Below are 56,388 nucleotides of genomic sequence, written 5' to 3'. Positions count from 1 at the left end.
CTGGCCGATTAGCGGTGTTTGTTACTCACCCTCTACGCCAATCACCGGTTTAATCGTGCCCCAGTAACGACAGCTGGGGCACTGCCACTGCAGGGCGTCGCTGGCAAAGCCACAGCGTTGGCAGCGGTGGCGCGTTCTATTAATCAGCAGTGCATCGGTATGATGTTTTAGTAGCAGCAGGCGCGTATCAGGAGAGGGCTTTCCACTTAGCCGCTGGCTTTCGATATACAGGTCGATCAAGTAATCCAGCCCACCCAAGCTTGGCACTGCACGTAAGCGGTCGCCGATTAACTCAATTGCTTTATCGACCCCCTCACGCTGGTGAACCAACTGACCTAGGGCAATAATGGTGCTGGTATAAGGCGCTTTTTGCAGCAGGCGGTAAAGATGGGCTTCATAGCCTGCTTCATCATCACTACGTAAATAAGCGCGCTTAAGGGCTGGCAGCATAGTGGGTATATGGGCGATTTCCTGCTGCGGGATGTTATCGAGTCGCTCTATTGCGTGAGTATAGTGCCCATTATCCATCTCCAGTTCGGCCAACAGCAGCGTGGCGCGAACACAGTTCTCATCCCATTGCAGCGCTTTTTTAAGATGTTTCCTGGCCAGCGGACGGCTGGCTTCGCTGATCTCTTCCAACGCCAGTTCGCATAGCCAATGGGCTGCAGGGCGCCGCATCTTAGGGTACTGTTTGAGCAGCGGCTGGATAACATCAAGAGCTGTCTGCCACGCTTTTTCACGCTCTAATAAATCGACTAACAGCTGTTTGGCGGCGTAGCAGCGCTGGTCATCACTGCTGTTTTCGAGCAGGGTATTAAGCAATCGCTGTGCGCGGTCATGAACGCCCAGCGCCATGAAGTCGCGGGCAAGTTCAAGCTGGATTTGTTCGTTGGTAGGTTGCGATAGAGCGGGGCGTGCTAGTAGATTTTGATGGATGCTGACCGCTTTGTCGGCCTCGCCCCGGGCGCGAAACAATTTGCCAAGGGCAATGTGGGTATCCACCGTATCGCTATTGACGGCTAGCACGTTGATAAACGTATTGATCGCCTCGTCGGGCTGCTCGTTAAGCAGATAGTTAAGTCCGACGAAGTAGTCACGAGACGGCACCTGGGAGGCTGCCCCAGGAGGCTGAGAGTGATGTCGGCGGCGGAGGGCTTGGCGGTAGCCAAGCCCGTAACCGATGGCAATGGCAGCCAATAGTACGCTTAGCAGCGCGACATCTAGCATTTATGCCAGTTCCTTGAACTCCTGGGTGCGCAAGCTATCCAGCTCTTTGCGCTGCTGCTTGTTATGCCGCTGACTGCGGGCCAGCGTAGCCTTTAATCGCAAATAGACGCCGAGCATGGCGAGCATGCCTAGTAGAACGCCAAAAACTAGCGTTGTCAGCAGCCATACAGAAAGCGATACAGCTGGCAGCTCCAGCCAAATAAGGTTCAAGGCAATTGCTTGCTGATTATTAACGGCAAACAGAATACCTACGAGCACTACTATCAGCAAAATAACGGCCAGAATCAGGCCTTTGATCCAACGCATGTGAGTTTCCTAGTCTGTGACGTTCACGGTAGCGCCATTGTGTACGACTCGGGCGGCGACGTCATCCTACACAAAGTCGGATAACCCTAATAGTCGCGTTTTAGTAGCCAAGTGCCCGACTAGCATCAACCTGCTCACGTAACTCTTTGCCCGGTTTAAAGTGCGGCACATACTTGCCTTCCAGGTCGACCGCATCGCCCGTTTTAGGATTACGGCCTACTCGTGGCTCTCGGTAGTGCAGTGAAAAGCTGCCGAAACCACGGATCTCAACGCGGCCGCCGCTAGAAAGCGCATCGGTCATATCGTCAAGAATAATACGTACCGCCGTTTCAACATCTTTGGCGGACAACTCCGGCTGACGCATCGCAATTTGTTCGATTAATTCTGATTTAGTCATCGGTTGGCTCCCTGCAAACATTGAAGGCCGTGACGCACTCTCGACCTCGCTAACATCAAACTCAGCATACTGCTCAATTAAGCATAAAACAATTCAGATAAAACAAGGTTCTAGACTGATTAACAGCATAGGCTAAGGTGGGCGCTGGCGCGACCCTGTGTCTTAGGTATACTGGCTTCTCATTTATTTAATTGGAGCGGCTGACGTTGAACGACGATAATTCCCCAGCGGCCATTTTGCGTAAGCGGCTTTATTGGCACTCCCGACGCGGTATGTGGGAACTAGATTTGCTGTTGATTCCTTTTCTTGAGCAGCGTTTCGACGATCTCAGCGAGGTAGATCAATTGGCGTACCAGCAATTAATCGAAGGTGAAGACCAGGATCTATTCGTATGGTTGATGCATCGGGAGTGGCCAGAGGAGCCTAGCCAGCGGCGTATCGTAAAAATGATAGTTGAGCATGCTGAAACCACCGATAATTCTGCCTATCGCACCCTCTAAACAGTGGCAACTAATACAATGTTGTCTGTTGATTGGGCTTGCGGCGCTCAGCTATTGGATAGCAGGTGGGCTAACCCTATTGGCAACGTTGGCATTGGGGGCTGCTATTGGTTGGCATGCCTGTACTCGCCAGCCTAGGGGAGTGCTCTCGCTAACCGCGACGGGGTCGCTGTTTCAAGGCCGCTGGCTGATGCCTGATGGTGTGCTTAGTGAAGAGTTGCAGGTGCGCTGTGACTATTTAGGGCCGTGGTTAATCGGGCTTTATGTGGGTAAGCAGCGGATCTGGTTATGGCCAGACAGTGCCTCTACGCAGCACTTGCGTGAAGTGCGTAAGTTATTTCACCAACCCGGCCACTAACTCTTTGTTCTAGTGGCTGTTTTCTAGATCTTTTATCGATACCGTCGAGGCCTTGGCTATCGGCTGTTGTTGCGGCCAGTCGCTGGTGAAGTGCAAGCCGCGAGACTCATGGCGCCTCTGAGCTGCTAGCACCGTTAACTGCGCCAATTGCAGTGCTTGATATAAACGATGGCCTTCCAGGGTGGACATCGCCCCCTCAATCTCTTCCAGCGTATTTAACAGCATCGTTAACTGCTCGAGTGCGTTATCGAGCCCCGTCGCGCTGCGTACAATAGAAACGTGGTGGCTCATGGTGGTCCGCATGCGTTGGCGAATATCGTTGAGGAGGACTGAAGGTATGTCAGCTCTCTCAGCCTGGGCTGGAGGGCGTGCTCCGCTATACGGTGTGTACCCACTTGGCTTGTGCAAGTTCATACGCAGCGCTTGGGCACAGCTGCGCGCAAATACTAAACACTCTAACAGTGAGTTGCTGGCCATTCGGTTGGCGCCGTGTAGGCCTGTGCAGGCCGTCTCACCGATGGCATAGAGGTTGGCAATATCGGTGGCGCCTTGCAGGTCGGTGGCGACACCGCCACAGCTATAGTGGGCAGCAGGTACCACGGGAATGGCTTGCTGGGTAATATCAATACCGCGGGCGGCGCAGTGCGCCAAAATAGTCGGGAAGTGGTGGCGAATCGCCGTTTCGCCTAGATGTTGAATATCCAACCAGACATGCCCCAGGGTGCCACGCTGTATCTCCGCGTCGATGGCGCGAGCCACGATGTCGCGAGGAGCCAGCTCAGCGCGCTGATCCAGCGCGAGCATAAAGCGTTGACCTGACTCATTAAGGAGATGTCCGCCTTCACCGCGCACCGCCTCGCTAATTAAAAACGCCGGTCCTTCGGGGTCAAACAGGCAGGTTGGGTGAAACTGCTGAAACTCAAGGTTCATTAGCCGGGCGCCTAGCTCGGCAGCCATCATCATGCCTTCACCGCTGCTCGGCGCGGGCGTTGTAGCGTGGCGGTAAAGGCCGCTTGCGCCGCCAGTGGCCAGCACCGTATAGCGCGCGTTCAACGAGTGCCAGTGGTGATTGGTATCACTGCCATAGGCACCGCAACAGATGCCTTGGTTATCCTTCAGCAAGCCAATCACGGTAAGATCATTGCGCTGTGTAATGTTGGGGTGCTGTGCCACTCTGTTTAACAGGGTATCTACCACCGCCCGGCCAGTGGCATCATCGGCGTGGATGATGCGGCGGGCATTGTGGCCGCCTTCACGGGTCAGGTGATAAGGGTAGCGAGCGCTGGGGTCGGTCTCTGGGGTAAAGGGCACGCCATTATCAATCAACCACTGAATGGCAGCGGGGCCATGAGTAACGGTAAAGCGAACCGCTTCTACATCGCATAGTCCATCCCCAGCAATCAGAGTGTCGTTGATATGCGCTTCGAGATCGTCATCGGGGGAGAGGACAGCTGCTATGCCGCCTTGTGCCCAGCGGCTGGCGCCCTGATCATCTTGAGCGGGGCGAACCAGTGTCACTGACATATGGTCGGCAATTTCCAGGGCAAGCGTTAATCCTGCTACGCCTCCGCCAATGATAAGTGCATCGGATATTGGCGTGCCCATAGTGCCCGCTCCTTCTTGCTATTGACCGAAATATTGCAATCCTTAACGACGCTGGCTTCGCCGAGCGTAATTGATTAGGAGGCAGGCATAATAGCGTGGCGGTTAACGTTTAGCGATGTTTTGGGGTAAGAATTGAGCGATGTTCTGGGATGCAGTTGCGCGATGTACAGACACACGAATTGACGCAGCGAAGGGCAGCGTAAGGATAATCCATACGGGAAATTAAATAGCTAAAGGAGGTAGGACTGAAAGGAAAGAACAAAAGTAGATAGTGGTGCCCGGAGCCGGACTTGAACCGGCACGGGGTTGCCCCCGAGAGATTTTAAGTCTCTTGCGTCTACCGATTTCGCCATCCGGGCAAAACATCGCAATGGCGTATAAAAGCAGGCTGCTCAACACATCATCGCTACACTAGAAAGTGGAGGCTGGAGTCGGAATCGAACCGGCGTACACGGAGTTGCAGTCCGCTGCATAACCACTCTGCCATCCAGCCTCAAGAGTCGTTGGAGCGGGAAAGGAGATTCGAACTCCCGACCCTCGCCTTGGCAAGGCGATGCTCTACCACTGAGCTATTCCCGCTCGACTCGAGGGCGAATTATACGGATCACCGCCGAGTTGTCAATCAATCAATTGGTAAGACATTCTTTATTTATTTACAGCAGCTTACATGGAGCGGCTAAGGTGCGGCCAAGCAGCTTTCAAGTACTGAATCATTGACCAGAGCGTTAGCAGGGCGGCGGTATACAGTACGACAACCCCCAGCAACGCGAATTCATGCGCGGGTGGTAGCGCCAGTAAGAGAAGTAGTGACACCATTTGCAGCGTTGTCTTTAGCTTGCCAACCCATGAAACAGCGACCATGCCGCGTTTGCCCATTTCAGCCATCCATTCACGAAGCGCCGAAATGACAATTTCACGGCCAATAATAACCAGCGCAGGCAGGGTTAGCACCAGCGTGTCATAACGCTCAATCAGTAACGCCAGTGCTACGACGACCATAAGCTTGTCGGCCACCGGATCTAAAAAAGCGCCAAAAGGCGTTGACTGATTCCAGCGTCGCGCTAAATAGCCGTCCAGCCAGTCAGTAATGGAAGCTAACGCAAATAAGCCTGCCGCCACAGGCATGCTCCAACTGAAGGGTAGATAAAACAGCACTACCAGCAGGGGAATGAAGGCGATTCGCGCCAGGGTCAGTATGTTGGGTATATTCATCGCAGAGAGCGATCCTTGCCGGTAAATCAGAGGATTCGAAGTGTCTTGGGTCATTCTATCCCCCTTGGCCGATAGCATCCATGCCAAGAGGGTGTTTATCCGTTGAGTGCTCGGTAAATACTTTCAGCTAACGAGGCATTGATGCCGGGAACGCGTGCTAGTTCATCGCGGCTGGCTTTTTGTACTCCCTGCAGACCGCCAAAAAAACGCAGCAGTTCTCGCCGCCGTTTGGGGCCAATGCCAGGGATCTCTTGTAAGGTGGAGGTGCGCCTCGCTTTATCGCGCTGAGCGCGGTGGCCGGCGATGGCAAAACGGTGAGACTCATCGCGAATGTGCTGGATCAAATGCAGCGCGGGGGAGGCGGGATCCAGATCAAGCGGGTTGTCAGCGGTCTCGACAAACAGGCTTTCCAGCCCCGCCTTGCGGGTTGTGCCTTTAGCAACGCCGAGTAGCAGGATATTGCTGATATCGAGATCTTTAAACACTTCGCGGGCCATGTTGAGCTGCCCTTTTCCGCCATCGACGATCAGGATGTCCGGGGCTGTCGCTTCGCCACTTTTTACCCGTTTGAGACGCCGAGTGAGCGCTTGCTGCATGGCGGCGTAATCATCACCCGCCGCGACTCCCTCAATGCGGAAGTGCCGGTAGTCGCTTTTGCGCGGCCCCTGATGATCAAACACAACGCATGACGCAACGGTGGCTTCGCCATGGCTATGGCTTATATCGAAACACTCCAAGCGCTGTGGCGTCTCCTTCAGGCCTAGCGCTTTCTGGAGTGCGGTGAAGCGCTGGGTAAGCTGCGTCTGATTGGCGAGTTGCGAGGCCAGCTGTTGTTCGGCATTGGTAATAGCCAGCTGTTGCCATTGGGCGCGGTGGCCGCGCACTTGGCTAGTAACGCGAATGCGTTTGCCAACCTGCTGGGTGAGCGCCTCGGCGATAAGTTCGCTGTCGTCTAAGGGGTGGCTGGTAATCACTTCGCTGGGCACATTATGCGGCTGGCCGAAGTAGTATTGGCTAACGACCTCGGTGAGCAGCGTTGTAATCGGTAGATCCAAATCGTTTTTGGGGGAGTGATGGCGCGCACCGAGAAGGCGCCCATCGCGAACGCTCAGTACGGAAACACCCAGTGCACCGGGGCGCACGGCAAGCGCGAAAATGTCGGCATCGCCCCCGCCGGTATCGACAAATTGACGCTGCTGTAGCTGCCGCAATTGCTGGACTTGGTCGCGTAGGCGGGCAGCTTCCTCAAAGTTGAGCTGCTTGCTGGCCGCTTCCATTGCCTGCATTAATTCTTGGGTAACGTGTTCGCTTTTACCTTCCAAGCACATCACCGCGTGCTCCAGGTCGCGCTGGTAATCCTCGGCGGATATATAATCGACGCATGGCGCACTGCAGCGCTGAATTTGATACTGCAAACAGGGGCGTGAGCGATGGGCAAAGACGCTATCTTCGCAGTTGCGGATACGAAATATTTTTTGCATTAGCGCGAGGCTTTCGCGCACGGCGCCACTGCTCGGGTAGGGGCCCAAATAACGGCCGTCGTCACGGCGCTGGCGTGCCCGCTTGTACTCAAGCGCCGGGTAAGAGTGGCGGTCGGTAACAAACACAAATGGGTAGGACTTATCGTCGCGCAGCAAAATGTTGTAAGGCGGGCGCAGCTGTTTGATGAGCGTCTGTTCAAGCAGCAATGCTTCGGTTTCGGTACGCGTGACGGTAACTTGAACGTCGGCAATGCGCCCTACCATGGCCTGGGTTTTGGTGTTCAACTGGCCACGAAAATAACTGGCAAGGCGCGCTTTCAAACGCTTGGCTTTGCCAACATAGAGCGTATTGTTCTGCTCATCGAGCATACGATAAACCCCTGGTGAGGAGCTTACCGAGCTCAGAAACTGTTTTGAATCAAAGGTCATGGCAGCGTGTCGGTACCCGATAACAGCAGGGGAAATGGGGTTATATCTGACTTGCGTCAAACCCCTCGACCAGCCCGTGACGAAGCGCTAAATGAGTAAGCTCTACGTCAGTAGCAACCTGTAGTTTATCAAATAGTCGGTAGCGGTAGGTGTTTACCGTTTTAGGGCTTAAATGCAGTCGATCAGAGATATCTTGCACGCGCTGGCAGTTAACAATCATCAGCGCAATCTGTAGTTCACGTTGCGAGAGGTGGCTGAACGGATTGTCTTCATTAGTGAAGTGTGAAAGGGCGAGCCGCTGAGCAATTTCTTGACTCACGTAACGCCGACCATGAAATACTTGGCGTATCGCGTCGGTCATTTCCTGTGCGTCGGCGCCTTTACTTAAAAAGCCTGAGGCACCGGCTTCCAGCATGCGTCTCAGCACGCTGTCTTCCATGTGTGCCGTGAGAATTAATACTTTGACGTCTTCCATCATGCGGTGAATGCGCCGGGTGGCTTCAAGCCCGCCGATGCCAGGCATACGAATATCCATTAGCACGATGTCAGGCTTCAAATGGCGACACTGGGTTACCGCACTTTCACCGTCGTCGACCTCGCCTACGATTTTAATATCACACTCTTCATTCAGCAGATGAGCAATGCTGGTTCTTACTAGGTGATGATCATCGGCGATAAGTACACTGATCAAGGGGCAGGCTCCTGCTTGGAAACATCTTGGGGTCAGGCGTTGGCCTTGTGCGCTACTTTATCTTTTAGCTGTTTATAGAGTGCCACAGCTAACCATAAATGAGAATTAGTAGATGCTTATGGTGTAAAAGGTTGACCGAGTTGGACGTTCAACGTAGTATCCGCCTCGTTGCTGGAAAGTGCAGCATGTGGGGCCTTAGCTCAGCTGGGAGAGCGCAACACTGGCAGTGTTGAGGTCAGCGGTTCGATCCCGCTAGGCTCCACCATTCTTCTTTAACTTTACTAAGCTTAGCTGTGCCAAAATTTCATAAAAAAGCCTCGTTATTTAGACGAGGCTTTTTTCTGTCTTAAAAGCTGATTATTCAGCGATTTTTCCTAGCAGCAAAAATTCAATCAGCGCTTTTTGCGCGTGCAGGCGGTTCCCCGCTTCTTGCCAAACTACCGCACGCGGGTCGTCGAGTAGCGTATCGCTAATCTCTTCGCCACGATGTGCAGGCAGGCAGTGTAGGAAAAGGGCGTCTTGTTTGGAGGTGTCTAGCATCGCCTCGGTGACCTGGAAGCCAGAGAAGTCTGCTTCGCGCTTCGCCTGCTCTTCTTCCTGGCCCATTGATGCCCAGACGTCCGTCGTGATTAAGTCGGCCTGTTTTACCGCTTCCTTAGGATCATGCAGCAGAGTAACGTTATCGTCAGCAGCGGCCATAATGTCCGCACGGGGCTCGTAGCCTTTGGGGCAGCAAATGCGCAGATGGAAGCCAAACTGGCGAGCCGCGTTGATCCAGGAGTGGCACATATTGTTGCCATCACCGATCCACACCGCTGTGCGCCCTTTTACGCTACCGCGTAGTTCCGTCCAGGTCATCACGTCGGCAAGTAGCTGGCAAGGGTGGTAGTCATCGCTTAGCGCGTTAATTACCGGCACGCTGCTGGCGCTTGCATAGGCTTCCAGGCCCGCGTGGGAAAAGGTACGAATCATTACCGCATCGACCATTTCAGACAGTACGCGAGCGGTGTCTTCAATCGGCTCTCCGCGGCCTAGTTGGGTGTCGCGGGGAGAGAGAAACAGCGCGTGGCCGCCAAATTGCGCCATCCCGGCCTCAAAGGAAACCCGAGTGCGCGTCGATGATTTCTCAAAGATCATCGCCAGGGTGCGGTTGGATAATGGCGTGTAAACAGGACCTTGGGCTTTTAAATTGGTTTTGATCGTAATGGCTCGTTGGATCAAGTAGTCCAGCTCATCCGGGGTTAAATCTAGCAAGGTCAGGAAATGGCGTGTCGCCATAGGGGATTCTCTCCGCGCAAAAACCCTATCCTAGCTATGCTGCAGGGGATGCGCAACGCGAACGGCATGCGTAGAATAATGTCTACACGTTAAACCCGAGCGCGCCACTCAAGTATTGAGGAGTGGGCATCGGTTATTTAAATGCGAGGAGATTGTATGAGCACAACAGCCGAAAACATTCAGCGTCAAATTAGCGAAAATCCGATTCTGATTTATATGAAAGGCTCCCCACAGCTACCCCAGTGCGGTTTTTCTGCTCAGACCGTTCAGGCATTGATGAGCTGCGGTGAGCGCTTTGCGTTCGTCAATGTCTTGGACAACCCGGACATTCGCGCTGAACTGCCAAAGATTGCCAATTGGCCGACTTTTCCCCAGCTATGGGTAGAAGGCGAGCTCGTAGGTGGCTGTGACATCGTGGTAGAAATGCATCAAAACGGCGAATTGGAAAAACTGGTAAAAGCGGCTGCCGAGCGAGCAGGTGCGGCGGAAGGTGGCGATAACGCCTAAGCATTACCCTGTCGAAGGATATACAGCTTCATGAGCTATCAGGTTCTGGCCCGCAAGTGGCGACCTCGCACATTCCACGAACTTGTGGGTCAGACCCATGTTCAGCGCGCCTTGGTCAATGCACTTGATCAAGGGCGGCTGCATCATGCCTATCTATTTACAGGTACGCGTGGTGTGGGTAAAACCACGCTGGCGCGTATTCTGGCCAAGTGTTTAAACTGCACGGCCAATGGTCGCGGTGATGAAGGTATTACTTCAACGCCGTGTGGTCAGTGCGATAGCTGCCAAGCGATTGATGAAGGTCGTTTTGTTGATTTAATTGAGGTCGATGCGGCCTCACGGACCAAAGTAGAAGATACCCGCGAGCTGCTCGATAATGTTCAGTACGCGCCTACTCAAGGTCGCTACAAGGTGTACCTGATTGATGAGGTGCACATGCTCTCTACCAGCAGTTTCAATGCGCTACTGAAAACACTGGAAGAGCCACCCCCTCACGTTAAATTCTTGCTGGCGACGACAGATCCGCAAAAGCTGCCGCCGACAGTGCTTTCACGCTGCCTCCAATTCACGCTTAAACATATGCCGCCAGAGCGCGTGGTCGAGCATCTGACCTATGTGTTGGGTGAAGAGGGCGTTGCGTTTGATGAGAGCGCGCTATGGTTGTTGGGTAAAGCTGCAGAAGGCTCCATGCGCGATGCAATGAGTCTCACCGATCAAGCCATCGCGTTTGGCCAAGGTGCGATTCATCATGCGGATGTGGCGGCGATGCTGGGCACTCTGGATCATCGTCATATCCTGGGGTTGGCAGAAGCCCTGGCGGATGTGGACGTACAACGCCTGTTGGGCGAAGTAGCCCAGTTAGCCGAGCAAGGCCCTGACTTTGCCGCGGTGCTGGATGAGCTTTCGAGCATGCTACATCGCTTGGCAGTCGCGCAGATGGTGCCGGACGCTGTCGATAACAGCCACGGTGACCGTGACGCGATCCTCCAACTGGCGAGCCGTTTCACCGCTGAAGATATCCAACTCTATTATCAAATCGGTATCCAGGGCCGCGGGGATATGGTGCACGCCCCCGATCTTCGCAGCGCATTGGAGATGACGTTACTACGCATGCTGGCGTTTCGTCCGCAGGGCGTGCCCAAACCTTCGCGTACGCCACTACCCCTGCGCCGCGGACCCACAGAAGCAGCGGCGACGGAGTCGGCCGCTGACGTTTCCGTGACGGATGCGGCTTCATCAGCACCTGAAACCACGCCACCTAAGACTGAACCACCGTCGGAAGCTCAGCCTGAGCCGCAAGCAGAGCCATCACCCCAACCCTCGCCTCAGCCGTCAGTGCCAGCTGCTGAGGAGAAGCCGCCACTTCAAGAACCGCCGCCGTGGACAGTCGACACTGAAACAGATGCGACAGAGGCCAGCGCGCTGCAGCATTCTTCCGAGCCCGAGCCCGAGCCCGAGCCCGTCGCTGCACCTGAGCCTATTTCTGAGCCAGAATCGGTTCCTGAGATTGCGTCATCGCCAGACGTTGCATCTGAGCCGGCTGCTGAGCGAGAAGCCGCGCTAGCGCCAGAGCCACACGTTTCGCCTGCTGAAGTGTCCGACAACCCGCCAGACAAGCTCGATAATGCGCACTGGCTGCTATGCTTTGACTCGTTGGGTTTGGGCGGTTTAACGCGCAACTTGGCGGGTAACTGTTTGGTCGAGAGTGATGATGGTGCGCTATTAACGCTTCGCTTGGATCCCAGCCAAGAGGCCATGCAGGCGGAGGTACACCAAACGCGCATTGAGCGTGCGCTGAAAGAGCAGGGAATGCCGCGGCGCATAGCGTTTTATGTTGCCGAACTGTCTAAAGAATTGGAAACGCCTCGTCAGCGCGAAGATCGCCTGAATCAAGAGCGTCACGCTCAAGCGGTTGATCTACTCAATCATGACCCCCATGTACAGAAATTACAGCAGGCGTTTGGTGCAAAGCTGATAGAATCGAGTGTTAAACCCGCTGACGCGATGCGTTAAGTGCTATTTCATGGGTTGTTTTATAGACTCTTTTCGTAAACGTACTTTTTAACCACGTTGGAGATCAGACCATGCTTAAAGGTGGAATGGGCAACTTGATGAAACAAGCCCAAGATATGCAGGAAAAAATGCAGCGTGCCCAGGAAGAAGTAGCCAAAGCCGAAGTTCAGGGCGAGGCGGGGGCCGGTATGGTTAAGGTCACCATGAATGGTCGGCACGACGTATCTAACGTATCCATTGATCCCAGCGTTATGGAAGAAGACAAAGAGTTGCTAGAAGATTTGTTAGCCGCAGCGGTCAACGACGCGGTGCGCAAATTAGAAGTCAGTTCTAAAGCTAAAATGGAAGAAGCGACGGCTGGTTTGGACCTTCCCCCCGGCTTCAAGATGCCGTTCTAAGCAATGCGCTTTTCCCCTCTAGTTGAGCAGTTAATGGATGCTTTTCGTGTGCTGCCAGGCGTTGGGCCTAAAACGGCTCAGCGCATGGCAATGCACTTGCTGGAGCGCGAACGGCCAGGTGGGCAGCGCCTTGCGGCAGTGATTCAACAGGCCATCGAAGAGGTTGGCTACTGCCAGCGCTGCCGAACGCTCACCGAAGCCGAGATCTGCATACTGTGCGAGAGCCCACGTCGCGATGACAAGCTGCTATGTGTGGTGGAGTCGCCTGCCGATCAGTTGGCGATTGAAGAAGCCGGTGGCTTTAAGGGTCGCTACTTTGTGCTGCACGGCCACCTTTCGCCGCTGGATGGCATCGGCCCTGAGTCGATTGGTTTAGATTTGTTGGAAGCGCGGGTCGCGGAAGGTGTGATCGAAGAAGTCGTCTTGGCGACCAACCCTACTATCGAAGGTGAAGCGACGGCTCACTACATCGCCTCGCAGCTGTCAGAATACGGCGTCAAACTATCGCGCCTCGCGTATGGCGTACCGATGGGCGGGGAGTTGGAGTATGTGGATGGCGGCACCTTGAGTCGCGCATTCAACGGCCGTCTGCCGTTTGCCAGCGAATAAGCTCACCTAAAAGCAAGCGTCTTAGCGTTTGCGCTAACTTGGAAGAATGTTTTGTCCTCTCTTACCCCCTCTTTTCAATGGCTTGATACCCCCGATGCGCTTGATGCAGCCTGCGAGCAAGTTGCTGATGCTAAAGTGATTGCGCTGGATACCGAGTTTTTCCGAGAGAACACGTTCTTTCCCGTCCCTGCGCTGGTTCAGTTTACTGCCGGTGAAGAGGCTTATCTTATCGATCCGGTCGCTGTTCCATGCACCGACAAATTCCGCGCGCTGCTGCAAAATACCGCTATCAAGCTGCTCCACGCCTGTAGCGAAGATTTGGAAGTCTTCCAACACTGGGCGGGTGTGCTGCCTGAGCCGTTAATCGATACCCAAGTCGTGCAAGGGTTTCTAAGTGAGACGCCTGGCATGGGGTATCAAAAGCTAGTCGAATTTTGGGTCGGTGAAACCCTGCCCAAAGAAGAAACGCGCTCCAATTGGTTATTGCGCCCGCTAACGCCTGCCCAGTGCCATTACGCAGCACTGGACGTTATTTACTTACTTAAAGTCTGGAAACTTCAGGCTGAGAAGCTTGCCATGCTGGGGCGGCGCGAGTGGGTGGATGCTGAGTGCGCTAGCTTAATTGAACTGGCAGGCCGCAGCGTGGATAACGATCAGCAGTGGTATACCCGTCAACGCCAACTGTGGCGATTAGCCCCTCGCCAAATGGAAGCGTATCGGTTAATGACCACATGGCGCGAGGGCGAAACACGCCGCCGTAATTTGCCGCGCAACTGGCTAATTAGCGATAAACTGCTGTTTGCGATCGCAGAAAAAATGCCTAGCAATCGTTATGAGTTAGCCGAGGTGGACGACGTTAAGCCGATGCTGATCAAAAAAGAGGGCGATGCCCTGTTAGCGATGGTGAAGCAGGCGCAGCACTGCGATGAATCGGCGCTACCCAAGCGTTGGCCAGACCCCATGCACACGACGTTCAAGTCACGCTTCAAAGCACTTAAAAAAGCGGTGACCGCGAAAGCCAATGATCTAGGGGTGGCACCAGAAATGCTAATGCGCCGCCGCGACATTGAAACGCTGGTTATGCAGGATTTGGCGGGAGAGTCTCTTACGTTGCCAAGTGGTTGGCGGGGTGACTATTTAAATGCTGCGCTGGTTCAAGCCCTTGAGGAGCGTTCATCATGAGCGATAAGCTGATTTGTGAAGTTTTCAAGAGCTCGCGCAAAGAGGAGATGTACCTATACGTCGATAAGCGCCAAGGTTTGACCAACGTGCCAGAGCCACTACTTGAAACTTTTGGTAAGCCTGTGCCGGTGTTTACCATGCTTCTGACGGCGGATAAGAAACTCTCCCGCGTTAGCGCAGCAGATGTGGTGGAGGGCATTAACGACAAAGGCTTCTACCTGCAAATGCCGCCGCCCAAAGAGGCGTATCTGCTTGATGTGCATCGCGCTCATGTCGCCAGTCATTCTGATGCTGACTAACCCCCATCGGCTATGAATTTTCTTGCTCACGCCTGGTTGGTCAGCGCCGGTAGCGACGATTTTCTGTATGGAAATTTAATTGCCGATGGTGTTAAAGGTCGTGACTTGAGCGATTGGCCAACAGCAACGGCAGAGGGCATTCGCCATCACCGGCGAGTCGATGCTTGGGTCGATCGCCACCCCAGTGTTCTCAGTGCTCGGCGTCGCGCCCCTATGGCGCAGCGGCGTTATGCCGGCATTGCCTTGGACATGGTATGGGATCATTTTCTGGCCAGGGATACGGCGGGGCAGGCGGATCAAGAGGCGATTGTTGAGCGCTGCTATCGGCTGCTCTCTATGCGGCCCGCGCCAAATCGGCTGGCGGGCATGATGCCGTTGTTAGTCGAGCATGATTGGCTGCGTGGCTATGCTGACTTTGCGTTTACCTGCCGGGCTGTTGCCGGAATCGGCCGACGCCTGTCCGGCCCTAATCAACTGGCGGCCTTGGTGCCCTGGCTTTACGACGATTATCCAGCGCTAGAGAGCGATTTCCAGGCGTTATGGCCAGCGCTAATGGCTGAATTGAGCCATGCTGATACGGCATCTTAATAGCCGTTACCATGTGGCTATGACGGCCGGGTAATGAAGGAGAGAATGATGGAACCCACGATGCGCGAGCGTTTTTGGGAGCGTTTTACCCTTGAAGAATTGACGCCCCAAGAGTGGGAAGCGCTGTGTGACGGCTGTGGTCAGTGCTGCCTATTAAAACTGCACGACGAGGATACCCAGGAACTGGCGGTACTGAACGTTGCCTGCCGCCTGCTGGATACTCACAGCTGCCAATGCAGTGACTATGCCAACCGTTTTGACAGTGTTCCTGACTGTACCCAACTCACGCCCGCCTTGGTAAAAGAGTTCACGTGGTTACCACAAAGCTGTGGTTACCGGCGCGTCGCAGAAGGGCGCAAGTTGGCGGGCTGGCATCCATTACTAAGCAACGACGCCGAGCGGGTTCACCGCAAGGGGATTAGCGTACGGGGATTTGCAGTGTCGCAAGATGAGGTGCCTGAGCAGCAGCTCGAGTCGCACATCATTGCGGTGCTGCCGATGTAATCCCTCCCAGCACAATAGACAACCCGTATGTTAGTGCTCAGGGTGGTCCGCCAGCCCTAGCGCCCAAAGGATAAATGCATCCTGGCGTGCGGTATCGCGCCAGGCTTTGAAGCGTCCTGAAGCGCCACCGTGTCCACTACTCATGTCCGTGCGCATTAGAATCGGCGCTGTGCCTTGGTGCTGTTGTGTGACCTGGGCATAAAATTTGGCGGGCTCCCAATAACTTACACGGGTATCAAACCAACTGCCTTCAATCCACAGGGCGGGGTAGGTCTGGGGCTTTATATTGTCGATCGGCGAGTAGGCTCGAATCCGTTCGGCGACGTCTGGCTCCTCGGGATTGCCCCATTCGCTGTACTCTGCGGTAGTTAAAGGCAGCTCAGGGTTCTGCATGGTACGCAGCACGTCCAAAAATGGCACGTCTAGTAGCGCCGCGCAGAATGCCTCTGGCGCACGGTTGATACAGGTGCCGACCAGCAACCCTCCCGCACTGGCGCCGTAAGCTACCATACGCTGCGGGTCGCTAACGCCTTGTGTTACAAGTGCCTCACGTGCCGCCAGAAAATCATTAAAGCTGTTTTCCTTGTGTTCCATCTTGCCGTTTAAATACCAGGGTTCGCCGCGTTCGCCGCCACCTCTGACATGGGCAACAGCAAACGCCGCGCCGCGTTCAAGCAGCTCTAAGCGGGCAATAGAGAACCATGGGTCGAGCGCTTCACCATAGGCGCCGTAGCCATAGAGCAGGGTGGGCAAAGGCTGGTTTACTAGGTCTGCACGCATGACGACTGAAACGGGTACCTGCTCGCCATCCTGGCTGGTCGCCCACAGGCGGCGGCTGATTAGCTGCTCCGGTTGCAGCGAGCCATGAACCGGCACGCGTTTGAGCAGCGTCCGTTCGCCGTTGGTTAGGTCGAGAGAGAACCAACTGGGCGGCTGAGTAAATGTCTCTTCGCGTAGGCACAGTACCTGGCTATCAAAATGCGGCGCATCTTCGAGCATTTGCGAGCAGGGCTGCTCAGGCAGCGCTAAGTACTCATCCAGCGTAAAGGTGTGCTGTGTACCAAGCACTACGCGCCGTAACCGAACCTGCGCCTTGGCATGGTCGCGCTCAGCCAGCATCAGCCCCCAGGAGAACGCATCAACGCCTTCTAGCGTCGCGTCTTCGCGGTGGGCAATTAATGTTTGCCAGCTAGATTTTGATTGAGCAGGTTTTGATTGAGCAGGCTTTAATGGGACAGATTGAGGCTGATCGAGCTGGCTTTCCGGGAGATAATCAAGTTGAAAGTGATCGCCAGTCTGATTGTGCAGGCGATAGAAGCTGCCTGGGCGATGGTCGATGCTGTACTCGACCCCGGCTTGGCGCGGCTGAATACATAGCGGTGCTGAAGCAGGGGAGTGAGCGGGCAGCAGGTGAATTTCGCTGGTGTCTTTCGAGCCGCTTTCGAGCAATAGCCATGCCCGCGAACGCGTTTTACCGATGCCGAGCCAAAACTCGGGGTCTTCTTCGCGAAGCACTAATTCAGGCGCTGACGAGGAGCTAGGTTCAGTGAGTAAAAGCGATAAACGCCAAATGCTGTCGGGCCGCTGGGTATCGTCAAAGCGGGTAAATAGAAGGGTAGCCGTGGTGATGGTCTGATCTTCTGCCCAGCAAAGGCCAGCGCCAATATCGCTGAGTAGCTGTACGGGAGTGCCGTTAGGCAGTGCTTTCAACCAAAGCGTAAAGCGCTCATCACCTTGGGTATCTTCGGTCCAGGCTAGCCATTGTTCGTCGGGGGAGAGCGCCATATCGCCCATGTCGTAAAAAGCATGGGCAGCGGCGCGGGCACGTACATCAAAGAAACATTCGCTCTGCTCGGGTTGGCTATTAGGGTGGCGCCACCAGCAGGGGTAGTCGTCCTCGGCTCCGGTTTCACTCCAGAACGTAAAGTGGTCGAGCGCTGTCTTAAGACTGGTCACGGCTAATTCGCGGCGTGCCAAGTGGCTCTGGTATAACGCTTCCTCAAGCGGGGCGAGCGGCGCAAACCAATCGGCTTGTTGCTGGTTGGCGGCTTCTAAAAAAGCGCTAACCTCAGGATCATCACGCTCTTCTAACCAGTGCCATTGCGGGTCATTAGCGCGATAATAGCGCGCAGCGGGTAAGCTTAAGTGCATGCTTGGCTGTGCTTTCATAAATTGATAGGTACCATAACGGGAAATCAACGTCGGGTGAGTTCACCCACATGAGGGTTATTATGCTGTTTGCAGATTCAACGCCACTGCTGTGGTTGAGCTATTACGGGCTATCACTATTAGTGATTGTCGCCGTCTATTTTACGTTCACTTTTCTGCCACGGTTACCACGCCTAGTGCTTACTTGGGCTATTGCCGGGGCGATATGGGCACCGGCAGCTTTCCGGTTGCCGCTAATAGAAGAGGGTGAATTCTATACCGGTTGGGCTCCGGCAGCGATGGTCGCCGCTGTTGGCTTCTTGGAAAATAACGGCGCGGCGCTGCGTGGTGGCTTGATTTGGCTGGTGCTGGGCATGGCAGTGGGTGCGCTAGTGGGCGCTGCTCTATGGTGGTGGCGTCGCCCTGGCGAATATGACGTTGTTGCGCAGCAAGACGAGCACTCCAATGATGAGCCCCAGCCACGCCGCCGCCGTGATCCGGTGATTAGCTGATGGCATTTATCTGGATAAACGCTTTGCTGGTCAATGACTCGATGTTGCGCTATGTGTGAAGCCCATGTGTGAACTGTTGGGTATGAGTGCTAATGTGCCCACAGACATCTGTTTTAGCTTTTCGGGCTTTTTGCACCGCGGTGGGGGCACCGGCCCCCACCGTGATGGCTGGGGTATCGCCTTCTATGAAGAGGGCGGCTACCGTGATTTTCGTGATCCCCATCCTTCGGTTGACTCGCCTATTGCACGACTGATTTGCGACTATCCGATTAAGTCCAACGTGGTGATTAGCCATATTCGCCAGGCAAATGTAGGCGGTGTGCGGCTCGCCAATACCCACCCGTTCACCCGTGAAATGTGGGGTCGGCCCTGGTGCTATGCGCACAATGGCCAGCTAAGTGGCTGGGAATCACTGGCGTTAGGAAATTATACCCCTGTGGGTGATACGGATAGCGAGCACGCTTATTGCTGGTTAATGGGTGAGTTACGCCATACCTTTCCTACTCCGCCCGCATCACCAGAACCGCTATGGGAGCGCTTGCATCAACTGTGTGAACAGCTAAGAGCGTTAGGCGTGTTCAATATGCTGCTCTCTGATGGCCGCTATTTATATACGTACTGCGCTACTAAGCTGGCGCACATTACGCGCTGTGCCCCCTTTGGCGATGCGGAGCTCTCCGACGCTGAAATGACGGTCAATTTTGCCGAACATACCACGCCTGACGACATCGTATCGGTGATTGCCACCGAGCCTCTCACGCACAATGAAGCTTGGCAGCGAATGGTGCCGGGTGAGCTATTGGTCTGGTGCGATGGAGAGATTCAGGCGCGCTACTGTCAATAAGGCAATGATCTACTAAATTGTAATGAAAGAAGCGTATTGGATTAAGAAAAACTGACTTTGGGCTAAAGTTTAAACGTAAGTTTCAATCGATCGTTTTACAGTCTGCATTGCCTCGTATATTGTTTGGCTTATGAAAATTGCAGCAGCAGGCTTGCAAAAATAACAAGGTCGGTGATCTACATCGACATCAATAGCGGAGATTGCCCATGAGCAAACACGTCAACGCCGCCGTTTTACGTGGCCCAGCGCTTGAAGGGTTGGATCAGTACGATTCAGTCACGGATGTTTTTCATACCGCAGTAGAGCGTTTTAAGGATAAACCGGCTTTTTCCTGCATGGGAAAAACCCTCACCTTCGCCGACCTTGACCGCTTGTCTAAGGATTTTGCAGCCTGGTTGCAGCACGAAACCGACCTTGTCCCCGGCGATCGCATCGCCATTCAGTTGCCCAATGTGCTGCAGTTTCCGGTAGCGGTTTTTGGCGCGCTACGGGCAGGCCTGGTGGTGGTTAACACCAACCCGCTATACACCGAGCGGGAAATGGCCCATCAGTTCAAGGACTCCAACGCTAAAGCCATTGTGATTTTGGCCAATATGGCGGGCAAGCTGGAGAAAGTGCTCGATAAAACAGATATTAAGCACGTTATCGTCACTCAGCTCGCCGACTTGCACGACGTTCCCAAGCGTTGGCTAATCAATGCCGTGGTTAAGCACGTTAAGAAAATGGTGCCTGCTTATTCGCTGCCAAGTGCGGTTGGTTTTCGCGATGCGCTGAAAAAGGGCGCCTCGCTAAGCCATACCGAGGTCAAAAGAAGCCCTGATGATTTAGCCGCTCTTCAATACACAGGCGGCACCACTGGGATGCCAAAAGGTGCGATGCTGACTCATCGCAACCTTATCGCCAATATGCTGCAAGCGCGGGAAGCGATTGGGTCTCACCTCACCGATGGCGAAGAACTGGTTATCGCACCGCTTCCGGTTTATCACATCTATACCTTTACGGTTAATTGCCTGTTTTTAATGGAGACCGGCAATCACTCGTTGCTGATCACCAACCCTCGCGACCTGGATGGTTTTGTCAAAGAGCTCAAGGGGCTGCCCTTTACCGCCTTTATCGGCCTCAACACGCTGTTTAATGCACTGTGTAACCGCAACGACTTCAAACAGCTGGATTTTTCTAAATTAAAGCTGACGATCTCTGGCGGCATGGCGCTCACCAAAGCAGCGGCGCAGCGCTGGGAAACAACCACCGGCTGTCCAATTGCGGAGGGATATGGACTGACCGAGACGTCGCCTATCGTTAGTTTTAATCCTACCGATGCAATCCAGTTGGGAACCATTGGTAAACCTGTTGCGGGCACCGCGGTAAAAGTCGTCGATGGCGACGGTAATGACGTCGCATTGGGCGAGCCGGGAGAACTCTGCGTGCAAGGCCCGCAGGTAATGAAAGGCTACTGGCAGCGCGAAGATGATACCCGCGACGCCATCGATGAAGATGGCTGGTTCCACACCGGCGATATCGCAGTACTGCAGGATGATGGCTACATTCGCATCGTTGATCGCAAAAAAGACATGATTCTGGTCTCTGGCTTCAATGTTTATCCCAACGAAGTTGAGGACGTAGTGGCTGCCCACCCTGACGTACTTGAGTCAGCAGCGGTCGGTGTACCGGATGAAAATGCCGGTGAGGCCATCAAGCTTTTCGTGGTAAGTAAAAATGATCAGTTGGATGAGAAAACGCTACGCGACTGGTGCAAAAAAGAACTCACGGGCTACAAAGTGCCCAAGATCATCGAGTTCCGTGAGGAATTGCCCAAAACGAATGTAGGTAAAGTGCTGCGCCGCCAGCTGCGCGATGAAGAGCCTTCAAAAACGTCATCAGATAGCCATTAATAAAGACTCGATTACGGCTTGCTTTGTGGTTAGGCGTCGTGGAGCTGAAAGCGTTACACTATACGACCCGCTCAATTGAGCGGGTTGATTGTTTATATCTGTTATTAATATCTCCTGTTAAATGCCCAAGCGAATGGAAGCCGACTCAATCGTGACCACCGACACATCCCCAGCCCACACAGATAGCCAACGTCTTGCGTCGCTGAAACAAGCCGCGGGTGATGTGATGCTGCGCGATGCAGAGCGGCTGGATCGACGTTTGGCCGGCCTAAATCGTCGCTTATGCGATAACAAGCCAATTAGCCGTGGTCTGGAAGAAGTGCAGCGCGAGCTTAGTCGTGCCCAGCAGCAGCTTAGCCTGCGCGAAAATCAAAAGGTCGCGCTCAACTACCCGCCGGAACTGCCGGTGGTGGAGCGGCGGGAAGATATTGTTAACGCCATCCGCGACCATCAGGTGGTAGTGGTGGCGGGGGAGACCGGCTCAGGTAAAACCACCCAACTGCCAAAAATGTGCTTGGAGCTGGGGCGTGGTCGCCGTGGCTTGATTGGCCACACCCAGCCACGGCGCCTAGCCGCTCGCAGCGTTGCCAACCGCCTAGCAGAAGAGTTGGAAGTCTCCCTGGGCGAGCAGGTGGGCTACCAGGTGCGCTTCACCGACCAAAGCAGCCCGACGACCTTGGTCAAGCTAATGACCGACGGGATTTTGCTGGCCGAGACGCAAAATGACCCGCTGCTGCTGCGCTACGATACGATCATTATTGATGAGGCCCACGAACGTAGCCTGAATATCGACTTTCTGCTCGGCTACCTCAAGCGCCTGCTCCCCAAGCGGCCTGATCTAAAGGTCATCATCACGTCGGCAACTATTGACGTCGAGCGCTTTGCCCAGCACTTCGGCACGGCCAAGACGCCCGCGCCGGTGGTGGAAGTCACCGGGCGCACCTACCCCGTTGAGGTGCACTACCGGCCGCTGGTACGCGACGAGGACGATGAAGAAGACCGCACGCTGCAAGAGGGTATTCTCCACGCAGTGGAAGAGATTGAAGCGATCGAGCGGGAGAAAGGCTGGCTGCACGGCCCACGGGACGTGCTGGTGTTCTTACCCGGCGAACGCGAGATCCGTGAAACCGCCGATACCCTGCGCCGCGCCGAGCTGAAAGGCACCGAGATTCTGCCGCTCTACGCTCGGCTTTCTAACGAAGAGCAGAACCGCGTGTTTGCACCGCACCGCGGGCGGCGTATTGTCCTCGCCACCAACGTGGCGGAAACCTCGCTGACGGTGCCTGGGATCCGCTATGTGATCGACCCCGGACTAGTGCGTATCAGCCGCTATAGCTACCGTTCCAAAATTCAGCGCCTGCCGGTGGAAGCGGTTAGCCAGGCCAGCGCCAACCAGCGTAAAGGGCGCTGTGGGCGGATCGCTGAAGGCGTGTGCATTCGCCTCTATAGCGAAGAAGATTTCTTATCTCGGCCCGGCTTTACCGACCCCGAAATTCAACGCACCAATCTAGCCTCGGTCATTCTGTCGATGCTGGGGCTTAAGCTCGGTGATATCGAAGCCTTTCCGTTTGTTGATCCGCCGGATAGCCGCTTTGTAAAAGACGGCTTTCGGCTGCTGTTTGAGCTGGGTGCCGTGGATGAGCAGCAGCGCCTTTCTCCGCTGGGACGTAAGCTGTCGCGGCTGCCGATCGATCCGCGCTTAGCGCGCATGGTGCTGGCGGGGGCCGAGCTCGGCAGCTTGCGCGATGTACTGATTGTGGTGTCGGCACTGGCGATTCAAGACCCCCGCGACCGTCCCGCGGATAAACGCCAAGCCGCCGATCAAGCGCACCAGCGCTGGCATGACCCTGATTCAGACTTCGTTGCCTTGCTGAACCTGTGGCACGGAATTGAAAATGCCCGCGAGGCGCTGTCGGGCAACCAGCTGCGCCGCTGGTGCCGCGAGCACTACATTAACTACCTGCGCATGCGCGAGTGGCACGACACCTTCCGCCAGCTTCGCCAACTGCTGCGCGATATGGATATTGACGTGCCCGCGCCGCTGCCCCGTGACGAAGACGAGAACGAAGAGCAGGCACGCCAAGCGCGGCGTAAAACATCGGGCAAAGTTCACCAGGCGCTGCTCTCCGGGCTGCTTTCCAACCTAGGCACGCTGCTGGAGAACCGCGAATATCTCGGCGCCCGCAATCGCAAGTTTATGATCCATCCCGGTTCCGGATTGGCCAAGAAGTCGCCCAAGTGGATCATGGCGTTTGAGATGGTGGAAACCTCCAAGCTGTTTGCCCGCACCGTGGCCAAAATCGACCCCCAATGGATTGAGCCTCAGGCGCAACATTTAATTAAGCGCAGCTACAGCGAACCCCATTGGGAGATGAAGCGCGCCCAGGTGGTCGCTTTTGAGCAGGTCACGCTGTTTGGACTGCCGATTGTGGCGCGGCGCAAGGTACATTACGGGCCAATCGCCCCTCAGGAGTCCCGTGAGCTGTTTATTCGTCGTGCGCTGGTGGAAGGGGAGTTTCAAACCAAAGGTGCCTTCTTTGCCCATAACCGCGCACTGATCGACGAAGTTGAGGCATTGGAAGATCGCGCCCGGCGGCGGGATATTCTGGTCGATGAAGACACGCTGTACGATTTTTATGATCAGCGCATTCCGGCTGAGATCGTCAACGGCAAGGGATTTGAGCACTGGCGAAAGAAGGCTGAACAGCAAGATCCACAGTTACTGCATTTTGATATTGATACACTAAAGGCGCGGGATGCAGGCGACGTCACCCAGGCGCAATATCCCGATCATTTGACCTTGGCGGGCGTGGCGTATCCGGTTAGCTACCACTTTGACCCAGAGGCTGAGGATGATGGCGTTACGTTGACCGTTCCCGCCGCCATGCTCCCACAAGTGCCGGTGCACGCTTTAGAATGGCTAGTGCCAGGGCTACTGCGCGAAAAATGCATTGCGCTGTTGAAGTCATTGCCCAAAAGCATCCGCCGCCAAGTTGTGCCGATTCCTGATTGGGTTGACGCGGCGCTGGAAACTCTGGTGCCCGACCAGCGGCCGTTAACCGAAGCGCTGGGCGAGTTTATTCGCCGCCGGACATCGACAAGAGTGCATCCCGACGATTGGCGCCTAGACTTGCTTGACCCGCATTTGATGATGAATGTTCGCGTCGTCGATCATGCGGGAGAAACCTTGGGCCAGGGGCGCGACCTGCGTGCGTTAGAGCAGCGCTTTGAAGCGGCCGCCAGCGCCGGCGCCCAGGCACTGGCCAAACAGGTTAGCCATGAACCCGCAGTCGTTGGGCTGCCCAAGGCACCGCTGCCGGCGTCACGCGTCACCACACAGGCAGGTATCCGCGTTGAGGCGTATCCTGCATTGGTTGCAACTGACGCAAACGAGTTCAAGGTGGCGCTGTTTGATCACCCTGCAAAAGCTAACGCCGCCCACCAGGAAGGCATCGCCCGACTGGGTATGGCCAAGCTGCCTGAGCAGGTTAAAGCGATAAAGCAACTGCCGGGCGTTGAGAAGTGCGCGCTGCTGTTTGCCAAAGTGGGCAGTAAGCAGGCCTTTGTGGACGATTTACTCTTGGCGGTGTTTGCCCAGGTAGTGGCTCAGCACCCACTCCCGCGTTCAGAAAATGAATTTAGTCAACGGCTAAACGAATCGCAGCATCATCTCGTTGGCGCAGCAAAATCCCTGCTAGTCCGGGTAGAGGCTGCACTACAGGGCCACTTGGCGGTAAGTAAACTGCTCAAAGGTAAGCTCAATTTTGCCTTGGCGCTGGTGTATAGCGATGTGAGCGCGCAGATGCAGCGCTTGGTCTACCCAGGCTTTATTCGTGATGCGGGCGCTTGGTTGGATGAATACCCGCGCTACACCGAGGCGGCGCTCATCCGGCTTGAAAAAGCTGTCCGTGAACGCGGTCGCGACCAAATGATGATGCAAGACGTCCAAGCCCTAGAGGCACGTTTCGATGCCCGCCGTGAAAGTGAGCGACGGGGAAGGGTAGAAAATCCGGAATTAGTCATTTTTGGCTGGTGGCTGCAAGAGCTTAGGGTGTCTCTATTCGCCCAGCAATTGGGTACCAGTATGGCGGTCTCCGTTAAACGGCTTGAAAAGCGCTGGCAAGAGATAATTAGCGTTTAGAGCCTAGCTGGAAAAACCGCCATTTTATGCACACAGTAACGTTATGGGTTCGCCGCAAGTCACGTTGGCAAGCCGCTTAGAGGAGATTGGCATGACACATGTGGTGATTACCGGGACAGGCCTTTATACACCCGAACACGCCATTGATAACGCGGCCTTGGTGGCGGCATTTAATGCTTGGGTAGACGCTGAAAATGATCAGCACAGCGAGGCAATTGCCCGCGGTGAACGTGAGCCGTTGGCGTACTCAAGTAGCGAATTTATTGAAAAAGCCTCCGGTATTAAGAGTCGCTACGTGCTAGATGCGTCAGGTATCCTTGACCCACAGCGTATGCGGCCTAAACTGCCACAGCGTCATAACGATGAACCCTCCATTCAGTGTGAGATGGCAACTGTCGCCGCGCATCAGGCATTGGCCGCTGCCCAGGTTGATGCCGCTGATATTGAGCTAGTCATTGTCGCCTGCTCAAATTTAGAGCGCGCCTACCCGGCTGTGGCGGTCGAAGTACAGCAAACACTGGGTACACGCGGGTATGGGTTTGATATGAACGTGGCCTGCAGTTCGGCCACGTTTGCGCTGGAAACGGCGGCCAACGCCATCGCTTCTGGCAGCGTTAAGCGCGCGCTGGTGGTCAATCCGGAAATTTGCTCGGCCCATCTCAATTTTCGAGACCGTGACAGCCACTTTATTTTCGGCGATGCTTGTACTGCTGTGGTACTAGAAAACAGTGCCGTGGCCGTCGCTGATGAGCAGTTTGAGATACTGGGTACACGTCTGATCACTAAGTTTTCTAATGCGATTCGTAATAATGCTGGTTTTCTCAACCGTGTAACGGATAGTGACTCGCTGGCCCTCGACAAGCTCTTTGTGCAGGAGGGGCGGCGGGTATTCAAAGAGGTTTGCCCCATGGTCGCCAAATTGATCACCGACCACCTGGCCTCCCTGGAGTTAACTAGTCGCGACCTGAAACGTATGTGGCTGCACCAAGCAAATCAACATATGAACGATTTGATTGCCCGCAAAGTGTTAGGGTATGACCCTAGCGAGGGTCAAGCGCCAATCATCTTAGATCGCTACGCTAATACCAGCTCAGCGGGCTCAATCATCGCTTTTCACCTTCATCGCGAGCAGTTAGCAAGGGGTGATATTGGGGTGATTTGCTCGTTTGGGGCGGGTTATAGTGCTGGCAGTGTGGTCGTTCGTCGCCGCTAAGCGTGCTGCGAAATTGAAAAAGGAAAATGTCATGTGGCAGTGGTTAAGGAACGATAAATCAGCCTCTACGTTGCGCGCCCCAGGGTTGCCTCTGCTACTGGTGACGTTATTAGCAACCGGCGGGTGTGCTAGCACGCAAATGGCGGAAGATGCTAACCCTGATGACCCGTGGGAAGGCTTTAACCGCAAAGTGTTTGCATTTAACGATGTGCTGGATCGTTATGCGCTAAAACCGGTGGCAAGGGGCTACCGCACTATTACTCCTGACCCGGTGGAAACAGGGGTTGGCAATTTTTTCTCTAACTTAGGCGAAGTGCGTACGGCGCTTAATAGCATGCTGCAAGGCAAACCGGCTAATGCTGGACTCGCCACATCACGTTTTTTAATTAACTCCACCGTGGGAATTGGCGGATTGTTAGATTATGCCACGCTGATGGAAGTAACCGCAGACAAAGAAGATTTTGGTCAGACGCTCGCGGTGTGGGGTTGGGAGGATTCGCGCTACCTTGTGCTGCCTTTCCTTGGACCCAGCACGCTTCGCGATACCACCGGTCTACCGGCTGATATCGCAGCGTATCCCGTTACTTACGTAGATGATGATACTGCTCGAATAAGCCTGACCGCACTCAACTTAATTGATACGCGTGCGGGGTTGCTTGCCCAGGAAGAGTTGATTAGCGGTGATCGCTACCGTTTTATTCGTGATGCTTACTTGCAAAGCCGCCAATTTGAAGTGAGTGATGGCGAGTTAGGCGATGACCCATTTGCCAGCGACAGCTTCGATTTTGATGACAGCGATTTTGACGAGAGCAACTTTGGTGACGATGACGTCACCGATTGAGGCTTATGATGGATCATTCTAAGCAGTTGATCGCAGTGATCGACGAGCCGGGTCGAGAGCGCGATGCGCTGGCTGAAGCGATCACTTGTGACGGCATGTGGGTATATGCAGCAGATGATATTGAGAATCTACCCGCTGATACGGCACTGATTGTTGCGCATGCCAGGTCGGTTTCCCGGCAGCAGTGGTCACAGTTGACGCATCGCCTGCCGACGCTGGTGGTGAGTGATTCGCGCCAGGATGCCGATTTGATCAAGGCAATTGATGTTGGTTTGGTGGATTATATTGTGCACCCACTGCGTCATGCCGAGCTGCTGCGCCGAATGATCCGTAAAGCCATCGAACTGAATGACTTAGCCATTGAGCGTGAGCGTGATCATGAGAGGCTGGCAGAGTTAAATGAAAGCCTCGAAACACACCTAGCGCTACTGCGGATGGATCAGCAGAGTGGAGGCCACATTCAGCGGCGTTTATTGCCGCTTCGCCCCAAAGTTATTAACGGGGTGTATTACGACTATGTATTTGCGCCTTCACTGTATTTGTCCGGCGATTTTCTTGATTATCAGCGCTATAACGAGCGATACAGTGCGTTCTATTTTGCCGATGTCTCCGGTCATGGCGCCTCGTCGGCGTTTGTGACGGTGCTGCTCAAATATTTATGTAACCGCTGGCTAAGTGAATGGGATGGCCAGCAGCCGGAAAAACTGCCTCCTGACTGGTTAAGGGCGATGAATCGGGAGTTACAGGGCACTGATATCGGTAAACATGCCACCTTATTTGTTGGGGTTATTGACCATGAGGCGCATACTCTTCACTATTCGCTCGGCGCGCAGCTTCCCATGCCCCTTTTGGCAGCAGGGGGAGAGCTACGCCGTTTAGAAGGCGAGGGAATGCCGGTAGGACTTTTCCCCGATGTGGAGTATCCTTCGCTGAGTTGTGCATTGCCGCATAAATTTCGACTATGGCTCTGTTCAGACGGAGTACTGGAATGCTTGCCGGGTAAAACGCTCGACACGCGGCTCAAGGAGCTTGAGCAATTAGTAAGCGAGAGTGTCACGCTTGAGCAGTTGCGCGATCGGCTAGCAGAAACAAATTCACTCCTTTCCGAAGGAGATGCGGAGTTCGACGCCAACCAAGAGCGCGATGCTTTACCCGATGATATTACAATCATGATGGTGAGCGGATTTGGTCATGCTGATTGAAGAAGGTCGCATTAAAGCGGCGTTCGATTCTGGTGTTTTTGTTTTAAAATTGTGTGGTGACGTGCGTTTAACGCTCTGCGCTACGCTGGATACCCAAGCCCAACGTCTCGCTGAGACACCGGGGTTGCGTGCCGTACTGATTGACCTACGCGAAGCCACCAATGTGGATTCGACGGCGCTTGGTTTCTTGGCCAAGGTCGCAATGGCAGTGAAAGGGCGTTTAGAGCAGCCACCGACGATTATTGTCGATAATGATGATGTTCGAAAAATGTTAGACGTGATGGGGTTTGCGCGCTTTTTCACTTTGATGGAAGCGCCGCTGCAGCAAGCAACAACGCTTAACGAAGACCTTGAAGAGTTACCTGAAGTGCCTGCCGATGAAGAAGGACTGCGTGACCGGATTCTGGAAGCCCATCGCATTCTGATGCATATGAACGAACACAATCGTGAACAGTTTCAGCCACTGGTTGAGATGCTTGAGTCGCAAGATGCCACCACGCACCACTAATCAACCCTCACCTTGAAAAGCCCCTGGTCATCCAGGGCTATTGATCGATAGCAGCAACCCCGACAAATGTCTCAAAATCGGCTATGATTAGCGGCCTATCTATTCCAGTGCGTATATCATCGCCTTAAGGAGACCCATGGATCTTAATCCTCGTCGGGTAGCACTGTTGGTGGCCGCCAACACGGCGCTGGCGCCCTTTGCTATCGATGCCTACTTGCCCGCCATGGGGGTTATTGCGGAGAGCATCGGGGCCAGTATTCACCGCACTGAACTCTCCATTAGCGTGTTTTTGTTCGGTTTTGCGCTGGGCCAGCTATGTTTTGGGCCGCTTTCGGATCGCATGGGCAGGAAGCCAGTGCTCCTGGGTGGGCTGATGGTGTTTATGCTGGCAAGCCTTGCCATTACCCTGGTAGACAGTTTGCCCACGCTGTTGGCCTGGCGGTTTATCCAAGCGCTGGGGGGCGGGGCCTGTGTCGTCAATTCGGCGGCGATTGTGCGCGACTGCTTTAATGGTCGCGAGGCCGCTAAAGTCATGTCGACAATGGCGATGATTATGATGCTGGCGCCGCTTGTGGCGCCTACCGTGGGTAGTTTACTACTGCATATTGCCGGTTGGTGGCTGATTTTTGTGTTCTTGGCCGTCTACGCAGGCTTTTTACTCTGGCTATTAGGCACGCGCCTGCCTGAAACCCGCGATATGTCGCAGCCTGCTGCCTCTCCGCGTCAGGTCATTCGCAACTACGCCAGCGTGCTTAAGCATCGTGAAGGCATGGGGTATATCTGCGCGGTAGCGGCTTCCTTCGCGGGGCTGTTTGCGTTTGTGACCGCATCCCCGTTTCTATATCTTGACTATTTTGGCCTCTCGCCAGCCACCTATCCGCTGGTGTTTGGGGTCAACGTGGTAGTGATTGCACTGTCTAATCGAGTCAATATTCACCTGTTACGTAAGCGCTCCCCCCAGCAGAATTTACGCCTGGGTCTTCTTATTCAGCTTATCGCTGCACTTGGGTTGGTCGCAGCCACTGCGCTCAACATTGCGTCGTTAATCATTGTGGTGCCGTTGATTATGCTGTTTACCGGAATGATTGGGCTGATTACGCCCAACGCGATCTCGTCGCTGTTGGATCATTTTGGCCATATAAGCGCCACGGCAACGGCGCTGCTGGGCGGTATCCAGTTTACCTGCGGGGCGCTGGCCGGTGTGATGGTAGGGCTGTTCGAGGTTGAACACCTCTGGCCCATGGTGCTCACCATGCTGGGCGCTGCATTACTGGGCAATATTGGCGTGCGCAAACTAACCAAAGCGCCTACCGATGTAGAACAACAGGGATAACTGGCAGGAATGAACCGTAGGGATGAACAGCACTAATGGATAGCCTGCTGGCCTGGGTCAATATGCCCATGAGTACCTGGTTAGCCTGCTCAGGGGTGCTCTTGCTGGGTGCCTTTGTGCAGCGTGCGACCGGTTTTGGGTTGGCCGTCATCGGTGCGCCGCTCCTGTTGATGCTCGAACCACGATTAGTGCCGGTCATTCTGGTGTTGTTTGGCTTTACTGTCTCGCTGATGATGGTACGCCACTACTGGCACGAGGTGCGCCTGGATTCCATTGGTATGGCGCTAATAGGACGCCTACCCGGTAACGCGCTGGGTATCTGGCTACTGCTCGCCGCGCCGATGTTTGTATTGGAAAAGCTGATTGCGGTTATCGTGCTGTTTGCGGTATTGGTCACCTTGTGCCGCTTTCAACTACCGGTAAACCGCATAACCCTGTTTTGCGCCGGCATACTCTCCGGCATTTTCGGCACTGTCGCCGCCATTGGCGGCCCACCTATTGTGTTGCTGATGCACGGCTTACCGGCGGATCGAGTGCGCGGTAATCTAGCGGCGTTCTTTATTTTGACCTCACTGTTGACCTTTATTACCCTCGCCTTGGCCGATCAGGTTCAGCTCTGGCATTTCCAGGTCGCGCTTACCTTCCTACCTGCGGTATTAATGGGTAATGCCTTGGCAGACACCGTTGCCCATCGATTAGACCGCCGCCTACTGCAAGGGGCGTCACTGGCGTTGTGTACTTTAGCCGCGCTCGGGCTGTTGTTGTAAAAAACTCTTCACCTTTCCGATAGCAAAAAAATACTTCTGCGCTGTGCGCTGTCATGAGAATGTCACTGTTGCTGCGTTAGATTGTATTCCGCGGGGGGGCGGCAGGCGCTGTTCGGTAATAATTTTTTACTGAGCATCAGCTGTCATAATTTCGTCATCTTTTTGCTACAAAATGCTTTGCACAAAGATTACGAATTCGTCTTGGGCGAAAAGCTGCCATATGAACCGCGAAACTCAATGCGTTGAACGGAATTTGGAGAGAAACATGAAAAAACATCTTATGTTCGGTGCAGTCCTTGCCGGCTCGTTTGTAGCTCAGAACGCTGTTGCCGTTGATACTGTTCAGGTTGATGGTTCAAGTACCGTCTTTCCGGTTTCCGAGGCAATGGCTGAAGAGTTCGGTAATGCCAATCGCGGCGAAATTCGAGTAACCGTTGGTTTGTCCGGTACTGGTGGCGGTTTCAAGAAATTCTGTCGTGGTGAAACCGATATTACTGGCGCTTCTCGTCCGATCCGTCCGGAAGAGCTTGAACTCTGCAAGGAAAATGGTGTTGAGTTTATTGAGCTGCCCGTAGCTATGGATGCGCTGAGCGTTGTTGTTAGCCCACAAAATGATTGGGTGGATCACCTTACTGTAGAAGAGTTGCAGAAAGTGTGGGAGCCAGAAGCTCAAGGTGTCATTACCAACTGGAACCAAGTTCGTGAGGGTTTCCCTGATCGCCCGTTGAATCTGTTTGGCGCGGGTACCGATTCGGGTACTTATGACTACTTCACGACAGCCATTGTAGGTGAAGAGCATTCAAGCCGCGGCGACTTTACAGCCAGCGAAGACGACAACGTACTGGTGATGGGCGTTGCCAACGACCAGAATGCGTTGGGCTTTTTCGGTCTGGCTTACTTCCTGGAAAACCAGGATAGTCTGAAAGCCGTGCCTATCTCTTGGAAAGGCAGCGAGCCAGTTGAGCCGAGCATGGAAACGGCTGGCGATAGCTCCTACCAGCCGCTGACCCGTCCCCTGTACTACTACGCCAACAAAGCTTCCATAGAAGAGAAAGACTATGTTGAAAAGTTTGCTGAGTTCCTATTCGAGGAAGAAAACGGTGACCTGGTCAGTGAAGTTGGTTACGTGCCTTTAGGCGAGCGAGTACGCGAAGCTGCGCTACGTGTATTGGCTGACCGCGAAGTTGGTACTGCCTACCAGGGTTCTGAAGTGGGCGTCGATGTGGTTGAAACGCTTGAGCGTGAGAAGCACTACTAAGAGCACTCCTTTCCAGAAAAGGTGAGCTCTCTGTAAACCCAGAGCGGAAGCATAAAAGCTTCCGCTTTGGTCATGATAGAAAGATATTCTTTAAACAAAGTAGGCGTAAAAGACCAATGGCTACTCCAAGTTCACGGCGCCTTGAGACGTCCAAGGTTCAGGTTTCGACGCATTTTTTGCGTAAGCGTGAAATGATTAATCAAGTAGCACGTTATATATTGATGCTGGCCGCGATTATCTCTGTTTTGGTCACGGTCGGTATCGTTTATGTGTTACTAAGCGAAGCGCTGGTGTTTTTTGAACAAGTATCAGTATGGGAGTTTGTTTCCAGCACTAGTTGGACACCGATGTTCTCCAGGCCGACTTTCGGTATCTGGCCGCTGTTGTCAGGCACCATTGTAGTGTCGGGTATCGCTTTGGCCGTATCCATCCCCTTCGGTCTCATACTCTCAGTCTACCTAAGTGAATATGCAAATCCGAAAGTACGGGAAACCGTCAAGCCGATACTTGAACTGCTTGAAGGTGTACCTACCGTCGTTTACGGTTATTTTGCTTTGATAGTTGTTACCCCACTATTGCAAACCTTTTTACCTGGTTTGCCAGGTTTCAACATGCTTGCACCGGGGCTAGTGATGGGGATTATGATTCTGCCTTACACTACGTCTCTTAGCGAAGACGCTATGCGGGCAGTGCCTAATAGTATGCGTGAAGGTGCTTATGCTTTGGGCTACAGCCGTTTTCATACGGCTACTAAAGTTGTTATCCCAGCGGCAATGTCGGGTATTACGGCAGCCTTTATTTTAGCGATGTCTCGGGCTGTGGGAGAAACAATGGTCGTTGCTATTGCCGCAGGCCAGATGCCCAATTTCACCTTCAATCCTATGGAGGGTGCAGCCACTATTACCACCTTCATTGTGCAGGTTAGCATGGGCGACGTTAGCCACGGCTCCATCGCTTATTTATCTATTTTTGCTGCTGGTATGGTGCTGTTCTTGTTGACATTGATATTTAACTTGATTGGTTTCTATCTGCGCAAACGCTATCGCCAGGCTTATTGAGGTGACTATGAAGACACTGTCTGAGAACATCAAAAGCGGTATCGACTACGCTTCATTATCTCGAAAAAACCGTTCCAGGGACATTATTTTTGCGTCGCTGGGTATCATCGTACTGTTTATTGCGATAACGACATTAGTGGCATTGTTTCTAGACTTGGCAGTCAGGGGGGCTCCTCGCTTGACTGATCCTGATTTCTATACGTCATTTCCGTCGAGAAGGCCTCTGGATGCAGGTATTCTTTCCGCCTGGGTCGGCACGATCATGGTTATGTTAGTGACTGCAGTGATAGCTGTCCCGCTTGGCATTGCCGCTGGTTTGTATCTGGAAGAATATGCGAGTAAAAATTGGCTTACTGACGTTATTGAAGTCAACGTATCTAATTTGGCCGGTGTTCCTTCTATTGTCTATGGTCTCCTTGCACTTGGTCTTTTTGTACAGACTTTCGGGATGGGTGAGACAGTGCTGGTGGCGGGCCTGGTTCTGTCGTTATTGATTTTGCCGATCATCATTGTTTCGACACGAGAGTCGATACGTTCAATTCCCAGCGAGTTACGGGAAGCGGCTTATGGTCTAGGGGCAAACCAGTGGCAGACCATGGCAATGTACATTATTCCAGCAGCTAAACCAGGTATCATTACTGGTGCCATTGTGGGGCTCTCTAGAGCGATTGGTGAAACTGCTCCAATCATTACCATTGGTGCCTTGTCTTTCATCGCCTTCTTACCGCAGTCGCCAGTTAGTGGTGATTTCCCATTCATTAGTTTTGAGTGGCTGAACAGCGGGTTTACAGTCATGCCGATACAGATGTATGGCTGGGTATCTCGCCCCCAGGCAGATTTCCAAATTACAGCGGCAGCTGCGGGTGTTGTTCTAATTGTTATGACACTAATGATGAATGCTTTGGCAATTTACATACGCTATCGTGCTCGTAAATAAGTTGGCATTTTGCATGGTATAAGAAGTAACCAAACTTCCTAATGGTGTGAGATATGAGTATGAATGGTATGTCGAAATTCCAGACGACTGTGCAAGATGGTTCTGAAAAACCAGTGCGTAAGGCTAGTGAGCATCTTGATCATTGGTACCTGGAGCCTGATAGCCCTACGCGGGCTAAAGTATCTAATTTGAAATTCTGGTACGGCGACGGTACGCAGGCGATAGATGATGTCAGCATGCCTTTAATTGATAAAAAAGTGACAGCGCTGATAGGCCCTTCTGGCTGTGGGAAAAGTACTTTTTTACGCTGCTTTAACCGCATGCATGATTTATATCCGGGCGTGAGATATTCTGGTGAGATTAATTTATTTCCAGAAGATGAAAATCTTATCAATCTTGATCCGAATATTGTTCGGATGAGAGTAGGTATGGTTTTCCAGAAACCTAACCCTTTTCCAAAGTCGATTTATGAGAATGTGGTAGCAGGTTTGAGAATTCGCGGCATTACTAAGCGTTCATTATTAGATGAAATTGTTGAAGATTCACTCAGTAAGGCAGCATTGTGGGATGAAGTAAAAGATCGACTGCATCAGCCAGCGCTAAGTATGTCGGGTGGACAGCAGCAACGTTTATGTATTGCTCGTGCTTTGGCTGTTGAGCCAGAAATTTTACTTTTAGATGAACCTACTTCTGCTCTTGACCCTATTGCGACTGCAAAAGTGGAAGACTTGATTAATAAGCTCGCAGGTGATGTGACAGTATTGATTGTTACACACAATATGCAGCAAGCCGCGCGTATTTCAGATTACACGGCTTATATGTACTTAGGAAAATTGATTGAATACAATAAGACTAATGATTTATTTACTGCTCCTAAGTGTCAGAGAACTGAAGATTATATAACGGGAAGGTTTGGCTGATATATTTTTAATATATTTAAATCGATTTTTTTACCCCTTTTTTAAGGGGTTTTTTTATTTATGAATTTATAGTCATTTTAAGAAAATAGTATTTTTTATTTACGTGTTTTTTTCAGAGAGTCTATTGTTTAGCTCTGCGTGGGAAGTGTTAAATTATAAATATAATATATTTTTATGGAATATGCTTATTGCTATAATTAATGTCATATTATGTCGGCGAGCTTGAGTTGCAAGAAAATTGTGTAGAAAATGGCTATTATATGAAAAAACATATATGAGCCATTTCTTTATGCCCACAAAGAAAAAAGTCCTGTTCCTTTGCAGTGCAAATTCAGCCCGCTCGCTAATGGGGGAAGCGATACTGAGGCATCTTTCGGCGGATCAGTTCGAAGTATTTAGTGCTGGAAAGGAGCCTGACCGACCACAGGCACTGGCGCTTCAAGCGTTGGAAGCACACGGCGTAAATACAAGCGGCTTAGCAAGTAAGTCGATAGAAGCTCTCGAAGAGCATTATTTCGATACCGTTTTTATTTTATGTGAAAAAGCTTTACAGGCTTGCCGCCACTGGAAAGGTGGTTGTGGACATCTACTTTACTGGGATATTTCTGACCCTCGTTTACATGGACAGCTAGACGCCTATGAACATACATTCAACGATATCTATCAACGTCTATCGCTGTGGTTATTGATTGAGGCAAGAGACAACATTCGTCGATAATTCACCGAGGAGCTAAAAAAATATGACACTACGTATCGGTATTAACGGTTTTGGCCGTATTGGGCGCTTGGCGCTGCGCAGTTTGTGGACGCAGTTAGAATCTGGTGCGGTAGAACTGGCGCGCATTAATGACCCAGGCGGCGATGCTGCCACCTTTGCCCACTTGTTGGAGTTTGACTCGGTGCACGGGCACTGGGCGCCAGGGAAGGGCATCTCGGCAACGGATAGCGCCATAGAACTCGACGGCAAATCCGTCTCCTTTAGCGCCAACAAAGCTATTGCCGATAGCGACTGGTCGAACTGCGATATTGTCATTGAGTGCTCGGGCGTAATGAAAACCACTGCACAGCTTCAGGCTTATCTTGATCAAGGCGTTGGTCGCGTGGTGGTAAGCGCGCCTATGAAAGAGGCGAGCGTGCTTAATGTGGTGGTGGGGGTGAACGACCATCTGTACGATCCTGCTCAGCACAAGATCGTCACCGCTGCCAGCTGCACCACCAACTGCCTGGCGCCGGTGGTCAAAGTCATTCAGGAAAGCTTCGGCATTCGCCATGGCTCGATGACCACCGTGCATGACATCACCAATACCCAAACGATTCTCGACGCGCCGCATAAAGACCTGCGCCGCGCCCGAGCTTGCGGTATGAGCTTGATTCCTACAAGCACCGGCTCAGCGAAAGCGATTATCGAGATATTTCCTGAGCTTGAAGGTAAGATTAATGGCCATGCGATTCGTGTGCCGCTGGCTAACGCGTCGCTTACCGATATGGTGTTCGAGCTTGAGCGGGAAGTGAGCGTAGACGAGGTCAATCAGGCGCTGAAAGTCGCCGCCGATGGCCCGCTTGCAGGCATCCTGGGCTACGAAGAACGCCCCTTGGTGTCAATCGATTACCGCACCGATCCGCGCAGCTCGATTATCGATGCGCTCTCCACCATGGTGATCAACGGCACCCAGCTAAAACTGTACGCCTGGTATGACAACGAGTGGGGCTATGCCAACCGCACCGCTGAACTGGCCCTGATGGTCGGGCGTGAGCAGGTGGCTCGTGGCTGAATCGCTGCTCGCACGGGTAAAGGCGCTACCTTTCGAGGTGCGCCAGTACATGCTGATTACCGGTAACTACTGGGCGTTCACGATTACCGATGGCGCGCTGCGCATGCTGGTGGTGATGCACTTCCACCAGTTGGGCTACTCGCCGTTGGCCATTGCCATGCTGTTTCTGTTTTATGAAGCCTTTGGCGTTGTGACCAACCTAGTCGGGGGATGGCTGGGCGCGCGCTTGGGGCTCAATCGCACTATGAATGTGGGACTAGGGCTGCAAATTATTGCCCTTGCCATGCTGATGGTACCCGCTAGCCTGCTGACCGTTGTTTGGGTGATGGCCGCACAAGCGATTTCGGGTATTGCTAAAGACCTCAACAAAATGAGCGCTAAAAGCGCCGTTAAGGTGTTGGTTCCAAAAGAGAGCGCCAACGCCAATAGCTCACTCTACCGCTGGGTGGCGATGCTGACAGGCTCTAAAAACGCGCTAAAAGGGTTGGGCTTTTTTGTCGGCGGGCTGCTGCTCACCTTGATTGGCTTCCAGGCGGCGGTGTTTGTCATGGCGGTAATGCTAGGCGGTGTGTTGCTGCTTTCACTGCTGCGGCTCAAGGCGGATTTAGGTCGGCAAAAAGTGAAGCCTAAGTTCTCCGAAATCTTCTCAAAATCACGCGCGATTAACGTACTCTCCGCGGCGCGTTTCTGTCTATTTTCGGCGCGGGATGTGTGGTTTGTGGTAGCGCTGCCGGTATTCTTATACGACCAGCATGGTTGGACTCACTGGACAGTGGGGGGGCTGCTGGCAGTGTGGGTGATCGGCTACGGCGGAGTGCAAACCCAAGCACCCAAGCTAACCCGGCTGATCAGAGGCGATGCCCGGGCGCTGACCGCTGGCTGGGCGGCGGCACTGGCAGTGCTGGCGATTGTGCTGGCGATGCTGCCCTTGGCCCAAGTTGGCTGGTTAGTCGTCGGCTTGCTCGCCTTTGGGGTGCTGTTTGCGATTAACTCCAGCTGGCACAGCTATTTGATTGTGCATTATGCCCGCGCCGATGGCGTCTCCATGGATGTCGGTTTCTACTATATGGCCAATGCCATGGGGCGTTTAGTGGGTACGCTACTGTCGGGCTGGCTATATATGGCCTACGGGCTAAGCGCCTGCCTATGGGTATCGGCAGCCTTAGTAGCGGTCAGCGCATTGATGGCGTTGGCACTGCCTAAACAAGTGGCATGATTCGCTCTTCGCCCAGGCTGGGGTTAACGCTTACTTTAGGCAGTGCGCAAACTCTTGCCTGGGCATCAAGTTATTACTTGCCCGCTATTTTAGCGGTACCCATGGCCCGCGAACTGGGGATGTCGCCAAGCTGGGTGTTTGCGGCGTTCTCTGCCGCCTTGCTGTTAACCGCCATGCTGGGCCCCAACGTAGGGCGTTTGATTGACCAACAGGGTGGGCGAGGCGTGCTGATGGCTTCGAACGCTGTCTTGGCGCTTGGCCTGGTCATCATGGCGCTCTCTCAAGGTCTTCTCAGCTTAATGTTCGCTTGGCTCATTGTCGGCGTTGGCATGGCAATGGGCTTATACGACGCCGCCTTTGCCACCTTGGGACGTCTCCTTGGGCGTAGTGCGCGCTCGTCAATTACCGGCGTGACGTTACTGGCGGGCTTTGCCAGTACCATCGGCTGGCCGCTAACAGCGTTGTTGGAAAATGAGTTCGGGTGGCGGGCAGCCTGCGGCTCCTGGGCCATGCTGCATATTGTGGTGGGGCTGCCGTTGAATGCTTGCCTGCCCAAGGCAGCCGATAGTGCGGCCCAGCAAGATGACGACAAATCGGCGCCGCCGCCGGAGCGTCCTCGCCTGGCGATGATGTTATTAGCCTATGTGTTTGCCGCGGGCTGGTTTGTCTCAACGGCGATGGCGGCGCATCTGCCCAGGCTTTTGCAGGAAACTGGCGTGTCACTTTCGGTGGCCGTCGCCGCTGCGGCGCTAGTAGGCCCAGCGCAAGTGGCCGCTCGACTGGGTGAGTTTGCACTTTTACGCCATTTGCATCCGCTGGTGGCGGCGCGGGTAGCCACTACGCTTCACCCATTAGGTGCGGCACTGCTGGCAACACTGGGTATGCCTGCAGCAGGCTTCGCGCTGCTGCACGGTGCGGGCAATGGCATGATGACAATTGCCTCCGGCACACTGCCGCTAGCGCTGTTTGGCCCGAAAGGGTTTGGCCAGCGCCAGGGCTTGATTATCGCCCCGGCAAGGGCCGCGCAAGCCTTTGCGCCGCTGCTATTTGGCCTACTGATAGAGCAAAACGGCGCTGGTGCGCTATGGCTGACCACAGGGTTGATGCTGGCGGCGTGCTTAGCGCTGCTGTTTATTCGTGTGCCGCGATTGCAGGGGTGAGCCATTTACATAAAGGTCTTTTACTCTCTAAATCCCTGATTAAAATAGAGTAGGCAGTTATAAAGATGCCGCACCAGGCTCCATGTTTTCGCCTATACAACATTCCGCTTGTAAGAAGCCAATCAGATTTTGTAGGTGATGGTAATCAGGTATACAGACGATAGTGCGGCTGTGCTTCTCCTGCTTAATCAATCCTACTTTAGCCATGCGTGCTAAGTGGTGTGATAGCGTTGAAGCAGGGATATCCAATGCTTTCTGTATCTCTCCGACTGAGGCCCCATTATGGCCAGCCTTGACTAAAAAGCGGAATACCGCTAATCGATGCGTATTGCCCAGCTCAGCCAAACTGGCTGCGACCCCATCGTGATCCATAACACTCTCCATACTGTTTTCTTTGTATGTTATTTCTAAATAACTAGAAATATAGTTGACTAGGGCGAGTGGTGCAATCTAAGCTTATATAATTCGATAAATCTAGAATTATAGGAGTTTGATATGTCCTCTCAATTACAAGATACGTTAGGCATGTTTGCCTTTCTCGCGGTCGAGCTATCGGCTTTGTTCATTGGCATTAGCTTGCTGGTCGGAGCGCTTCAACGCCATATCCCGCCGTCCAAGGTCGAGGTTTTGCTGAGTTCTAACCGATACCGTAGCTATTTTCTCTCTGCGGGGCTGGGGGCTATCACACCCTTCTGTAGTTGCTCGACGATTCCAATGCTGAAAGGACTTATTCGCGCACGTGCCGGGTTCGGGCCTATGATGGTATTTCTATTCGCTTCGCCACTGTTGAACCCTATTATTGTGGTTCTGTTGGCTGCCACCTTTGGTTTTACCCTCACCGCTATCTACGTTCTTGCGGCACTCATTGTCTCTTTGGCCGCCGGCTGGTTACTGCAGGCTTTTGGCTTCGAGCGTTACGTGCGCCGCGTCGAAACTGATATATCTTCAGGGTGTGAAGCCTCGGTCAATAGCTGCGGCGTCAAGCCAGTAGCGACCGATTGTAAAAGCATTAGTTGTAGTAGTACTCCAGTTGCGGCTGGCTGCGGTAGTGCCGAAACGACTGGCGCTCAATCACGTGGCGGTTGTGGTAGTCAAGCAACTGAACCTAAACGAGGGGAAAGCAGATACAGCGGTTTATGGGGAGAGGCCTGGTCTGACTTCGTGGACGTTTTACCATACCTGCTTATTGGTATTGCGATTGGTAGCGTGATCTACGGCTTTATGCCCACTGACCTGCTGGAGCAGTATGCTGGTGCCGATAATCCTTTTGCCATTCCCGTCGCCGCCGTTATTGGTGTCCCTCTGTATATCCGTGCTGAAGCAGTTATACCGTTAGCATCTGCTCTGATGGTTAAAGGTGTGGGCGCCGGAACAGTGCTGGCGTTGATTATTGGTAGTGCCGGAGCCAGTCTGACTGAACTGATTCTGCTGCGTTCACTGTTCACGCTCAAGCTTTTGGTAGCTTTTGTGGCGGTCGTTTTTGCTATGGCGATGATTGCGGGCTACGCCACATTTTTGTTTTTCTAAATAGCAAGCGTATCTCGACTCACGCTTGATCGATTGCTGAGGGGCTTACGAATAGGTTATGCGTAAGAGTCAGTCATCGCTTTCCGTGAAGGATTACCCAAGGCAGGAATCTTGATTGCCGCCTTGGGTAGTTTGAGAGAATTGGCTTAAGAGAAGCGCCGACGTTTGAAAGAGACATCTCTTAGATAGGCAGGGTTAGCGCCTATCCGTCGTAGATTTGCCCAAGAGCCCTTGTAGTAGGGAATATGGTTACGATCCGTCCACTCACTGATGACATCTCCCTGCACCCCATTAGGATAGCCAAACATCATAAAAACCTGACCACGCTTCAGGTCGGGCTCCAGATAGGCCATAGCCGTGGTGGCACCATAGTCGTTATAGATTTCTACAATATCGCCATTGGCTATACCTAAGTCTTGGGCATCTTGTGGATGGATTTCAATCGGCGCCATCGGATAGCGGCCTTTGCGGAAAGTCAGGTACTGGTCATGGTAGGCCGACTGCCAGATATGGTTGGTTCTCCCGTTGTTTATCCAAAAATCATAGGTCTCTTTCTGCTGCTGAACCACTTCGGGAAAGCCATTCCAGGGAGAGGCTTGGAAATGAGCCTTGCCATCCTCAGTATCAAATTTATAGTCTGTATATAGCATCTCTGTGCCAATGAACTTGCCGTCCCGGTACTCCTTGATGGGAAGTTGGACGCCATTGTTACCAGCTACTCGAAGCCTTTCATAAGTAGCGAGATGTCCTGTAGGCCCACCTTGACTGTCGATTTCCTTTTCATGAGCCATTCGGAAACCATCGTTGAAGGCATCCTCTTCGGTCGTCCAATCAAACCCAGCGAAACGCTCGGCCATCGTCACGTCGCCTGCCGACTCGTAGCGCTGTTTAAGAGCATTAGCCATATTGGCCGCAATCAAACAGTCTGGCTTAGCGATGCCGGGAGGATCCATGAAGCGCTCTGAAAGTCGAAGCCGTCGCTCTCCGTTCATGGAAGTGAGGTTCATTTCACCGGGATGCGTAGCTGGCAACACTAAGTGTGAATATTCAGCGAACTTCGTGCGATAAAGGTCGATATCAACAATAAACAAACCGCCCTTATTTTTTACAGCGTCATAGATAATGTCGATTAATTCATCGACGCTGCTGCCCCTTGCCTCTGCCATTGCCTGATTGACAATAGCAGCACGACGCGTGATGACTTGGCGGTAAGTTTCGGCATTAATGGTGGTTTGGAAAGCATTACAGGCCCAGACCGTTAACATCATCCCATTGCCATTAATCAATTCTTGATCGATATAGGGCGCGGGGCGTCCGCCGGGATAAGGCGGACGTGCATAGCCCTCTTGGTGGCCGCCCATGCGAATAACCCCTGTACCACGCTGCCCGACATTGTGGGTGGCTACGGCAAGATTAACGATAGAGGACTGAATGCGGTAGTTGTCGTTGCCCCAGATCACGCCTTTTTCGTAGGCATGCATGGTACGAGGGGAATGACCACTGGCCTTGGGTTTATAGGCCCACTCGGCGGCCTTGATGATATCGGCCTGGCTCACGCCGGTAATGCGACTACACTCTTCCAGATCCATACGATTGGCGGCCAGCATTTTCTCGAAGCCGCTAGTATGTTCTGTGATAAAGGGCTGATCATGCCAGCCTTGATCGACCACATAGGTCAGCAGTCCATTGAACAGGGCTGTATCAGTGCCTGGCTGGATCGCTAAGTGTAGAACATTCTCTTTACCGGCAATCGTTTCACAGATAGCGACGGTGGGTGTGCGTCGAGGGTCAACCAGAATGACCTTGCCTTTACCGACCGTCTCGTTAGGAAACCATTCCCGCTTCTTGGCGACGTTAGACCCTCTTAAGTTCGGCTCCCAGTGTGCCAGAAACCAGTTTGACTGAGTCTCGTAGGAGTTTCCGCCGATGGAGAAGATAACATCGGCCACCTCTGCATCCTCATAACTGTTATTGAGTTCACCAATGCCCATGTCTCGACTAGCATGACATTCTGAGTTGTAAGCGGGGCGGTTGTGAATGCGCACCATTTTTGACTGTATGCCATCAAAAATTAGCTTGCCAGTAGCCCATGTATTCTCAAAACCGCCGCCAGCGCCGCCATGATCAAAGAGATTGAAGAACAACTGATCCGGCCCTTCATTATCGAGGATACGTTGGGTCAGGCCGGTATATAGCGCCATGGCGTGTTCCCAATTAGTTTCTGCCCAGTCGTCTCCGCTATACATCAGAGGGTACTTTAATCGGCGCTCGCTGATGGCAGTCCCTTCTGAGTACATAACACTGGCCATTTGGCCTCCACGCGTGGAGGATAGGCCCTTATTCACGCTGCACTCTTTGTCAGGAACGATCATGATGTTGTATTCGCGGCCATCATGATCTTGGATTCGATTCGCCATTGCGGGCGTCATAGTGAGCTGCATAGGGGGAAGCTGCTGATTGAAGTCGAGCCCCAACGCATTCTGGCTAGCATCTCTGCCGCCTTCTTGGTTAGCAGGCCATTTATAGACGTGATATCCGCAGCCGACGATGCAGAAGTGACAGGCCATATTGGTTTTCTGGGCATCTGCCGGGGGTAAAGGAATACGGTCTTTAAATTGCTTCATTGTTATTCTTCCGTCTTAGATGATATTGGCCTGGCGGCCATAGATCAGACCATCAATTGACACTGCCATCAGGGCATCTTCGGTATCGTCATACTCTAGAATGACTCGTGGCAGATTCTCGGTGGCTTGGCCAATGACCATTTGGCCCATGTTATCCGGGTCGAAGATGCTGTAGTGGCACGGGCACTTGAAGGCTTCTGCCTCTTGGTCATAACTCACAGGGCAGCCCATATGTGTGCACTGGGTGCTATAAGCCACTACATCTTTATCTGGACCAACCCCGCCTTTGACCTCTCGGCCTCTGCGGATTACCACGCAGGGTGATCGCTCGTCCGGGTAGCTAAAATAAATCGGCTGATTGATGACCAACTCGCTCAACTTTGTGACTAGCTCTTTGGGATAAGGCAGGGTAGTGCTACCAGGAGGAAGTGGAGGACTACCTTGTTGTGCGTGTGCTATGGGGGCTAGCGAAAGGGTACCCACAGCTGCACTGCTGCCGGTTAATTTGAGAAAATTACGGCGACTCAGTTGTGCCATCGTCAAACGCTCCATTGTTGCTTTTGTAAAGCTTGAGATAGGGAATCTGTATATATGGATATCCGTATTTAATCATAGTTCTGCCCGAGCAGACACGCAAGAACGGATAGCAAAGCAATCTCTACATCAGCTGCTATTTTTGAATTATAAGAAGTAAATATAAGACGCTATCGTGGTTTCAGGTTGGATAAAAAGTATTGTTAGATAATTACTTGTTAGATAAGTACTGATTCATTTATGGAAGGTATTTGGGCCAGAAAAAAGAAAGATGACTGGTTTGATTGGGTGTATTAAGAATGAGGTGACTTTCGCTGCTGTTTCAAGTGTCCCTAGATTGCAGGATTGCGCCATCTACATAAAGATGGCGTAACTTCCAAAAAACCTCAATATCAACCCGTAGCCCTTGGTCGACAAGCACTGAGTCAATGAAAATCGTTATATCTTGATAGCAATGGCGTTGGTAGAGCGAAGGGTCTTTGGGTGCGCTCGCCTCGGCGACGGCAACGTTGGCGAGCCCCCCGCAGCAGCCGTGCTTAGGGGAAAGGCGAACCGTGACGACGCCACCTCGTTGTTTGATAAAATCTAATGCGTTGTTGCCTATCTCAATCACACTGTCCATTGCGTATCCCATAGAGTGGCTCGGTTATGCCATTAACGCGCTGGATAATAAACGACTTCACCATCTTCTTTAGTAAACTGATCTATTGGATTTTCCAAAAGCGCTAATACTTGCTCAGAGGGGCGACAAAGCCGCGCGTCACTATTGGTGACCACAATAGGGCGATTGATCAGAATCGGGTGAGCCATCATGGCATCGATAAGCTGGTCATCGTTAAGTGATGGATCATCCAGTTCTAGTTCGTCATAGGGAGTGCCTTTGCGCCGCAGCAGTTCCCGGGGTGATATCTGCATCATCGCCAGCAGCTCGACCAGCTTTTCGCGGCTGGGTGGTGTTTCCAGATAATAGATCACCTCAGGCGATTTGCCAGAGGCTTCGATCATCGCCAGGGTATTGCGCGACGTACCGCAGTTAGGGTTGTGATAAATGGTGACAGGCATGGTGACCTCACGTTCGATTAGTTGTCTTCACTGCCAGGCGCGTTGCGTTGAGAGGGCTTGGTTTTAAACGCGGGCGATACGTGAGCGGGGTCAACGTGGCTTTTATAGCTGGTCGCGGCTTCTGCCCACCACATTAGCTGGCCGAGTGTGCGTCCGAAATAGCTCTCCCAGCGTTCTTGATCCTGGTCAAAGTGGCCGTCATCGTTAAGCGCTTCCTGGGCTTTGGGTATATGTACCATGGCTGACACCGGTAAGCAGCCAAGCTCCGAGAGAAATGAGCGCATGGCGACGGCGGCGCGCACGCCGCCCCACTGGCCCATCGAATAGGTCACGATGGCGCTGGGTTTAAACGCAAACAGTGAGGCGCCGAAGTGGTTAAGCAAATGGCTAAGCGCTGGGCTCATGGAGTGGTTGTACTCGGGGCTGACCATCACGTAGCCATCGGCATGAGCGATTTTGTCCGCAAGCGCCGCTAGATTATCCGGCGCATCGTTTTTTGGGTAAGCAAAATGTGGCTTAAACGGATCGCTTAAATTTAGCGCCAGCGGGTCAATAATCTCTGCCGTGGTATGGGGTAACGATGACAGTAACCGTTCACAGGCTTTGGCTACCCGCTCGCCAAGGCGAGCCGGGGAGGGCGGTGTGCTGGTGCGGGTTGAACCCAGAAATACCAAATAGTGAGCCATTGCACTTACTCCTGATTAGTGAGCTTCTGTCGGAAAATGGTGGCGGGTTTTATTGGCAATTCTGACTAGTGCCAACATTATAGGCACTTCGACTAAAACGCCCACCACCGTGGCCAGTGCTGCGCCCGACTGTAAGCCAAAGAGGGCAATCGCCGCCGCGACGGCCAGTTCAAAAAAGTTGCTAGCGCCTACCATGGCGCCTGGTGCCGCAATGTTGTGCGGCAACCGCCACGCTTTTGCCCAGCCGTAGGCAATAAAGAAGATCAGAAACGTTTGGATAATCAGCGGTATTGCGATCAGCACAATATGCAGTGGATTGTTCAGAATCACCTCGCCCTGGAAGGCGAATAGCACTACCAGGGTGATGATCAAGCCAATCGGGGTGATCGGGCCAACGCGCTTCATAAAGACGTTGTCGTACCATTCGGCGCCGCGCTTTTTAATCAGGGTTTGGCGGGTGATATAACCCGCCGCCAAAGGGATCACGATGTACAGCACGACCGAGAGGGCGACGGTGTCCCAGGGCACTTGAATATTGGAGACACCGAGTAAAAAGACCACGATGGGAGCAAAGGCGAACAGCATAATCAGGTCGTTAAGTGCCACTTGCACCAGGGTGTAGGCAGCGTCGCCGCGGGTCAGGTAGCTCCACACAAATACCATCGCGGTGCATGGCGCGGCGCCGAGCAGAATCGCACCCGCTAAATACTGACTGGCTAACTCGGCGGGTATAAATGGCCGAAAGATCACCATCAAAAATAGCCAGGAGATGGCAAACATGGTGAAAGGTTTGATCAGCCAGTTAACCGACGTGGTGATAATCAAGCCCTTTGGCTGACGTCGAACTCCCAGCAAGGAAGTGAAGTCAATTTGCGCCATCATCGGGAATATCATCGCCCAGATGAGTATCGCGACCGGAATGGAGACCTGCGCCACTTCAAAACGCGACAGCGTTTCTGGTACCGCTGGCGCTAGCTGCCCGACTAAAATGCCCAGCACAATTGCGAGCGCCACCCAAAGCGAGAGGTAGCGCTCAAAGACGCCCATACCTTCGGTAGTGGAGGGGGATGCGTTATCTTCCAATGCTGACATGCGAAACTCCTTGTTAAATGGCGCGTTGATTAACGCGTTTTGAGACGTCTTCCGCGCTCTCTTTGCGCTCTGAGTAACGATCGGTGAGCAGCTTGCTACGATCACGCACGAGCAGCGTGAATTTCACCAACTCTTCCATCACGTCGACGATGCGGTCGTAGAAAGGGGAAGCTTTCATGCGGTCGTTATCATCAAACTCCATAAAAGCTTTGGGCACGGAGGATTGATTGGGGATCGTCAGCATGCGCATCCAGCGCCCCAAAATACGCAGTTGGTTGACGGTGTTGAAGGACTGTGAACCGCCGCATACCTGCATTACCGCTAACGTCTTGCCCTGAGTCGGGCGCACGCCACCCAGGGCAAGTGGGATCCAGTCTATCTGCGCTTTCATAATGCCGGTCATTGCACCGTGGCGTTCCGGCGAGCACCACACCATCCCTTCGGCCCATTGGGCTAACGCGCGCAGTTCGTCGACTTTGGGGTGGCTGGCATCTTCTGTATCCGGCAGCGGCAATCCTCTAGGATCAAAGATGCGTGTTTCGGCGCCCATGGCATTGAGTAAACGTGCGGCCTCTTCAACCGCCAAACGGCTGAAGGAGCGTTCCCGAAGGGAGCCATATAGCAGCAATATTTTAGGCGCGTGTTCGGTGCGTTGTGGGATACCCAGCCGCACGCAGCTGGGTGGCTCAAAGAGCTCAGCGTCTATATTGGGTAAATCATTGAGGCCAGCAAAATCATTAAGTGAGGTCATCGCGGTCTCCCAGTTTTGAGCCGTCTTATGTTAATGGCTCCATCATATATGTTTTTTCGTATATTTCTAGAGCAACATCTTGTCTGCAATATTGCCGTCATGATCCCGGCGTAGAGTGACAGCCACTGAATACATAAGAGGCTGTTTATTTATGACCAAGCGCCGCGTGTTGTTTCTCTGCAATGCTAACTCTGCTCGATCTCTAATGGGGGAGGCGCTGCTTCGTCATATGGCAGATGATCGTTTTGAAGCGTTTAGTGCCGGTTCTGAGCCTGACGAGCCCCATGCATTGACCCTTGAAGCGCTCACTAAGCAAGGGCTTTCAAAAGAGGGTCTCCACAGCAAGTCGCTGGATGAGTTTGAAAACATGTCGTTCGATTACGTTATCGTTCTGTGTGATAAGGCCCAGCAGGCCTGTCGCGATTGGCAAGGGCAGGCGGGGGAAGTGCTGTTTTGGGATATTCGAGACCCACGCTTGATTGGCAAGCCGGATGCTTACGAACAGGCGCTATTAGAAATTCGACGGCGCCTGCAGCTCTGGCTCTCCCTTCACCAGGCTGGTTAATGGCTAGGAGGGGGTTATATTAGGCAAGATTCTATATATCGCACTCTGAAAGCATGAAGTTAGTCATGACCTGATAGGAATCCGGCGCTATTATGCTGTTTTCTTAGAGAGACATGTATTTGCTAGCGATAAAAAGGTTAGCGCCACCGATCTATTTCATTTTTCAGCGTTTACTTAACGACCCGATGCTGCTGACGATGAGCGGCCTATGGGGCGTTTTGTGGTGGCTGCAGCCTCAGTCGTTAAGTGAAATGGGCTGGGCGGCTCAGGCGCTGGCAGGCGTTCTGCTGATGATGTTGATCGTGGCGCGACGCGCCGTGTTCAGTATCGATTGGCTCGCCAGCTGGGGATGCTGATGGAGTTTCATCGCTGGTCTATTCTTATGCTGGGGCTTGGTTGGTTGTTTGCGGCTGTTTGGCTAAGTTGTGGCTAAGCGCCCTGGCTCGGTAACAGTGCCAGGGCGTGTGCCAGAGAGGTTCTATCGCTACAGAGCGCGATTAGTCGATTAGCTCGACGGCTACGGCCGTCGCTTCACCGCCGCCAATACATAGGCTGGCAATGCCGCGTTTGCCGCCTTTAGTGCGCAGGGCATGAATAAGCGTGGCGATAATGCGCGAGCCGGTGGAGCCAATCGGATGGCCTTGGGCGCAGGCGCCACCAAACACATTGACCTTGTCATGGGGCAGGCCCAAGTCATCCATGGCCATCAGTGTCACCACAGCGAAGGCTTCGTTAATTTCGAATAGATCGACGTCATTAACGCCCCAGCCGAGCTTTTTCATCAGCTTCTCAATCGCCCCCACCGGCGCGATGGTGAACTCGCTAGGATGGCGAGAGTGTGTCGAGTGACCCAGCATGCGCGCAAGTGGCTTAATACCGTGCTGATCGGCTGCTGTTTGGCTGGCCAGGATAAGTGCCGAAGCGCCGTCGGAAATTGAGCTGGCATTGGCGGCGGTAATCGTTCCGTCTTTGGCAAAAGCAGGGCGAAGCTGGCGGATTTTATCGAGTTTGGCTTGGAAGGGCTGTTCATCATGCTCGACCAGGGTTTCACCCTGGCGAGAGGTGACCATAACGGGTGCCATCTCGGTGCTTAAGTGGCCTGCGTTAGTAGCGGCCATGGCGCGCTCAAGGGAGGCTATGGCAAAGTCATCCAGGCGCTCGCGGGTATAACCGCGATCCGAGGCCACATCCTGGGCAAACACGCCCATTAGTTTGCCCGTTTCGGCATCTTCCAGCCCATCCAAAAACATATGGTCTTTCAGCTCGCCGTGCCCCAATCGGTAGCCGCCGCGTGCCTTGGTCAGCATGTGGGGGGCATTAGACATGGACTCCATACCGCCAGCCAGCAAAACATCGCCACTGCCTGCCTTGATTAAGTCGTGGGCAAGCATAGAGGCTTTCATGCCCGAACCGCATAGCTTGTTAATCGTGGTGGCACCATTGGCATCAGGAATACCCGCCTGACGCATTGCCTGACGTGCTGGGCCCTGTTTAACGCCGGCAGGCAGTACACAGCCCATAATGCCTTCATTGATGGCAGCAGGGTCAATGCCTGACGCTTCAATCGCTGCTTTGATGGCGACCGCGCCAAGCTCGGGCGCTGTCATGCTCGCCAGGCTGCCCATCATGCCGCCCATCGGCGTGCGTTTGGCAGCCAGAAATACAACATCAGTGGGGTTACTCATGGCCAATCTCCTTCATGTTTATTGTGATTATCATGCCGAGTAGTCGGTGATACGTTGACCCGTAGGCGGTGCTGTGGTTTTCTCCAGAGTAACCGAGCAAGCGCTAGTGTAAACGACATGAATGTAATGAATGCATCTCCTCGCCGCAAGGAATTGACGCGCCTCGCTGCCCAGCTATTCGTCCAAGAGGGCTTTGACCGCACAACGGTGCGCATGCTGGCGCAGGAAATGGGCATCAAGTCCGGTAGCTTGTTCCACCATTTTAAAGATAAGCAGGAAATCCTCGCGGCGGTCATCGAAGAGGGCACTCAAAATGCCTTGGTGATTGCGCGCAAAGCCTTGGATGAGTGTGCTGAAGATCCTGAAGTACGCCTGCGCGCTATGGCCCGTGCTCATTTGGAAACCCTGTTTACCGATCGCAATGCCCATGTGGTGGCACTGTTCGAGTGGCGCCGGCTCGACCCTACGGCCAGCGCCCATTTGAGCCACCTACGTGATGCTTACGAGGCGCTATGGGTCGCGGTTATTGACGATGCATTGGAAGCGGGGTTGATCCATGGTGACCGCTTTCTTGTCTCACGGTTTGTGCTGGGGGCGCTAAACTGGACGGTTCGCTGGTACGACCCCAACGGCCCACGTTCGCCCGATGACCTCGCTGATGAGCTTGTTGCCATGATTATGCCTACCTCTGCTTGATGCCTCGATAACGGCGACTTCGACTAACGTCTAGCGCGACAATTTATAACAGTGCTTGCTCTCTGCGCCGATTACTTTTAGCGTTGCTCTTATCTTTAAGCTTACGTTAACGTCAACAGCTAAATATAACAACACTGCTGGCGCCTATTCTCACTACGAGCTCATTTCCAATAACACAAGAGAGCCATCATGACAGCGACATCACAATCACTGCCTGACTACCACCACTACCTCAATGATTTTTCCGTGGATAGCGTTATCGCCCGTCTGGATGACCAGCAGGATGGCTTGCTGAATGCCTATGAAGCCTGCTGTGGGCGTCATGTGCGTGAAGGGCGTGGCGAGGTGTTGGCGCTGGTGCAGGAAGACACCGAAGGCAACATGCATACCCTGACCTACGCCGAGCTTGATGAGCAGAGCGCGAAGCTGGCGGGGTGGTTTGTATCCCAAGGGTTGGGTAAAGGCGACCGCATTGCCTGCATGTTGCCGCGGACACCGCAGCTGTTGATTGCAGTGCTCGCCACATGGCGTATTGGCGCGGTTTATCAGCCACTGTTTACGGCTTTTGGGCCCGATGCGGTGGACTATCGGCTGGGGCGAGCGGATACCAGGTTGGTGATTACTGATCACGCTAACCGCTATAAGTTTGATGGCCTTAGCCAGTGCCCGCCAGTGCTGGCGGTAGGAGGGGCAACCAGCGAGCACGCCAATGATCGCGACTGGCAGGCAGCATTGACGTACACGTCAATGAGCGACACGCCGCCGCGGCTCTCACCCGAAGAGCCATTTCTGCAAATGTTCACCTCCGGTACCGTGGGTAAGCCCAAAGGTGTTGCCGTTCCGTTGGCGGGTATGACCGCTTTTGCGATCTATATGGAGCTGGCCATTGACCTGCGTGATGACGACCGTTTCTGGAATATGGCCGATCCTGGCTGGGCCTATGGCCTTTACTATGCGATCACCGGGCCACTGTTGCTCGGTGTGACGACGCATTTTTGCGAGGCAGGGTTTAGCGCCGAAGGGGCGCTGGCGTTTATGAAGCGCCACCACATCACTAATTTTGCCGCTGCGCCGACTGCTTACCGGCTGATGAAGGCATCCGGCCTGTTTGATGATGCCCATGAAACCCTCGAGCTGCGTGCGGCTAGTTCGGCGGGTGAGCCTCTAAACACGGAAGTGGTGACCTGGGTGGAAAAGTCGCTGGGCTGCCCGGTTATGGATCACTACGGCCAAACTGAAACCGGCATGACGTGCAATAACCACCACGCCCTTGATCACCTCAAGCATGTGGGCGCAATGGGCGTGCCGATGCCGGGTTATCGCCTGGCGATTTTGGACGCGGAGTATCACGAGCTGCCCGCCGGGGAGCCGGGAGTCCTTGCTGTGGATATCAAAAATTCACCAGCGCACTTCTTCCAGGGCTATACCTGGCAAGAGAAGAACCCCTTCGTAGAAGGTTATTACCTAACGGGCGACGTGGTGATCCGTAATGAAGATGGCACCTTTCAGTTTGCCGGCCGCGACGACGATATTATTACCACGGCGGGTTACCGGGTGGGGCCAACGGATGTCGAAAACAGTGTGATGACACACCCTGCCGTCGCTGAATCAGCGGCGGTAGGGCAGCCCGATGAGATCCGCGGTGAGGTGATCAAATCCTATATCGTGCTGCGCGAAGGCTACGAGGCGAGTGACGAGCTGGCTGATGAGATTAAGCAGCGGGTGCGGGAGCGGCTATCAACCCACGCTTTCCCGCGCATTATTGAGTTTGTCGAGGAGCTGCCTAAAACCCCCAGCGGCAAGATTCAGCGCTTTAAATTGCGCGCCCAGGCGGTAGAAGAAGCCAAGGCTGCCAAGTAAATATAACAGCCATCCACAACAACCACAGGGAATACGGTTATGCAGGTTAAGGAGAGTACGTTTTTAATTACCGGTGCTGCTTCGGGGCTTGGGGCAGCAACCGCAGAGCGGTTAGTCGCGGCGGGTGCTCGCGTCGTTTTATGCGACCTAAATGACAGTGTCAAAACCCATGCTGAGCAGTTGGGGGGGCAGGCTCAAGCGTGCCTGGCGGATATCACCTCAGCTGAACAAATGCAGCAGGCGGTCGATAAAGCGGTAGCGCTGGGTGGCGATCGTGGGCTTTCGGGGGTAGTTCACTGCGCAGGCGTGGTCAGTGTGGCCAAGTTGGTGGATCGTGAGGGTAACCCGGCGGATTTAGACAGCTACGCTAAAACGATCAATATCAACCTGATCGGCACTTTTAACGTTATGCGACTTGCGGCTGCCGCGATGGCTAAAAATGCGCCTAATGAGAATGGCGAGCGTGGGGTGATCATTAATACCGCTTCTATCGCCGCTTTTGATGGCCAGGTAGGGCAGTGTGCCTACAGTGCCTCTAAAGCGGGTGTTGTGGGTATGAGTCTTCCCGCTGCCCGTGAGCTGTCCCGGCATGCTATTCGGGTTATGGCCATTGCGCCGGGCGTTTTTGAAACGCCGATGATGAGCGAAATTCCCGATGAGGCTGCCCAGGCACTAGCGGCCGCAGTGCCTTTTCCTAAGCGGTTGGGTAAGCCGGATGAGTTTGCGCAACTCGCCGAGCAGATTATTACCAATCCCATGCTTAACGGTGAGTTGATCCGTTTGGATGGCGGCATTCGCATGCAGTAAGTGGGTGGTAAGTAGAAGGAAGCAAAATAAAACGACTCGTCGGCTTTTGGCTGGCGAGTTTTTTATTATTAGCATCAGTGGGTTATTGGCTCAGCGACCAAAGTTCTAGAGTGTTTTTAGGGTAAATTCAAACGCTCACTTGACTCTTAGGGGCGCCCGCGCTAATTTTCAAACACGTGTTTGAAAGCCTTCTGTCAAAATACTCTGATTGGCTTCCAACCCCCTATTTCAGGAGAAATGCGATGCCCAGCTATCAGGCCCCCATTCGTGATATGCGTTTCGTTATGGACGAAATGCTTGATTACCCCGCCCATTACGCGCGTCTACCCAGTGGTGACGATGCATTGCCAGATGTGGTGAGCGCAATTCTAGAAGAGGGTGCGCGCTTCGCCCGTGACGTATTGCTTCCGATCAATCAGAGTGGTGATGAAGAGGGTTGTCTACTGGAAGGGGGCGAGGTCAAAGCGCCTAACGGTTTTAAAGAGGCCTATCAGCAGTACGTAGAAGGCGGCTGGCCGAGCCTGGCTGCCGATCCTGCCCATGGTGGCCAGGGCCTGCCGCCTTCATTGGCGATGCTGCTGTCGGAAATGATCTGTGCGACTAACCTGGCCTGGGGCATGTACCCAGGGCTCTCTCATGGCGCGGCGGATGCGCTGAAGCACCATGGCACCGACGAGCAAAAAGCGACCTACCTCACCAAGCTGGTTGAAGGGGTATGGACGGGCACCATGTGCCTCACCGAGCCGCATTGTGGTACTGACCTCGGTTTGATCAAGACACGAGCGGTGTCTGCCGATGGCGACGCTTATGCGATTACCGGTACGAAGATATTTATCTCCGCTGGTGAGCATAATCTGGCTGAAAATATCGTCCATTTGGTGTTGGCAAAGCTGCCGGATGCGCCAGAAGGCTCAAAAGGTATATCGCTGTTTGTAGTGCCTAAATTCTTACCTAATGCTCAGGGCGATGTGGGTGAGCGCAATGGCGTCACCTGTGGCTCGCTTGAGCACAAGATGGGCATTCACGGTAATGCCACCTGCGTGATGAACTTCGATGGCGCAACCGGTTATTTGGTGGGGCCGCCTAATAAAGGGCTGGCGTGCATGTTCACTATGATGAACGCAGCGCGTCTCGGCGTGGGCATTCAAGGGCTGGGTTTGATTGAGGCCAGTTTTCAGAATTCACTCAGCTATGCGCGTGACCGCCTACAGATGCGAGGCTTGTCCGGCAAGCAAGCACCGGAAAAGCCCGCTGATCCGATTATTGTGCATCCCGATGTTCGCCGCATGCTGCTGACCCAGAAAGCCTTTGCAGAAGGTGGGCGTATGTTAGTGCTTTACGCTGCGCAAATGCTCGACGTGGTTGAGCATGGTGAGCCGGGTGAGGAGCGCGATCATGCTGAAACTCTGCTTGGCTTGCTAACGCCTATTGTTAAAGCTTTCCTGACCGAAGTGGGTTTTGAAAGTACCAACGAGGGCGTACAGATTTACGGCGGTCATGGCTTCATTAAAGAGTGGGGCATGGAGCAATTGGTGCGCGATGCGCGTATTACCCGGCTTTATGAAGGTACTACCGGTATCCAGGCGCTTGATCTGCTGGGCCGTAAAGTACTCATGAGTCAGGGTGAATCGCTGAAGGTCTTCACCAAAGAGATCCATAAGTTCTGTAAAGCTGAAGCCGACAACCCTGCACTTAAAGAGTTTGTCGAGCCGCTGGCTAAGCTCAATGCAGAGTGGGGCGAGCTGACTATGGGGGTAGGCATGAAGGCCATGCAAGACCGCGAAGAAGTAGGCGCGGCGAGTGTTGATTACCTTATGTATTCGGGCTACGTCACGCTAGCATACTTATTTGCCCGCGCGGCCAAACAGGCGTCTGCTTCTTTAGAGGGTGACGATAAAGCCTTCTACACCGCTAAGTTGAATACTGCGCGCTTCTATTACCAGCGGTTACTGCCGCGTACCAAGGCGCATGCGCAGATGATTCAATCCGGCGCTTCCAGCCTAATGGCTATCTCCAGCGAAGATTTTGGCTTGGGGTTTGAGATTTAGAAGCGTCGACTACTGATGGCGTGAGGTAAGTTGCGCCAACGGGCACTCTCTGGTCAGGCGTTCTGATCGGTGGTTTGCGGCAGAAGGGCAACCTTCTGCCGCTTTTTATACGCAATAACTTCTTTTACTTGCTATCTTGATAGTGAGGCCTTAAAGTACGCATCCGCTGCCGGGGACGCCAAGCGTTACCAGCGGTGCATAAGGTGTAAAAGCCTTGGTTTGTCAGGAGGTTAGAGCAGTCTGTATCGCTCGCTTCAGTCGCTAAAAACAGTGATTGACAAACACCAGGAAATGCGTAGAATACGCCTTCCTCGCTGAGGCAAGCCAGTTCAACGGTTTGTAAGGTGGCTCAAGCAGTCATCGCAGCGAAACAGCTCTTTAACAATTTGATCAGGTAATTCATGTGGGCGCTTGCTGGCGTTGGTGACAAATCACCAAATATCAAGGCAAGCGGTCATGACAATGTAAATTGAAATGAATTCGTTTGAACCTTGAGCCAAGTTTGATCCGCTTTTGTTATCTTCGGATGACGAGTAAGGATCACAATGATTGTAAACTGAAGAGTTTGATCATGGCTCAGATTGAACGCTGGCGGCAGGCCTAACACATGCAAGTCGAGCGGTAACAGGGGTAGCTTGCTACCCGCTGACGAGCGGCGGACGGGTGAGTAATGCATAGGAATCTGCCCGGTAGTGGGGGATAACCTGGGGAAACCCAGGCTAATACCGCATACGTCCTACGGGAGAAAGGGGGCTTTGGCTCCCGCTATTGGATGAGCCTATGTCGGATTAGCTAGTTGGTGAGGTAACGGCTCACCAAGGCGACGATCCGTAGCTGGTCTGAGAGGATGATCAGCCACATCGGGACTGAGACACGGCCCGAACTCCTACGGGAGGCAGCAGTGGGGAATATTGGACAATGGGGGCAACCCTGATCCAGCCATGCCGCGTGTGTGAAGAAGGCCCTCGGGTTGTAAAGCACTTTCAGCGAGGAAGAACGCCTGGTGGTTAATACCCATCAGGAAAGACATCACTCGCAGAAGAAGCACCGGCTAACTCCGTGCCAGCAGCCGCGGTAATACGGAGGGTGCAAGCGTTAATCGGAATTACTGGGCGTAAAGCGCGCGTAGGTGGCTTGATAAGCCG

53 protein-coding genes, 4 tRNA genes and 1 rRNA gene are annotated in these 56,388 nt (G+C 53.5%); 37 read left to right on the top strand and 21 right to left on the bottom strand.

Going from position 1 to position 56,388, the window contains the following annotated elements; translation table 11 throughout:
* Window positions 1-21: 21 nt before the first annotated feature.
* The 3 genes from lapB to QT230_RS06820 form a co-directional block, all read right to left on the bottom strand.
* Complete coding sequence (gene lapB, locus QT230_RS06830; protein ID WP_308320841.1) at window positions 22-1,227, bottom strand: lipopolysaccharide assembly protein LapB; 1,206 nt, start codon at window positions 1,225-1,227, stop codon at window positions 22-24.
* Window positions 1,228-1,533: a LapA family protein gene (locus QT230_RS06825; RefSeq protein ID WP_308320840.1), complete on the bottom strand. Its 306-nt coding sequence runs from the start codon at window positions 1,531-1,533 to the stop codon at window positions 1,228-1,230.
* A gap of 100 nt (window positions 1,534-1,633) precedes the next feature.
* Complete coding sequence (locus tag QT230_RS06820) at window positions 1,634-1,930, bottom strand: integration host factor subunit beta (RefSeq protein ID WP_096279162.1); 297 nt, start codon at window positions 1,928-1,930, stop codon at window positions 1,634-1,636.
* 206 nt (window positions 1,931-2,136) lie between these two features.
* Between QT230_RS06820 and QT230_RS06815 the strand changes: the two genes are divergently transcribed.
* Together QT230_RS06815 and QT230_RS06810 are read left to right on the top strand one after the other, a co-directional pair.
* On the top strand, window positions 2,137-2,430 hold the full coding sequence (locus tag QT230_RS06815; protein ID WP_308320839.1) for a succinate dehydrogenase assembly factor 2: 294 nt from the start codon (window positions 2,137-2,139) through the stop codon (window positions 2,428-2,430).
* Window positions 2,431-2,458: 28 nt separating this feature from the next.
* Window positions 2,459-2,788, top strand: coding sequence for a hypothetical protein (locus QT230_RS06810; protein ID WP_308320838.1), 330 nt, complete (start codon window positions 2,459-2,461; stop codon window positions 2,786-2,788).
* Between the two features lie 9 nt (window positions 2,789-2,797).
* Here the strand turns inward: QT230_RS06810 and nadB are convergent, their stop codons facing one another.
* The 7 genes from nadB to uvrY all read right to left on the bottom strand — a co-directional run bounded on the left by nadB (window position 2,798) and on the right by uvrY (window position 8,206).
* The gene (nadB, locus tag QT230_RS06805; protein WP_308320837.1) at window positions 2,798-4,393 is read right to left on the bottom strand and encodes an L-aspartate oxidase; all 1,596 of its coding nucleotides are present in this window, start codon (window positions 4,391-4,393) and stop codon (window positions 2,798-2,800) included.
* A gap of 272 nt (window positions 4,394-4,665) precedes the next feature.
* Window positions 4,666-4,752 (bottom strand) — tRNA-Leu (locus QT230_RS06800).
* Window positions 4,753-4,812: 60 nt separating this feature from the next.
* Window positions 4,813-4,886 (bottom strand) — tRNA-Cys (locus QT230_RS06795).
* Window positions 4,887-4,897: 11 nt separating this feature from the next.
* Window positions 4,898-4,972 (bottom strand) — tRNA-Gly (locus QT230_RS06790).
* Window positions 4,973-5,056: 84 nt separating this feature from the next.
* Window positions 5,057-5,605, bottom strand: a complete 549-nt coding sequence (pgsA, locus tag QT230_RS06785; protein WP_308321393.1) for a CDP-diacylglycerol--glycerol-3-phosphate 3-phosphatidyltransferase — start codon at window positions 5,603-5,605, stop codon at window positions 5,057-5,059.
* Window positions 5,606-5,700: 95 nt separating this feature from the next.
* The gene (gene uvrC, locus QT230_RS06780; RefSeq protein WP_308320836.1) at window positions 5,701-7,515 is read right to left on the bottom strand and encodes an excinuclease ABC subunit UvrC; all 1,815 of its coding nucleotides are present in this window, start codon (window positions 7,513-7,515) and stop codon (window positions 5,701-5,703) included.
* A gap of 40 nt (window positions 7,516-7,555) precedes the next feature.
* Complete coding sequence (uvrY, locus tag QT230_RS06775; RefSeq protein WP_308320834.1) at window positions 7,556-8,206, bottom strand: UvrY/SirA/GacA family response regulator transcription factor; 651 nt, start codon at window positions 8,204-8,206, stop codon at window positions 7,556-7,558.
* Window positions 8,207-8,395: 189 nt separating this feature from the next.
* Here uvrY and QT230_RS06770 point away from each other — a divergent pair.
* A tRNA-Ala gene (locus QT230_RS06770) sits at window positions 8,396-8,471 on the top strand.
* 92 nt (window positions 8,472-8,563) lie between these two features.
* On the opposite strand, the gene argF is transcribed toward QT230_RS06770, so the two are convergent.
* Complete coding sequence (argF, locus tag QT230_RS06765) at window positions 8,564-9,484, bottom strand: ornithine carbamoyltransferase (protein WP_308320833.1); 921 nt, start codon at window positions 9,482-9,484, stop codon at window positions 8,564-8,566.
* A 156-nt stretch (window positions 9,485-9,640) separates the two neighbouring features.
* Between argF and grxD the strand changes: the two genes are divergently transcribed.
* From grxD to QT230_RS06725, 8 genes are all read left to right on the top strand, one after another.
* Window positions 9,641-9,991: a Grx4 family monothiol glutaredoxin gene (gene grxD / locus QT230_RS06760; protein WP_133732744.1), complete on the top strand. Its 351-nt coding sequence runs from the start codon at window positions 9,641-9,643 to the stop codon at window positions 9,989-9,991.
* Window positions 9,992-10,021: 30 nt separating this feature from the next.
* Window positions 10,022-12,004 carry a DNA polymerase III subunit gamma/tau gene (gene dnaX, locus QT230_RS06755; protein ID WP_308320832.1) on the top strand — a complete coding sequence of 661 codons (1,983 nt, stop codon included), beginning with the start codon at window positions 10,022-10,024 and terminating at the stop codon, window positions 12,002-12,004.
* 71 nt (window positions 12,005-12,075) lie between these two features.
* A complete protein-coding gene (locus QT230_RS06750; protein WP_308320831.1) occupies window positions 12,076-12,402 on the top strand; it encodes a YbaB/EbfC family nucleoid-associated protein in 327 nt (108 codons plus the stop codon).
* 3 nt (window positions 12,403-12,405) lie between these two features.
* A complete protein-coding gene (recR, locus tag QT230_RS06745) occupies window positions 12,406-13,011 on the top strand; it encodes a recombination mediator RecR (protein WP_308320830.1) in 606 nt (201 codons plus the stop codon).
* Between the two features lie 51 nt (window positions 13,012-13,062).
* A complete protein-coding gene (gene rnd / locus QT230_RS06740) occupies window positions 13,063-14,193 on the top strand; it encodes a ribonuclease D (RefSeq protein ID WP_308320829.1) in 1,131 nt (376 codons plus the stop codon).
* On the top strand, window positions 14,190-14,492 hold the full coding sequence (locus tag QT230_RS06735; protein WP_308320828.1) for a YcgL domain-containing protein: 303 nt from the start codon (window positions 14,190-14,192) through the stop codon (window positions 14,490-14,492). The genes rnd and QT230_RS06735 overlap by 4 nt, the downstream gene beginning before the upstream one ends.
* Window positions 14,493-14,504: 12 nt before the next feature.
* Window positions 14,505-15,080, top strand: coding sequence for an ACP phosphodiesterase (locus QT230_RS06730; protein ID WP_308320827.1), 576 nt, complete (start codon window positions 14,505-14,507; stop codon window positions 15,078-15,080).
* A gap of 48 nt (window positions 15,081-15,128) precedes the next feature.
* On the top strand, window positions 15,129-15,584 hold the full coding sequence (locus QT230_RS06725; protein ID WP_308320826.1) for a YcgN family cysteine cluster protein: 456 nt from the start codon (window positions 15,129-15,131) through the stop codon (window positions 15,582-15,584).
* A 30-nt stretch (window positions 15,585-15,614) separates the two neighbouring features.
* Here QT230_RS06725 and QT230_RS06720 read toward each other — a convergent pair whose 3' ends face one another.
* The gene (locus tag QT230_RS06720; RefSeq protein ID WP_308320825.1) at window positions 15,615-17,753 is read right to left on the bottom strand and encodes a prolyl oligopeptidase family serine peptidase; all 2,139 of its coding nucleotides are present in this window, start codon (window positions 17,751-17,753) and stop codon (window positions 15,615-15,617) included.
* Between the two features lie 62 nt (window positions 17,754-17,815).
* On the opposite strand from QT230_RS06720, the gene QT230_RS06715 reads away from it, so the two are divergent.
* The 18 genes from QT230_RS06715 (at window position 17,816) to QT230_RS06630 (ending at window position 39,306) form a co-directional block, all read left to right on the top strand.
* Window positions 17,816-18,244, top strand: a complete 429-nt coding sequence (locus QT230_RS06715; protein WP_308320824.1) for a hypothetical protein — start codon at window positions 17,816-17,818, stop codon at window positions 18,242-18,244.
* 64 nt (window positions 18,245-18,308) lie between these two features.
* The gene (locus QT230_RS06710; RefSeq protein ID WP_308320823.1) at window positions 18,309-19,088 is read left to right on the top strand and encodes a class II glutamine amidotransferase; all 780 of its coding nucleotides are present in this window, start codon (window positions 18,309-18,311) and stop codon (window positions 19,086-19,088) included.
* 206 nt (window positions 19,089-19,294) lie between these two features.
* On the top strand, window positions 19,295-20,980 hold the full coding sequence (locus tag QT230_RS06705; protein ID WP_308320822.1) for an AMP-binding protein: 1,686 nt from the start codon (window positions 19,295-19,297) through the stop codon (window positions 20,978-20,980).
* A 133-nt stretch (window positions 20,981-21,113) separates the two neighbouring features.
* The gene (gene hrpA, locus QT230_RS06700; protein ID WP_308320821.1) at window positions 21,114-25,121 is read left to right on the top strand and encodes an ATP-dependent RNA helicase HrpA; all 4,008 of its coding nucleotides are present in this window, start codon (window positions 21,114-21,116) and stop codon (window positions 25,119-25,121) included.
* Window positions 25,122-25,212: 91 nt separating this feature from the next.
* Window positions 25,213-26,334, top strand: a complete 1,122-nt coding sequence (locus QT230_RS06695; protein ID WP_308320820.1) for a beta-ketoacyl-ACP synthase III — start codon at window positions 25,213-25,215, stop codon at window positions 26,332-26,334.
* Window positions 26,335-26,365: 31 nt separating this feature from the next.
* Window positions 26,366-27,175 carry a VacJ family lipoprotein gene (locus QT230_RS06690; RefSeq protein WP_308320819.1) on the top strand — a complete coding sequence of 270 codons (810 nt, stop codon included), beginning with the start codon at window positions 26,366-26,368 and terminating at the stop codon, window positions 27,173-27,175.
* A gap of 8 nt (window positions 27,176-27,183) precedes the next feature.
* On the top strand, window positions 27,184-28,377 hold the full coding sequence (locus QT230_RS06685; RefSeq protein WP_308320818.1) for a SpoIIE family protein phosphatase: 1,194 nt from the start codon (window positions 27,184-27,186) through the stop codon (window positions 28,375-28,377).
* Window positions 28,367-28,885: an STAS domain-containing protein gene (locus QT230_RS06680; protein WP_308320817.1), complete on the top strand. Its 519-nt coding sequence runs from the start codon at window positions 28,367-28,369 to the stop codon at window positions 28,883-28,885. The genes QT230_RS06685 and QT230_RS06680 overlap by 11 nt, the downstream gene beginning before the upstream one ends.
* A 136-nt stretch (window positions 28,886-29,021) precedes the next feature.
* The gene (locus QT230_RS06675) at window positions 29,022-30,218 is read left to right on the top strand and encodes a Bcr/CflA family multidrug efflux MFS transporter (protein WP_308320816.1); all 1,197 of its coding nucleotides are present in this window, start codon (window positions 29,022-29,024) and stop codon (window positions 30,216-30,218) included.
* A gap of 35 nt (window positions 30,219-30,253) precedes the next feature.
* Window positions 30,254-30,985, top strand: coding sequence for a sulfite exporter TauE/SafE family protein (locus QT230_RS06670; RefSeq protein WP_308320815.1), 732 nt, complete (start codon window positions 30,254-30,256; stop codon window positions 30,983-30,985).
* 265 nt (window positions 30,986-31,250) lie between these two features.
* Complete coding sequence (locus QT230_RS06665; RefSeq protein WP_308320814.1) at window positions 31,251-32,243, top strand: PstS family phosphate ABC transporter substrate-binding protein; 993 nt, start codon at window positions 31,251-31,253, stop codon at window positions 32,241-32,243.
* Between the two features lie 191 nt (window positions 32,244-32,434).
* Window positions 32,435-33,301, top strand: a complete 867-nt coding sequence (gene pstC, locus QT230_RS06660) for a phosphate ABC transporter permease subunit PstC (RefSeq protein ID WP_308320813.1) — start codon at window positions 32,435-32,437, stop codon at window positions 33,299-33,301.
* Between the two features lie 7 nt (window positions 33,302-33,308).
* Window positions 33,309-34,238 carry a phosphate ABC transporter permease PstA gene (gene pstA, locus QT230_RS06655; protein WP_308320812.1) on the top strand — a complete coding sequence of 310 codons (930 nt, stop codon included), beginning with the start codon at window positions 33,309-33,311 and terminating at the stop codon, window positions 34,236-34,238.
* Window positions 34,239-34,291: 53 nt separating this feature from the next.
* Complete coding sequence (gene pstB / locus QT230_RS06650) at window positions 34,292-35,158, top strand: phosphate ABC transporter ATP-binding protein PstB (RefSeq protein ID WP_308320811.1); 867 nt, start codon at window positions 34,292-34,294, stop codon at window positions 35,156-35,158.
* A gap of 274 nt (window positions 35,159-35,432) precedes the next feature.
* Complete coding sequence (locus tag QT230_RS06645; protein WP_308320810.1) at window positions 35,433-35,876, top strand: arsenate reductase ArsC; 444 nt, start codon at window positions 35,433-35,435, stop codon at window positions 35,874-35,876.
* 22 nt (window positions 35,877-35,898) lie between these two features.
* A complete protein-coding gene (locus QT230_RS06640; RefSeq protein WP_308320809.1) occupies window positions 35,899-36,930 on the top strand; it encodes an ArsJ-associated glyceraldehyde-3-phosphate dehydrogenase in 1,032 nt (343 codons plus the stop codon).
* Complete coding sequence (arsJ, locus tag QT230_RS06635) at window positions 36,923-38,146, top strand: organoarsenical effux MFS transporter ArsJ (RefSeq protein ID WP_308320808.1); 1,224 nt, start codon at window positions 36,923-36,925, stop codon at window positions 38,144-38,146. Before QT230_RS06640 ends, arsJ begins: the two co-directional genes overlap by 8 nt.
* The gene (locus tag QT230_RS06630) at window positions 38,143-39,306 is read left to right on the top strand and encodes an MFS transporter (protein ID WP_308320807.1); all 1,164 of its coding nucleotides are present in this window, start codon (window positions 38,143-38,145) and stop codon (window positions 39,304-39,306) included. Before arsJ ends, QT230_RS06630 begins: the two co-directional genes overlap by 4 nt.
* A gap of 57 nt (window positions 39,307-39,363) precedes the next feature.
* Here the strand turns inward: QT230_RS06630 and QT230_RS06625 are convergent, their stop codons facing one another.
* Entirely contained in the window at window positions 39,364-39,678 is a 315-nt protein-coding gene (locus QT230_RS06625; RefSeq protein WP_308320806.1) for a helix-turn-helix domain-containing protein, read from the bottom strand.
* 123 nt (window positions 39,679-39,801) lie between these two features.
* On the opposite strand from QT230_RS06625, the gene QT230_RS06620 reads away from it, so the two are divergent.
* Entirely contained in the window at window positions 39,802-40,833 is a 1,032-nt protein-coding gene (locus tag QT230_RS06620; protein WP_308320805.1) for a permease, read from the top strand.
* Window positions 40,834-40,979: 146 nt separating this feature from the next.
* On the opposite strand, the gene QT230_RS06615 is transcribed toward QT230_RS06620, so the two are convergent.
* From QT230_RS06615 to arsH, 7 genes are all read right to left on the bottom strand, one after another.
* Window positions 40,980-43,457, bottom strand: a complete 2,478-nt coding sequence (locus QT230_RS06615) for an arsenate reductase (azurin) large subunit (RefSeq protein ID WP_308320804.1) — start codon at window positions 43,455-43,457, stop codon at window positions 40,980-40,982.
* Window positions 43,458-43,472: 15 nt separating this feature from the next.
* Window positions 43,473-43,994: an arsenate reductase (azurin) small subunit gene (locus QT230_RS06610; protein ID WP_308320803.1), complete on the bottom strand. Its 522-nt coding sequence runs from the start codon at window positions 43,992-43,994 to the stop codon at window positions 43,473-43,475.
* Window positions 43,995-44,313: 319 nt separating this feature from the next.
* Window positions 44,314-44,613, bottom strand: coding sequence for a CC/Se motif family (seleno)protein (locus tag QT230_RS06605; RefSeq protein WP_308320801.1), 300 nt, complete (start codon window positions 44,611-44,613; stop codon window positions 44,314-44,316).
* Between the two features lie 32 nt (window positions 44,614-44,645).
* The gene (arsC, locus tag QT230_RS06600) at window positions 44,646-45,053 is read right to left on the bottom strand and encodes an arsenate reductase (glutaredoxin) (RefSeq protein ID WP_308320800.1); all 408 of its coding nucleotides are present in this window, start codon (window positions 45,051-45,053) and stop codon (window positions 44,646-44,648) included.
* Between the two features lie 17 nt (window positions 45,054-45,070).
* Window positions 45,071-45,739 carry an NAD(P)H-dependent oxidoreductase gene (locus QT230_RS06595; RefSeq protein ID WP_308320798.1) on the bottom strand — a complete coding sequence of 223 codons (669 nt, stop codon included), beginning with the start codon at window positions 45,737-45,739 and terminating at the stop codon, window positions 45,071-45,073.
* Between the two features lie 15 nt (window positions 45,740-45,754).
* Window positions 45,755-46,831: an ACR3 family arsenite efflux transporter gene (arsB, locus tag QT230_RS06590; RefSeq protein ID WP_308320797.1), complete on the bottom strand. Its 1,077-nt coding sequence runs from the start codon at window positions 46,829-46,831 to the stop codon at window positions 45,755-45,757.
* Between the two features lie 13 nt (window positions 46,832-46,844).
* The gene (gene arsH, locus QT230_RS06585; RefSeq protein WP_308320796.1) at window positions 46,845-47,582 is read right to left on the bottom strand and encodes an arsenical resistance protein ArsH; all 738 of its coding nucleotides are present in this window, start codon (window positions 47,580-47,582) and stop codon (window positions 46,845-46,847) included.
* A gap of 151 nt (window positions 47,583-47,733) precedes the next feature.
* Between arsH and QT230_RS06580 the strand changes: the two genes are divergently transcribed.
* Both QT230_RS06580 and QT230_RS06575 read left to right on the top strand, forming a co-directional pair.
* Entirely contained in the window at window positions 47,734-48,147 is a 414-nt protein-coding gene (locus QT230_RS06580; protein ID WP_308320795.1) for an arsenate reductase ArsC, read from the top strand.
* Window positions 48,148-48,266: 119 nt separating this feature from the next.
* A complete protein-coding gene (locus tag QT230_RS06575) occupies window positions 48,267-48,503 on the top strand; it encodes a hypothetical protein (RefSeq protein WP_308320794.1) in 237 nt (78 codons plus the stop codon).
* Between the two features lie 141 nt (window positions 48,504-48,644).
* Here QT230_RS06575 and QT230_RS06570 read toward each other — a convergent pair whose 3' ends face one another.
* Window positions 48,645-49,832, bottom strand: coding sequence for an acetyl-CoA C-acyltransferase (locus QT230_RS06570; RefSeq protein WP_308320793.1), 1,188 nt, complete (start codon window positions 49,830-49,832; stop codon window positions 48,645-48,647).
* A gap of 126 nt (window positions 49,833-49,958) precedes the next feature.
* On the opposite strand from QT230_RS06570, the gene QT230_RS06565 reads away from it, so the two are divergent.
* From QT230_RS06565 to QT230_RS06545, 5 genes are all read left to right on the top strand, one after another.
* Entirely contained in the window at window positions 49,959-50,528 is a 570-nt protein-coding gene (locus tag QT230_RS06565; RefSeq protein WP_308320792.1) for a TetR/AcrR family transcriptional regulator, read from the top strand.
* 189 nt (window positions 50,529-50,717) lie between these two features.
* The gene (locus QT230_RS06560; RefSeq protein ID WP_308320790.1) at window positions 50,718-52,388 is read left to right on the top strand and encodes an AMP-binding protein; all 1,671 of its coding nucleotides are present in this window, start codon (window positions 50,718-50,720) and stop codon (window positions 52,386-52,388) included.
* Between the two features lie 39 nt (window positions 52,389-52,427).
* A complete protein-coding gene (locus QT230_RS06555; protein WP_308320789.1) occupies window positions 52,428-53,195 on the top strand; it encodes an SDR family NAD(P)-dependent oxidoreductase in 768 nt (255 codons plus the stop codon).
* A gap of 242 nt (window positions 53,196-53,437) precedes the next feature.
* Window positions 53,438-55,243: an acyl-CoA dehydrogenase C-terminal domain-containing protein gene (locus tag QT230_RS06550; protein ID WP_308320788.1), complete on the top strand. Its 1,806-nt coding sequence runs from the start codon at window positions 53,438-53,440 to the stop codon at window positions 55,241-55,243.
* 553 nt (window positions 55,244-55,796) lie between these two features.
* Window positions 55,797-56,388, top strand: a 16S ribosomal RNA gene (locus QT230_RS06545); the annotation flags it as partial.

Origin of the sequence: Halomonas sp. SpR8 (genome assembly GCF_031010195.1) — a bacterium.
In the GTDB taxonomy this organism is placed as follows: Bacteria; Pseudomonadota; Gammaproteobacteria; order Pseudomonadales; family Halomonadaceae; genus Vreelandella.
This window is presented reverse-complemented; position numbering and strand designations above follow the sequence as displayed.

What these genes read in the sequence shown, in the direction of transcription:
- QT230_RS06620 (WP_308320805.1), top strand. Translation starts at nt 39,802, where the DNA reads ATGTCCTCTCAATTACAAGATACGTTAGGCATGTTTGCCTTTCTCGCG.
- QT230_RS06820 (WP_096279162.1), bottom strand. Translation starts at nt 1,930, where the DNA reads ATGACTAAATCAGAATTAATCGAACAAATTGCGATGCGTCAGCCGGAG.
- QT230_RS06625 (WP_308320806.1), bottom strand. Translation starts at nt 39,678, where the DNA reads ATGGATCACGATGGGGTCGCAGCCAGTTTGGCTGAGCTGGGCAATACG.
- QT230_RS06640 (WP_308320809.1), top strand. Translation starts at nt 35,899, where the DNA reads ATGACACTACGTATCGGTATTAACGGTTTTGGCCGTATTGGGCGCTTG.
- grxD (WP_133732744.1), top strand. Translation starts at nt 9,641, where the DNA reads ATGAGCACAACAGCCGAAAACATTCAGCGTCAAATTAGCGAAAATCCG.
- QT230_RS06630 (WP_308320807.1), top strand. Translation starts at nt 38,143, where the DNA reads ATGATTCGCTCTTCGCCCAGGCTGGGGTTAACGCTTACTTTAGGCAGT.
- QT230_RS06565 (WP_308320792.1), top strand. Translation starts at nt 49,959, where the DNA reads ATGAATGCATCTCCTCGCCGCAAGGAATTGACGCGCCTCGCTGCCCAG.
- QT230_RS06605 (WP_308320801.1), bottom strand. Translation starts at nt 44,613, where the DNA reads ATGGACAGTGTGATTGAGATAGGCAACAACGCATTAGATTTTATCAAA.
- QT230_RS06675 (WP_308320816.1), top strand. Translation starts at nt 29,022, where the DNA reads ATGGATCTTAATCCTCGTCGGGTAGCACTGTTGGTGGCCGCCAACACG.
- QT230_RS06610 (WP_308320803.1), bottom strand. Translation starts at nt 43,994, where the DNA reads ATGGCACAACTGAGTCGCCGTAATTTTCTCAAATTAACCGGCAGCAGT.
- QT230_RS06705 (WP_308320822.1), top strand. Translation starts at nt 19,295, where the DNA reads ATGAGCAAACACGTCAACGCCGCCGTTTTACGTGGCCCAGCGCTTGAA.
- pstC (WP_308320813.1), top strand. Translation starts at nt 32,435, where the DNA reads ATGATTAATCAAGTAGCACGTTATATATTGATGCTGGCCGCGATTATC.
- QT230_RS06685 (WP_308320818.1), top strand. Translation starts at nt 27,184, where the DNA reads ATGGATCATTCTAAGCAGTTGATCGCAGTGATCGACGAGCCGGGTCGA.
- QT230_RS06550 (WP_308320788.1), top strand. Translation starts at nt 53,438, where the DNA reads ATGCCCAGCTATCAGGCCCCCATTCGTGATATGCGTTTCGTTATGGAC.
- nadB (WP_308320837.1), bottom strand. Translation starts at nt 4,393, where the DNA reads ATGGGCACGCCAATATCCGATGCACTTATCATTGGCGGAGGCGTAGCA.
- QT230_RS06615 (WP_308320804.1), bottom strand. Translation starts at nt 43,457, where the DNA reads ATGAAGCAATTTAAAGACCGTATTCCTTTACCCCCGGCAGATGCCCAG.
- QT230_RS06670 (WP_308320815.1), top strand. Translation starts at nt 30,254, where the DNA reads ATGGATAGCCTGCTGGCCTGGGTCAATATGCCCATGAGTACCTGGTTA.
- pstB (WP_308320811.1), top strand. Translation starts at nt 34,292, where the DNA reads ATGAGTATGAATGGTATGTCGAAATTCCAGACGACTGTGCAAGATGGT.
- dnaX (WP_308320832.1), top strand. Translation starts at nt 10,022, where the DNA reads ATGAGCTATCAGGTTCTGGCCCGCAAGTGGCGACCTCGCACATTCCAC.
- arsB (WP_308320797.1), bottom strand. Translation starts at nt 46,831, where the DNA reads ATGTCAGCATTGGAAGATAACGCATCCCCCTCCACTACCGAAGGTATG.
- QT230_RS06825 (WP_308320840.1), bottom strand. Translation starts at nt 1,533, where the DNA reads ATGCGTTGGATCAAAGGCCTGATTCTGGCCGTTATTTTGCTGATAGTA.
- QT230_RS06710 (WP_308320823.1), top strand. Translation starts at nt 18,309, where the DNA reads ATGTGTGAACTGTTGGGTATGAGTGCTAATGTGCCCACAGACATCTGT.
- arsH (WP_308320796.1), bottom strand. Translation starts at nt 47,582, where the DNA reads ATGACCTCACTTAATGATTTTGCTGGCCTCAATGATTTACCCAATATA.
- QT230_RS06750 (WP_308320831.1), top strand. Translation starts at nt 12,076, where the DNA reads ATGCTTAAAGGTGGAATGGGCAACTTGATGAAACAAGCCCAAGATATG.
- pgsA (WP_308321393.1), bottom strand. Translation starts at nt 5,605, where the DNA reads ATGAATATACCCAACATACTGACCCTGGCGCGAATCGCCTTCATTCCC.
- recR (WP_308320830.1), top strand. Translation starts at nt 12,406, where the DNA reads ATGCGCTTTTCCCCTCTAGTTGAGCAGTTAATGGATGCTTTTCGTGTG.
- QT230_RS06730 (WP_308320827.1), top strand. Translation starts at nt 14,505, where the DNA reads ATGAATTTTCTTGCTCACGCCTGGTTGGTCAGCGCCGGTAGCGACGAT.
- QT230_RS06680 (WP_308320817.1), top strand. Translation starts at nt 28,367, where the DNA reads ATGCTGATTGAAGAAGGTCGCATTAAAGCGGCGTTCGATTCTGGTGTT.
- QT230_RS06690 (WP_308320819.1), top strand. Translation starts at nt 26,366, where the DNA reads ATGTGGCAGTGGTTAAGGAACGATAAATCAGCCTCTACGTTGCGCGCC.
- QT230_RS06570 (WP_308320793.1), bottom strand. Translation starts at nt 49,832, where the DNA reads ATGAGTAACCCCACTGATGTTGTATTTCTGGCTGCCAAACGCACGCCG.
- argF (WP_308320833.1), bottom strand. Translation starts at nt 9,484, where the DNA reads ATGGCGACACGCCATTTCCTGACCTTGCTAGATTTAACCCCGGATGAG.
- lapB (WP_308320841.1), bottom strand. Translation starts at nt 1,227, where the DNA reads ATGCTAGATGTCGCGCTGCTAAGCGTACTATTGGCTGCCATTGCCATC.
- QT230_RS06735 (WP_308320828.1), top strand. Translation starts at nt 14,190, where the DNA reads ATGAGCGATAAGCTGATTTGTGAAGTTTTCAAGAGCTCGCGCAAAGAG.
- uvrC (WP_308320836.1), bottom strand. Translation starts at nt 7,515, where the DNA reads ATGACCTTTGATTCAAAACAGTTTCTGAGCTCGGTAAGCTCCTCACCA.
- QT230_RS06555 (WP_308320789.1), top strand. Translation starts at nt 52,428, where the DNA reads ATGCAGGTTAAGGAGAGTACGTTTTTAATTACCGGTGCTGCTTCGGGG.
- QT230_RS06720 (WP_308320825.1), bottom strand. Translation starts at nt 17,753, where the DNA reads ATGAAAGCACAGCCAAGCATGCACTTAAGCTTACCCGCTGCGCGCTAT.
- QT230_RS06645 (WP_308320810.1), top strand. Translation starts at nt 35,433, where the DNA reads ATGAGCCATTTCTTTATGCCCACAAAGAAAAAAGTCCTGTTCCTTTGC.
- QT230_RS06695 (WP_308320820.1), top strand. Translation starts at nt 25,213, where the DNA reads ATGACACATGTGGTGATTACCGGGACAGGCCTTTATACACCCGAACAC.
- QT230_RS06560 (WP_308320790.1), top strand. Translation starts at nt 50,718, where the DNA reads ATGACAGCGACATCACAATCACTGCCTGACTACCACCACTACCTCAAT.
- hrpA (WP_308320821.1), top strand. Translation starts at nt 21,114, where the DNA reads ATGGAAGCCGACTCAATCGTGACCACCGACACATCCCCAGCCCACACA.
- pstA (WP_308320812.1), top strand. Translation starts at nt 33,309, where the DNA reads ATGAAGACACTGTCTGAGAACATCAAAAGCGGTATCGACTACGCTTCA.
- arsC (WP_308320800.1), bottom strand. Translation starts at nt 45,053, where the DNA reads ATGCCTGTCACCATTTATCACAACCCTAACTGCGGTACGTCGCGCAAT.
- QT230_RS06725 (WP_308320826.1), top strand. Translation starts at nt 15,129, where the DNA reads ATGGAACCCACGATGCGCGAGCGTTTTTGGGAGCGTTTTACCCTTGAA.
- QT230_RS06595 (WP_308320798.1), bottom strand. Translation starts at nt 45,739, where the DNA reads ATGGCTCACTATTTGGTATTTCTGGGTTCAACCCGCACCAGCACACCG.
- QT230_RS06665 (WP_308320814.1), top strand. Translation starts at nt 31,251, where the DNA reads ATGAAAAAACATCTTATGTTCGGTGCAGTCCTTGCCGGCTCGTTTGTA.
- QT230_RS06715 (WP_308320824.1), top strand. Translation starts at nt 17,816, where the DNA reads ATGCTGTTTGCAGATTCAACGCCACTGCTGTGGTTGAGCTATTACGGG.
- QT230_RS06580 (WP_308320795.1), top strand. Translation starts at nt 47,734, where the DNA reads ATGACCAAGCGCCGCGTGTTGTTTCTCTGCAATGCTAACTCTGCTCGA.